Below are 54,772 nucleotides of genomic sequence, written 5' to 3'. Positions count from 1 at the left end.
GCCCTCTACGAGGCCATCGACACGTTCTTTTATCGCCCCGGTAGCGTGACAAAAACCACTGCCCATGTGCGTGACGGCATTGACCTCAAACGCATGATGATCACTGTGTGGTTGTGTACCTTCCCGATGATGTTTTTCGGGATGTGGAACACCGGTTATCAAGCCAACCTGATTTTCGCGAACAGCCCTGAACTGCTGGCAGCCCAGGAAGGTTGGCGCTTTGCGCTGATCGGTTCACTGGCTGGGTTTGATCCCAACAGCCTATGGGATAACTTTATCCAGGGCGCGGCGTATTTCCTGCCTGTGTATGCCACGGCGTTTATCGTCGGCGGCTTCTGGGAAGTACTATTCGCGTCGATCCGTAAGCATGAAGTCAACGAAGGTTTCTTCGTCACCTCCGTGCTATTCGCCCTGATTCTTCCGCCGAGCATTCCGCTGTGGCAGGTCGCTCTAGGTATCAGCTTCGGTGTGGTGATCGGCAAGGAAGTGTTTGGCGGTACCGGCAAGAACTTCCTGAACCCGGCGCTGACTGGCCGTGCCTTCCTGTTCTTCGCCTATCCGGCGCAGATGTCCGGTGATGCAGTCTGGACCGCGGTTGACGGTTTCGCTGGCGCAACCTCGCTGAGCCTGGCGGCTGCTGGCGGCATTGAGAATGTGGTGAGCAACGGCATCTCCTGGATGGATGCGTTCTTAGGGACTATTCACGGTTCCATGGGTGAGACCAGCACCCTGGCGATTCTGATTGGTGGCGGCATTTTGCTGATTACCAAGATTGCCTCCTGGCGCATTGTGACCGGCGTAATGCTGGGAATGATCGGCTTTAGTCTGTTGCTCAATATGCTCGGTTCGAACACCAACCCGATGTTTGCCATGCCGTGGTACTGGCACCTGGTAGTCGGTGGTTTTGCTTTCGGTATGTTCTTTATGGCAACCGACCCGGTGTCGGCTTCCATGACCAATACCGGTAAGTGGATCTTCGGTGCCCTGATCGGGGTGATGGTGGTGATGATCCGTGTGGTCAACCCAGCGTTCCCTGAAGGCATGATGCTGGCGATCCTGTTCGCCAATCTGTTTGCACCGCTGATCGACCACTTTGTCGTTCAAGCCAATATCAAGCGGAGGCTGGCACGCAATGTCTAGTCAAAAAGAATCCACCGTCCGCACGTTGGTGGTGGCCCTGTTGGTCTGTCTGGTGTGTTCGGTGTTTGTTGCCGGTGCCGCCATTGCGCTGAAACCGACTCAAGTGGAAAACCGTCAGCTGGACAAGCAGCGCAGCATTCTGGCGATTGCTGGTCTAGGCGATGCCAGCATGAGCAGTGCGCAGGTCAAGGCGTTGTTCGCCGAGCGCATCAGTGCGCGCATTGTCGACCTCGACACTGGCACCTTTAGCGATGCGCAGAACCCGGCTACGTTCGACCCTCTGAAAGCGTCCAAAGATCCTAAGCTGTCAGCCGCGCTATCTGGCTCGGACGATATCGCTTCGATCAAACGCCGTGAGCGTTTCACCACGGTTTACCTGGTGGAGCAGGATGGCAAGCTGGAAACGGTTATTCTGCCTGTGCGCGGCTATGGCCTGTGGTCAACGCTTCACGGTTTTATGGCACTGCAGGGCGATCTGAATACGGTGGCTGGCTTCGGTTTCTACCAGCATGCTGAGACCCCGGGTCTGGGCGGCGAAGTGGATAACCCGAAGTGGAAAAGCCTGTGGCTGGGCAAAACCTTGTTTGATGACAAGGGTGAGCTGGCGATTCAGATCATCAAGGGTAACGTCGACGCGCAGAGCGCGCAGGCGACTCACCAGGTTGATGGCCTGGCGGGTGCAACCCTGACCAGCAATGGTGTGAATAACTTGCTGCACTTCTGGCTGGGAGAGAACGGCTTCGCCCAGTTCCTCGCCAATCTGCAAAAAGGGGAGGCCTGATCATGTCGCAGCCGACTATTAAAGAAGTTCTGCTCAACCCGATTTTCAACAACAACCCGATTGGTTTGCAGATTCTGGGTATCTGTTCCGCTCTGGCGGTGACCTCGAACCTGAAAACCGCACTGGTAATGTCGATTGCTCTGACCCTGGTAACCGGGTTCTCCAACCTGTTTATCTCGATGATTCGCAGCCAGATTCCCAGTTCCATCCGTATGATCGTGCAGATGGTGATCATTGCTTCCCTGGTGATCGTGGTCGATCAGGTGCTCAAGGCCTTTGCCTTCAGCCTCTCCAAACAGCTGTCGGTATTCGTCGGTCTGATCATCACCAACTGCATCGTGATGGGCCGTGCTGAAGCCTTTGCCATGCAGAACCCGCCGGTGTTGTCGTTCTTCGACGGCATCGGTAACGGCCTCGGCTACAGCGCCATGCTGATCGTGCTGGGCATTGTTCGTGAGCTGTTCGGCGCGGGCAAACTGATGGGCTACGAGATCATTCCGGTGATCAACGACGGTGGCTGGTACCAGCCTAACGGTATGCTGCTGCTGCCGCCTTCGGCGTTCTTCCTGATCGGCTTGTTCATCTGGGCACTGCGTAGCTGGAAAAAAGATCAGCTGGAGAAGCCAAGCTTCAAGATGGCTCCGCAGGTCTCGAATAAGGAGGCTTACTAATGGAGCATTACCTCAGCTTGCTGGCCAAGGCGGTGTTCGTTGAGAACATGGCATTGGCCTTCTTCCTCGGCATGTGCACCTTTATCGCGATCTCGAAGAAAGTCGAGACCGCGATTGGCCTGGGCATCGCGGTCATCGTGGTGCAGGTCATCACCGTGCCAGCGAACAACCTGATCTACACCTATCTGCTGAAAGATGGCGCCCTGGCCTGGGCCGGTTTGCCGGAAGTGGACCTGAGCTTCCTCGGTCTGCTCAGCTATATCGGGGTGATCGCGGCCATCGTGCAGATCCTCGAGATGTTGCTGGATAAGTATGTACCCAGCCTCTACAACGCCCTGGGGGTTTTCCTGCCGCTGATCACGGTGAATTGCGCCATCATGGGCGGCACCCTGTTCATGGTTGAGCGTGACTACAACCTGGCTGAAAGTACCGTGTATGGCTTTGGTTCCGGCCTGTCGTGGGCGCTGGCGATTGCTGCGCTGGCAGGTATTCGCGAAAAGCTCAAATACAGCGATGTGCCAGACGGCCTGCAGGGCCTGGGTATCACCTTTATTACCATCGGTCTGATGTCTCTGGGCTTTATGTCCTTCTCCGGCGTGCAGTTGTAAGGAAGGGATGCATAGATGATCAATTTAGAGATCCTTATCGCCATCGGCATGTTCACCGGCATCGTGCTGGCGCTGGTGCTGGTTATTCTCGCGGCGCGCGCCAAGCTGGTTTCCAGCGGTGACGTGAGCATCGAGATCAACGGCGAAAAAACCATTGTGGTTCCTGCGGGTGGCAAGTTGCTGCAGACCCTGGCGGCCAACAATATTTTCCTGTCTTCGGCATGCGGCGGCGGCGGTACCTGCGCCCAGTGCAAGTGTGTGGTCGAGCACGGCGGCGGTGAAATGTTGCCAACCGAAGAGGCTGCTTTCACTCGTCGCGAAGCCAAGGCTGGCTGGCGTTTGTCCTGCCAGACTCCGGTCAAGCAGGACATGAAAATCGAAGTGCCGGAAGAAGTGTTTGGCGTGAAGAAGTGGGAGTGCACCGTTGAGTCCAACCCCAACGTGGCCACCTTCATCAAGGAGCTGACGCTGAAATTGCCGGAAGGTGAAAGCGTCGATTTCCGCGCCGGTGGCTATGTGCAGCTGGAATGTCCGCCGCACGAAGTGCATTACAAGGACTTCGATATTCAGGAAGAGTACCGCGGCGACTGGGACAAGTTTAACCAGTGGAAGTATGTGTCCAAGGTCGAAGAGACCGTGATCCGTGCCTACTCCATGGCCAACTACCCGGAAGAAGTGGGTCTGGTGAAGTTCAATATCCGTATTGCGTCGCCGCCACCGGGTAAAGACGATCTGCCACCGGGCAAGATGAGTTCCTACGTATTCAGCCTCAAGCCGGGCGACAAGATTGATGTGTACGGCCCGTTTGGTGAGTTCTTCGCCAAAGACACCGACGCCGAGATGGTCTTCATCGGTGGTGGTGCTGGTATGGCACCGATGCGTTCGCACATCTTCGATCAGCTCAAGCGCTTGAAATCGACCCGCAAGATCAGCTTCTGGTACGGCGCGCGCTCCATGCGTGAAGCCTTCTACGTTGAAGAATACGATCAGCTGCAGGCCGAGAATCCCAACTTCAAGTGGCATCTGGCGCTGTCTGATCCGCTGCCGGAAGATAACTGGACGGGGCTCAAGGGCTTTATCCACAACGTGCTGTACGAGAACTACCTCAAGGACCACCCGGCTCCGGAAGAGTGCGAGTTCTACATGTGCGGCCCGCCCATGATGAACGCCGCCGTGATCAAGATGTTGATCGATCTGGGTGTGGAGGAGGAGAACATCCTGCTCGACGACTTCGGCGGTTAATGATGAGCCATGTGCTACTGCGGCCCGTTATCGCTGTCAGCTTGCTGACAGCCCTAACGGGCTGTTGGTTTTCAGAGCGTGTAGAAGAGTTTGGCGGCCCGACCATGGGCAGCACCTACACCGTCAAATATGTGCGCAGCAAGGATTCACCGAGCGTTGAGTCACTCAAGCGCGAGACCGACGCCATCCTGGCTGAGGTTGACGTGCAGATGTCGACCTATCGCGATGATTCCGCCATCGAGCAATTCAACCAGACCCCAGCGGGTACTTGTCAGACCATGCCGGACGGGGTGCTGGAGCTGGTCGACGCCGGACGCCTGCTGCATGAGCAAAGTCAGGGTGCACTCGACCTGACCTTGGAGCCGCTGCTCAATCTGTGGGGTTTCGGTCCCAAGGCGCGCGCCGAGAAGGTGCCGACCACTGAGCAATTGGTCGCCGCGCGTGCGCGGGTGGGCATGCAGCACCTGCGTCGTGACGGGCAGCAGCTGTGCAAAGAGGTTGATGTCCAGGTCGACTTCAACAGCGTTGCCGCCGGTTATGCGGTGGACAAGCTTGTGCAGCGCTTCACTGAACTGGGCGTGACCAGTTATATGGTTGAGGTAACCGGTGAGCTTAAGGCCGCGGGTAAAAAGCCCGACGGTCAGCCTTGGCGCATTGGCCTGGAGGCCCCGCAGGACGGCCAGCGTGTCGCCCAGCGGGTGCTGGCGGTGGATGGCTACGGCATTTCTACCTCAGGTGATTACCGCAATTACTTCGAGGAAGAGGGGCAGCGCTATTCGCACACACTCGATCCGTTGACCGGTGCGCCTATCACCCACAAGCTGGCAGCGGTAACCGTGGTGGACAAATCGACCTTGCGCGCCGATGGCTTGTCTACAGTGTTAATGGTGATGGGCACTGAGCGTGGCCTGGCATTTGCTGAGCGCATGGGGATTGCAGCGTTTTTCGTGACCCGTGAAGGTGACGCTTTCGTCACACAGACAACTCAGGCTTTCGAGCAGCTATTCGCTGCAGGAGACGAGCAATGACGTTTTTAGTGGTGTTTCTGGTCATGGTGCTGGTAGTCGGCATGATGGCTGTGGGTGTGATCATGGGCCGCAAGCCCATTGCCGGTTCTTGTGGCGGTATCGCCAACTTGGGTATCGAGAAGGAATGCTCGATCTGTGGTGGTAGCCGCGAGAAGTGCGAGGAGATCAACAGCGACCCGCAAGGCAAAACCGAAGACCTGGCCTACGACGCGACCAAACGCTAATCGTCCTGCGGCCGGCTAAAAGGCTAGGCTTGCAGCTACGAATTGATTGTCAGGCTGCGTGCGCAGTGCTGGCCCTGCCGAGAGTGCGGTACAAGTGCTCCGGTGTGATCTGAAGGAGTAAACATGGCGGTCTACAACTACGACGTAGTGGTGCTGGGTTCCGGCCCTGCAGGTGAAGGCGCGGCAATGAACGCGGCCAAGGCCGGGCGCAAGGTGGCCGTGGTCGACAGCCGCCGCGAAGTTGGCGGTAACTGCACCCACTTGGGCACTATCCCGTCCAAGGCACTGCGTCATTCGGTGCGGCAGATTATGCAGTTCAACACCAACCCGATGTTCCGTCAGATCGGTGAGCCGCGTTGGTTCTCCTTTCCGGATGTGCTGAAAAGTGCCGAGCGGGTCATCGCCAAACAGGTCAGTTCGCGCACTGGTTACTACGCCCGTAACCGTATTGATGTGTTCTTCGGCACCGGCAGCTTTGCTGATGAGCACACCATTGAAGTGGTGTGCGCCAATGGCGTGGTGGAAAAACTGGTGGCCAAGCAGATCGTCATTGCTACCGGCTCTCGTCCATACCGCCCACTGGACGTGGACTTTAATCATTCGCGCATCTACGACAGCGACACCATTCTCAGCCTGGGTCATACCCCGCGGCGCATCATCATTTACGGAGCGGGTGTAATCGGCTCTGAGTACGCTTCGATCTTCAGTGGCTTGGGCGTATTGGTCGACTTGATCGACAACCGCGATCAACTGCTGAGTTTCCTTGATGCGGAAATCTCCGATGCGCTGAGTTACCACCTGCGTACTAATAATGTGCTCATTCGCCACAATGAAGAGTACGAAAGTGTCGAAGGGCTGGATAACGGGGTCATCCTGCACCTCAAGTCCGGTAAGAAGATCAAAGCCGACGCCTTCCTCTGGTGCAACGGCCGTACTGGCAATACCGATCAGCTAGGTCTGGAAAATATTGGCATCAAGGTCAATAGCCGTGGCCAGATCGAGGTTGATCAGAATTACCGCACCCAGGTGTCGAACGTCTACGCGGCGGGCGACGTGATTGGCTGGCCGAGTTTGGCCAGTGCGGCCGCCGACCAGGGCCGTTCGGCTGCGGGCAGCATCGTCGACAATGGCAGCTGGCGCTTCGTTGATGACGTGCCAACCGGCATCTACACCATTCCGGAAATCAGCTCGATTGGTAAGAACGAGCGCGAGCTGACTCAGGCCAAGATCCCTTATGAGGTCGGTAAGGCGTTCTTCAAAGGTATGGCCCGTGCGCAGATTTCCCATGAGCCGGTGGGCATGCTCAAGCTGCTGTTCCACCGTGAAACCCTGGAAGTGCTCGGCGTACATTGCTTCGGTTACCAAGCCTCGGAAATTGTGCATATCGGCCAGGCGATCATGAACCAGAAGGGTGAAGCCAACACCATCAAGTATTTCGTCAACACCACCTTCAATTACCCGACCATGGCGGAGGCCTACCGGGTGGCGGCGTTCGACGGCCTCAACCGGCTTTTTTGAGCGGCTCCGGCCGGTGGCCTGAGCCGGCCGGGGAGAACCCGTTCAGCGACTCCAGCGACTGGCGTTGGCCTAATCGCGAAAGTTTCTGATCAGGCTTAACGAAAAACCGGCCCTTGCGGCCGGTTTTTTCGTTTCTGTAGCTGGGCTATCCGGGAGGTTATTCCAGGGTCGCCACGGCCAGGCCGGGAAAGTCGGTGATGATGCTGTCCACGCCGAAGTCTGCCAGGCGGCGCATCAGGGTCGGTTCGTTGACCGTCCACACCGAGACGTGCAAGCCGGCTTTCTGCGCTTTGAGCAGGCGTTCCGGGGTGCACAGCGTCCAGTTCAGCGCGAGCAGGTGACAGCCGTAGTGCTTGGCCACTTTCAATGGATCGAGCCAGGCGTATTCTGCGACCAGGCCACGTTGCAGGTGCGGCGTCAGGCGTTGCAGGGCGCCGAGCACTTCGCGGGAGCTGGAGGTTACGGTGACTTTGTCCGTCAGCTGGTAGCGCTCGGCCAATTCGGCAATCGCCTTGACCATACGCGCGGAGCGAACCTTCGAGGCGCTTTTGACTTCCAGTTGCCAGTGCTCGAAATCACAGTGCTGGAACAGCTCTTCCAGTCGCGGGATCGGGCATGGCGTAACGGCGCCAGGGCCGCCTCTGCGTGCGTCGTAAGTCACCAGCTCGGCCGCATCATGCTCAACGACCTTGCCGCGATGGCCGGTGGTGCGCTTGAGGGTTGGGTCGTGAATCACCATCAGCTCGCCATCGCGCGACAGGTGCAGGTCCAGTTCGCAGCGGCGCACGCCGTGCTTGAGGCATTGCTGGAAGCTGGCCAGGGTATTTTCCGGCACCTCGCCTTTGGCGCCGCGATGTCCATAGATGACTGTCACTGTTGCTCCTTGTCGGGCAGGGTTGCGCCGGGCTGATGATGACGCACGCTGTTGATCACGTGTTTGTGCTCGAAGTAGACGCTGAACTCACGGTAGTCCCAGCGGGTGATCGGTGGGTTACCAACGCTAGGATGTTCTTCATCGGCCAGGCCGAAACGCTCGAGTACCGCGCGTTGTGATTCGCCAAACTGCGGCAGCTGCAGTGTGCCGCCACCTTGCTGGCCGATAGGAATTTGCAGGGTATCGGCGTAAGCGCCGAGAGGCAGGAGCAGGGCGAGAAGTAGAAACAGACGTTGCATGGTGGCTCGCTATCAGGGTTGCAGAGGTTGCTCGCGGGCCTGGCGACGCTCCAGGGCCTGGCGCTGCAGAATATGCCGGGCAAGTAGCTGGCGCTGGGCATCGGTCAGGGCCTCGAATTCTGCACCGATCTCAAATTGTTGTGAGGGCAATGCTTGGCAATGCACCACCTTGGCCCGCAACAGCAGCCCCAGGGCTTGCGGCATCAGCACCATTTTCAGCGCCAGGTGCGCGCCGGCAGCGACCGGTTGAGGGTTATTGAAGCTGACACCGCCCTCGGACAGACTGACCCTGCGCGGCGTACCAATGTCGCGCAGCAGGCTCTGCGCCACGGCCTGACCGAGCAAGTCGATGCGCTTGTTCATCACCTTGAGGTAGTTGGCCAGGGTGCGATCGCGTTCGGTGATGTGCCGCAGCAGGTGCTGCGACTCGAAGTCCATCAGGTGCAGGTCGCTGAGCAGGTTGAACAATGGCGAGTTGTCGTGAAGCTCGTCACTGGCCAGGGCTTCGGCGCCTGAGAGTAGGGTGAATTCCAGTGCGATCGTATCGTCGATACGATAGTATTCGCGGCGATCATCTTCATCTTGAGTCGGCATGGCGAACCCATGGCAGCAGTAGTGGTCAGAGTGTAAGGCTGCTCGCCAAGCCCCGCCACAAGGACGTTTCTTTTTCCCTCGAATCAGCCCCGACATGTTCAGACCTCTGTTCGTATTTATCGGCACGCGCTACACGCGGGCCAAGCGTCGCAACCACTTCGTATCCTTTATTTCCCTGACCTCGATGATCGGGCTGGCACTTGGTGTGCTGGTGATGATTCTGGTGCTGTCGGTGATGAACGGCTTCGACCATGAAATGCGCACCCGCGTGCTCGGCATGGTGCCGCACGCCACTGTCGAGAGCGCCACGCCGATCAAGGACTGGCGCAGCCTGGCCGACAAGGCGCAGAGCAACCCGCAGGTGCTTGCGGTTGCGCCCTTTAGCCAGATGCAGGGCCTGCTGACCAACGACGGGAAGGTGCAGAAAGTGCTGATCAATGCGGTCGACCCGCAGGAAGAAGCCAAGGTCTCGATCATCGGCAACTTCTTTCAGCAGGGTCGCCTGGAGGCGTTGCAGCCCGGTGAATTCGGCATGGTGCTGGGCGACAAGGCCGCGGCCAAGCTCGGCGTCGGTCTGGGTGACAAGGTCACCTTTGTAGCGCCAGAAGTGACCGTTACCCCTGCCGGTATGTTTCCACGGCTTAAGCGGTTTACCGTGGTCGGTATTTTCCATGTCGGCGCCGGCGAGATCGACGGTCACCTGGCCCTGACCCATGTGCAGGATCTGGCGCGCTTGCAGCGCTGGCAGGCCGATCAAGTGCAGGGTATTCGTCTGAAGTTCGCTGATCTATTTGAAGCTCCGCGCACCGCTTGGGCATTGGCGCAAACCTTGGGTGAGGGTGACTACTATGCCCGCGACTGGACCCGTACCCACGGCAACCTGTACCAGGCGATCCGCATGGAGAAGGCGATGATTGGCCTGCTGCTGTTGCTGATCGTTGCGGTCGCTGCGTTCAACATCATTTCCACCCTGGTCATGGTGGTTACCGACAAGAAGGGCGATATCGCTATTCTGCGTACCCTGGGCGCGACGCCACGGCAGATCATGGCGATCTTTATGGTCCAGGGCACGGTGATCGGCGTATTCGGCACGGCGATTGGCGCGGTGCTGGGCTGCCTTGCCGCTTTGAATATCAGCAGTGCGATTGCTGCGTTGGAAGGGTTATTGGGGATCAAGTTTCTCAATGCCGATGTGTATTTCATCGACTACCTGCCCTCGCAGCTGATGCTGGCGGATGTGCTGCTGGTCTGTGGCGCGGCGTTGATTCTCAGTTTCTTCGCCACCCTCTACCCGGCGTGGCGCGCAGCGCGTACCCAGCCTGCGGAGGCCCTGCGTTATGAATGATCAGGTTATGAGTGATTCGGTTATGCAAGATCGTGCAGTGTTGAGTTGTCGCAACCTCGGTAAAAGCTACGACGAGGGCCCGCAATCAGTGGTGGTGCTGCATGATTTGCAGCTGGAACTGCACCCCGGCGAGCGCGTGGCGATTGTTGGCAGCTCTGGTTCGGGTAAGAGCACCTTGCTGAATATGCTCGGTGGCCTGGATACGCCGAGCACCGGCAGCGTCTGGCTGGCGGGCGAGGAGTTGTCGGCGCTGAATGAAAAACAGCGCGGTCTGCTGCGTAACCGCGCCCTGGGTTTCGTTTACCAGTTCCATCACCTGCTGCCGGAATTTACCGCGCTGGAGAACGTGTGCATGCCGTTGTTGATTGGTCGCACGCCGATCAGCGAAGCGCGTCAGCGTGCCACGGCGCTGCTGGAGCGGGTTGGCCTCGGCCATCGCCTGGCGCACAAGCCGTCCGAGCTATCCGGTGGTGAGCGTCAGCGTGTGGCCATCGCCCGTGCGCTGGTCAATCAGCCGGGTCTGGTGCTGCTCGATGAACCCACTGGCAACCTCGATCATCACACTGCGCAAGGCATTCAGGACCTGATGAAGGAGCTGAGCAGCTCGTCGCAGACCGCCTTTCTGGTGGTGACCCACGACATGGCGCTGGCCCAGCAGATGGACCGCATTCTGCGCCTGGAAGACGGCAAGCTGGTGGCCGCCTGATGTTTCGTCCGCTGAGTATCTTTATCGGTATCCGCTATACCGGGGCCAAGCGGCGCAATCACTTTATTTCCTTTATCTCGATGACTTCGATGATTGGCCTGGCCTTGGGTGTGTTGGCCATGATCGTGGTGCTGTCGGTGATGAACGGTTTTCAGAAGGAAATGAGCACGCGCATCCTCGGTATGGTGCCGCACGCCAGCATCGTCGGGACGCAGCCGCTGGATAACTGGCAGCAGGTCGCTGCAGCCGCGAAGAACAATCCGCAAGTAGTCGCGGCAGTGCCGTTTGCCGAGCTCGAAGGCATGCTTTCGGTGCGCGGTGCGATGCAGCCGGTGCAGTTGCACGGCATCGATCCGGCGCTGGAACCGCAAGTGTCGATCATCGACAAGCATATGCAGCAAGGCCGCCTGAGCGACCTGCGTGAGGGTGAGTTCGGTGTGGTGCTCGGCGAGATCACCGCGCGGCGCTTTCAGCTGCGGGTGGGCGACAAGCTGGCGCTAATCGTGCCGGAGCTAAGCACTGTGCCGGGCGGTATAAGCCCGCGTATGCAGCGCCTTAACGTGGTCGGCATCTTTAAAGTGGGTGCTGAGCTGGACAGCTCGCTGGCGCTGATTCACGTTGCTGATGCGGCGTACATCCAACGTATGCAGCCGGGCCAGGTGCAGAGCGTGCGCCTGAAGCTGAAAGACCTCTACCAGGCGCCACAAGTCGCCGCGCAGATTGTCAGTGAGCTGGGCGCGGGTTACAGCTCAGCGGACTGGACTCTGACCCAGGGCAGCCTGTTCAGTGCAATGAAGATGGAGAAGACCATGATCGGCCTGTTGCTGCTGCTGATCGTTGCAGTGGCGGCCTTCAATATCATTGCCACGCTGATCATGGTGGTGGCAGACAAGGGCGCGGATATCGCCATTCTGCGCACCTTGGGTGCGACGCCGGCTCAGATAATGGGCATCTTTATGGTGCAAGGTACGGTGATCGGCGTGATCGGTACTGTGATTGGCGCGGTGCTGGGGATTCTCGCGGCGCTGAATGTTAGCCAGCTGGTGGGTTGGATCGAGCGCTTGAGCGGTCAGCAGGTGATGAGTTCGGATGTGTATTTCATCAGCAACCTGCCGTCTGAGTTGCTGCTGTCTGATGTGCTGTTGATCTGCGGTGCAGCGTTCAGCCTGAGCTTTCTGGCTACCGTTTACCCATCCTGGCGAGCATCGCGCATTCAACCTGCTGAGGCGTTGCGTTACGAATAAGCTACGCTGGCAGAAACAAAAAAGCCGTTACTCAGTAACGGCTTTTTTGCATCAGTGCTGTACGTCTTGCTGCCGACGTTTTTCCTGGCGTTTGCGCCAGTTGTGTCGCACCCACCAACGCCAGTAAGCGTTGGTGGCGAAGTAGCCGATCAGGGCGAACAGCAGACCGAGTACTAACGAGCCCAGATAGAGCGGCTGCCAGTGGGTTTGCAGAACATGACCGACCCAGCTAAGGGTGATGTGATCAGGCATTTGCAGGGTAGGCGTGTTCATCAGCCAGGCGCCGAACTTGTAGCTGCAGTAGAAAACCGGCGGCATGGTGATCGGGTTGGTCAGCCAGACCAGGCCAATCGAAATCGGCAGGTTACCCCGGGCTGGAATCGCCACGGCGGCGGCGGCGGCCATTTGCATGGGCATGGGGATCATTGCCCAGAATAGACCGATGGCCATGGCGCGTGAAACAGAATGGCGATTGAGGTGCCAGAGGTTGGGATCGTGGATCAGGCTGCCCAGAAAGCGCAGGGATTTATTGCCCTTGATACGGTCTGGGTGGGGCATGTAGCGCTTGAATAAACGACGCGGCATGAAGGCTCTCTGGCGGGTAAAAGCGCAGACATTATGCACTCTTTGATGGCAGTCTGTTTTCACACTTTGTGACAGCAAATAAGCAAAAGCTGATCGATAGGTTAAATGCTGTATTCGACTCACGGAGCGAGTCTATGCGCACAGGGATTTTCGCGCTGGTGGTCGGACTGCTGGTGCTGCGCTTCCTTCCGGCTTTGCCGCCCTTATGGCTGCTGGCTGTTCTGCCGGTCGCCGGTTTGATGCTGTTGCCATTTCGCAGCTATCCCATTGCCTTGTTTCTATTTGGCTTCACTTGGGCGTGCGTATCGGCGCAGTGGGCGTTGGATGATCGCCTGGCGCAGCAGTTGGATTCGCGTACCTTGTGGCTTCAAGGGCAGGTGGTCGGTCTGCCCGAAGTGGGCGAGGGCGTGGTGCGCTTCCAGCTGGAGCAGGTAGTTTCCCGACGTGACAGATTGCCCGCACGTTTGCGTCTGGCCTGGTATGGCGGGCCGGCAGTGCGCGCCGGTGAAACCTGGCGTTTAGCCGTACGCCTCAAACGCCCTCATGGTCTGGTCAACCCTCAGGCATTCGATTACGAAGCCTGGCTGCTGGCACAACGCATCGGCGCCACCGGTACGGTTAAAAGTGGTGAGCTGATTGCCCCTGCCAGTGGAACAGGGGCCTGGCGCGACCGCTTGCGTCAGCAGCTCTTGGCAACGCCCGCACATGGCCGCGAAGGCGCGTTGGCGGCTCTGGTGTTGGGGGACGACTCGGGGCTGTCGACTGCAGATTGGCAGGTACTGCAGAACACCGGCACGGTGCACCTGATGGTGATCTCCGGCCAGCATATTGGTCTGTTGGCGGCGCTGTTATATGGCCTGGTTGCCAATTTGGCGCGCCTAGGACTTTGGCCGTGCAGTTGGCCCTGGCTGCCTAGTGCCTGTCTGTTGGCTTTTCTTGGTGCGTTGGCGTACGGCGTATTGGCAGGGTTTGAAGTACCAGTACAGCGCGCTTGCGTGATGATCGGCCTGGTGTTGCTCTGGCGCTGGCGCTTTCGCCATCTGGGTGTGTGGTTGCCCGTGTTGGTGGCATTACTTGCAGTGTTGCTGGGCGAGCCGTTGGCCAGTTTGCAACCAGGGTTCTGGTTGTCCTTTGGCGCAGTGATGCTGCTGATCCTGATTTTCAGCGGTCGGCTCGGTGCCTGGTCCTGGTGGAGCACCCTCCTGCGCGCGCAAGAGGCGATGGCCATCGGCTTGTTGCCGTTGCTGCTTGCCCTCGGTTTACCGGTGAGTGCCAGTGGCCCCTTGGCCAATCTGGTGGCTGTTCCCGTGGTGGGATTACTGGTGGTGCCGCTGGCATTGCTCGGCACCTTATTGCTGCCCGTGCCTGTGGTGGGGGCTGCGCTGCTCTGGGTAGCAGGCTGGGTGCTGGACCTGCTGTTCGAGTTATTGACGCAATTGGCCCTGTGGCTGCCGGCCTGGTTGCCCAGCGCCTTGCCGTTCTGGGCCTGGCTGCTGGTGGCGTTTGGTGCGCTGGTGTTGCTACTGCCGGCCGCTTTGCCGATGCGCAGTCTGGGCGCGTTATTGCTGCTGCCCTTGTTGTTCAGCCCGCAGCAGCGCCCGGAATACGGGCGAGCCGAGGTGTGGATGCTGGATGTCGGTCAGGGTCTGGCTGTGCTGGTGCGCACCCAGTCGCATGACCTGCTGTATGACGCCGGCCCGCGCTTTGGCGAGTTCGATACTGGCGAACGCATAGTGCTGCCATCGTTGCGCGCATTGGATGTGCGTGGGCTCGATCTGCTGCTGATCAGCCATGCCGATAACGATCACGCCGGTGGCGCCGCAGCGATCCAGCGCGGTCTGCCAGTCAGGCAGGTGCTCAGTGGCGAAGCGGATAAGCTCGAGCCTTCACTACAGGCCCAAGCTTGCGCCAGTGATCAGCACTGGCAGTGGGATGGCGTGCAATTCAGTACCTGGCGCTGGGATGGTGCGAGCGATGGCAATCAAGCGTCCTGCGTGCTGCGCATTGAGGCCAACGGCGAGCGGCTGTGGCTGACCGGTGACATCGATAGCCATGCCGAGCGGGCATTGCTCAACAGCGGTCTGGTCATGCCGGCAGAGTGGTTGCTGGCGCCGCACCATGGCAGTCGCAGTTCATCTTCGGCGGCTTTTCTGGAAAAGGTCAGACCCACAGCTGCGCTGGTTTCCCGTGGTGCGCATAATGCCTTTGGCCATCCGCATGCCGAAGTTATTGAGCGTTACCGGACGTTGGAGGCGCGGTTGTACGACACCGTCGAGCAGGGCGCGGTAAGGATTCGTTTAGGCGCATTCGAGCCTGCGCAGGGTTTGCGCTATCGAGCACGTTTTTGGCGGGAAAAATGAGAACGGCGGCGGTCGGCGAGGCCGCGACCCTATGCTAGAGTGGCGCCACTTTTGTGAAGGGGATCTGCCACCGTGTGGGAACTGGTTAAAGCTGGCGGCTGGATGATGCTGCCGATCATTCTGTGTTCTATCGCTGCGGCCGGCATCATTGCCGAGCGCCTGTGGACGCTGCGGCCGAGCCGCATCACCCCACCCAACCTGCTCGGTCAGGTGTGGAAGTGGATCAAGGATAAAAAACTCAATAACCAGAAACTCAAGGAGCTGCGCGCCAACTCGCCGTTGGGGCAGATCCTCGCAGCCGGTCTGGCCAACTCCAAACATGGTCGCGAGATCATGAAAGAGTGCATCCAAGAAGCTGCCGGGCGGGTCATTCATGATCTGGAGCGCTACCTGAATGCCCTGGGTACCATTGCCGGTATCGCGCCGCTGCTGGGTTTGCTTGGTACGGTGCTGGGCATGATCGAAATCTTCAGCTCCTTTATGGGCTCGGGCATGGCAAATGCGTCCTTGCTCGCTGGCGGTATTTCCAAGGCGCTGATTACTACGGCGGCGGGTCTGATGGTGGCCATTCCGGCACTGTTCTTCCACCGTTACCTGCAGCGCCGCGTCGATGAGCTGGTGGTCGGCATGGAGCAGGAGGCTATTCGCCTGGTGGAAGTGGTGCAGGGCGACCGTGACGTCGACATGGGCGAGGACAAGGCGTGAAATTCCGGCGCAAACCGCGGGAGAACGTCGAGATCAACCTGGCCTCGTTGATCGACGTGGTGTTTATCCTGCTGCTGTTCTTCGTGGTCACCACCACCTTTACCCGTGAGACTCAGCTCAAGGTCGACCTGCCGGAGGCCGCCACCGGCACGCCGCCGGAACAGACCGAACTGAAGCAGCTGGAAATCCTGATTGCCGCCGATGGCAGCTACTCGCTGAATGCCAAGCAGTTGCTGAAAAGCGATCTGGAAAGCCTGATGGCAGCGCTGCAGAAGGAATCGGAAGGTGATAACAGCCTGCCACTGATCATCAGCGCCGATGCCAAGGCCCAGCATCAGGCGGTGATTACCGCCATGGATGCGGCCGGCAAGCTGGGTTTTGCTCATCTGCGCATGACCACCATCGAGGCGCAAGCCGCGCCTTGAGGGTTGCCCACTGATGAGCCTGTCCGCACGCCTCACTGCTGCCTGGTACGCCGGTCATCCGGCGCTGGGCCTGCTGCGTCCGCTGGAGTGGCTGTATCGCGCTGTGGTACAGCGTAAGCGTGCGCGTTTTCTGGCCGGTGAGGGCGAGATCTACCGTGCTCCCGTGCCGGTGGTGGTGGTCGGCAATATAACCGTCGGCGGCACCGGCAAGACCCCGATGATTCTCTGGCTGATCGAGCATTGCCGCCGTCAGGGGCTGCGCGTCGGTGTGGTCAGTCGCGGCTATGGCGCGCAGCCGCCGCAGCTGCCCTGGCGCGTGCAGGCCGATCAGGCCGCCAGCGTGGCCGGTGATGAGCCGCTGCTAATTGTGCAACGCAGCGGCGTGCCGCTGATGATTGATCCTGATCGCAGTCGCGCGGTGGCTGCCTTGCTGGTGGCCGAGCCGCTGGACCTGATCCTCAGTGATGACGGCTTGCAGCACTACCGCCTGGCTCGAGATCTCGAATTGGTGCTGATCGATGCCGCGCGCGGCTTGGGCAATCGCCATTGCCTGCCTGCCGGCCCGCTGCGGGAACCGGTTGAGCGCCTACAGAGTGTGGATGCGCTGCTGTATAACGGCGCGTCTAGCGATCCGCAGGATGGCTACGGTTTTACCCTGCAGCCACGCACCTTGGTCAACCTGCGCAGTGGCGAGCAGCATCCGCTCAGTCATTTCCCGGCCGGACAGGCCCTGCACGCGGTCGCCGGTATTGGTAACCCGCAGCGTTTCTTCAATACCCTCGAAGGGCTACACTGGCTGCCTGTTGCGCATGCCTTTGCCGACCATGCGCCGTACAGTGCCGAGCTGCTGAATTTCAGCCCGGCGCTGCCGGTGCTGATGACGGAAAAGGATGCGGTCAAGTGCCGTGCCTTTGCGGCTGACGATTGGTGGTACCTGGCGGTGGATGCCGAGCCTTCGGCCGCGTTTGTCGCCTGGTTTGATCGGCAATTGCAGCGTCTTGTGCCGCGCGCCTGACTGTTCTGATCATTCGGCGGCCTCATCCGCCTAAGCAGCTGCTTCCTCTCAAGGATCTCCCATGGACCCGAAACTACTCGACATTCTCGCCTGCCCACTGTGCAAGGGCCCGCTGAAGCTCGCCGCTGACAAGAGCGAGCTGATCTGCAAGGCAGACGCACTGGCTTTCCCGGTGCGCGATGGCATCCCGGTGATGCTGGAAACTGAAGCCCGCACCCTCAACGTCGACGAGCGCCTGGACAAGTAAATGAGCACTGCCTTTACCGTTGTGATTCCGGCGCGTTTTGCTTCCAGCCGCCTGCCGGGCAAGCCGCTGCAGGATATTGCCGGCAAACCGATGATTCAGCATGTCTGGGAACAGGCGTGCAAAAGCAGCGCGCAGCAGGTGGTCGTCGCCACTGACGATGCGCGCATCGTTGAGGCGTGTCAGGGCTTTGGTGCGCAGGTGGTGTTGACCCGCGTCGATCACAATTCAGGCACCGACCGTCTGGCCGAGGTGGCGACGGCTCTAGGCCTGGCTGCTGACGCCATCGTGGTCAACGTACAGGGTGATGAGCCGCTGATTCCGCCATCGATCATTGATCAGGTGGCGGCCAATTTGGCAGCGAATCCGCAGGCGGCAATCGCCACCCTGGCTGAGCCGATTGAGGATGTGCAGGCGCTGTTCAACCCCAATGTGGTCAAGGTAGTCAGCGACAAGACTGGCCTTGCCCTTACCTTTAGCCGTGCGCCGCTGGCCTGGGCGCGGGATGCCTTCGCCAAGAACCGTGACGAGCTGCCAGCAGGCGTGCCATACCGTCGCCACATCGGCATCTACGCCTACCGTGCGCAGTTTCTGCATGACTTCGTCGCCTGGGGCCCGTGCTGGCTGGAAGACACCGAGTGCCTGGAGCAGCTGCGCGCGCTCTGGCATGGCGTGCGTATCCATGTCGCCGATGCCCTTGAAGCGCCGTCTGCGGGTGTCGACACACCGGAAGACCTGGAGCGGGTTCGTCGCCTGCTGGGGGCCTGATGCGCGTTCTGTTTGTCTGCCTGGGCAATATATGCCGCTCACCCACGGCCGAAGGCGTGTTGCGCCACAAGCTGCGTGAAGCCGGGCTGGAAGGGCGCGTCGAAGTAGATTCGGCCGGCACTGGTGACTGGCACGTGGGCAAGGCTGCTGATCTGCGCACGCGTCAGGCTGCGCAGCAGCGTGGCTATGACCTGTCTGCGCTGCGCGGTCGGCAGGTCAAAGCGGCGGATTTTCATGCCTTTGACCTGATTCTGGCGATGGATAACAGCAACCTGCACGACCTGCAGCAGCTGCGTGCGGGCAATGATGCGGCCGAGTTGGACCTATTTCTGCGTCGTTATCAGTTGGAGCTGGATGAAGTGCCGGACCCCTATTACGGTGGTGAAGCCGGTTTTGCCCAGGTGCTGGATTTGATCGAGCAGGCCTGTGATGCCCTGGTTATCGAACTCAAGGGGCGCTTATGAGCTTGCAGGTGCGCACCCAGGTATCGCTGAAGCCCTATAACAGCTTTGCCGTCCAGGCCCAGGCCAGCCATTTTGCCGAGGCTGAGAATGATCAGCAGGTGCGCGAAGCGCTGAGCTATGCGCAAACGCAGCAGTTGCCGCTGTTGTTGCTCGGTGGCGGCAGCAATCTGCTGCTCACCGCTGACGTTGAGGCGCTGGTTTTGCGCATGGCCAGTCGCGGTATTCGCGTACTCAGCGATGACGGCGAGCGTGTGCTGATTGAGGCGGAAGCGGGGGAGTCCTGGCATCCATTTGTGCAGTGGACGCTGGCGCAAGGTTTTGCCGGTTTGGAAAACCTCAGCCTGATTCCTGGCACCGTGGGTGCGGCGCCGGTACAGAATATCGGTGCGTACGGCGTTGAACTGAAGGATCTGTTTGCCGGTTTGACTGCTTTGGATAGGCACAGTGGCGAGCTGCGTGAGTTTTCTTTGCAGGACTGCGCCTTTGCCTACCGCGATAGCTTGTTCAAGCGCGAAAGCGGGCGCTGGGTCATCCTGCGGGTGCGCTTTGCCTTGAGCCGCGCGGCTGCGCTGCATCTGGATTACGGTCCGGTTCGTCAGCGTCTGGCGGAGCAGGGCATTGGTGTCCCGACGGCGCTGGATGTCAGTCAGGCCATCTGCGTCATTCGCAGCGAAAAACTGCCTGACCCGGCTGAGCTAGGCAATGCTGGCAGCTTCTTCAAGAACCCGCTGGTATCGGGTGAGCTGGCGCAACGCTTGCGCGCTGAGCATGCCGATCTGGTGGCTTATGCTCAGGCAGACGGACAGGTCAAGCTGGCCGCCGGCTGGTTGATCGAGCGGGCGGGCTGGAAGGGCTTTCGTGACGGTGATGCAGGTGTGCATCGTTTGCAGGCGCTGGTGCTGGTGAATTACGGTGCAGCCACCGGGGCGCAGTTGTTGGCACTGGCGCAGCGTATCCAGGCGGATATCGCCCAGCGTTTTGCGGTGGAGTTGGAGATCGAGCCAAACGTGCTGTAAGGCGTTTGGCGGCAGGCTGCGACCAGCGTATTGATCGCGCTGTAATAAAAGCCAGAACGCAAAAGGGGATGCCGAAGCATCCCCTTTTTTATTGCCTAGCGGATCAGACCTGCGGTTTGACCGCTTCTTTATCCTGCTCGTCAGCTTCTACTTCAGTAAACAGTGAGCTTTGCGGCTCCTGGCTTACTTCTGCTTCTACTTGCGCGGCGGTTTCGGCCTTGGGCTCGACTGCTTCGATGCTCGCAGGTGCTTCGGCTGCAGTTTCAACTACGGCTTCGGCAACCACTTCTGCAGCCGGCTCTTCAGCTACCGGTGCAGCAGCTTCAACCTGTACGGCAGCAGCTGGTGCTTCGGCGGCTTCGCGGGCGAGACGCTCGGCTTCACGCTGACGACGACGCACTTCGCGCGGATCGTTAGGCGCGCGACCGCTGCTGCTGACGGCAACAACAGGGGCAGCTTCGGCTGCTACAACTTCAGCTATTACGGCTTCGGCAACCGGCTCGGGTGCGGTAACCACGGCAGGCGCTTCAACAACCTCTGCAACCGGAGCTGGCGCCTCTACAACAGCAGGTGCTGGTGCAGCTTCGCTGACTTCGGTGGCATATACAGGTGCTTCGCTGGATTCGACAACCGGGTTGCTTACTGCTTCTACAACTACTGCCTCAACAGCGGCTTGTGGCGCTTCAGCGGCAGCGACTTCGCGTGGCTGCTCCTGCTCGACAACTACCGGTGCTGCTTCAACGGTTGCTTGGGCAGTTTCGTCTGCGCCGGTGATAACGGCGGCGGTTACTGCTGCAACTGTTGCGTTGTCGGCATCAGCTGATACTTCTGCGCCTTCCTCACTGCCTTCGATCGGGTTGCCGTTGGCATCGTTCTGGCGCTCGCGACGATTGCTGCGACGACGCTGGCCACGGGAGCGGCGACGTGGGCGATCGCCACCTTCGCTGCCTTCCTGCTCATCGTCCTGTAGCGCTTCTTCAGCGTTCAGTACTTCTTCATCGGCGGCTACAGCGGCCTGCTCAGCACGCGGCTGACGCTCTTCACGCGGTGCGCGCGGCTGGCGTGGTTCGCGTTGTGGGCGTTCGGCACGGACTTCTTCGCTGACCGTTGCGCTATCACCCGGTGCGGCATCCAGTGGCTCACGCAGTTCGCGCGGCTGGCGCTCTTCACGTGGCTTGCGGTCGCGCGGCTGACGCTCTTCGCGCGGTGGGCGCGATTGGCGCACTTCCTGCGGCTGACGAACTTCTACAACGTCGCGTGGGCTGCGTTCTTCACGTGGCGCACGTTCCTCGCGCGGTGCGCGTTCTTCACGGGCAACGCGTGGCTGACGTTCTTCGCGCGGTGCGCGCTCTTCACGAGGGCCGCGGTCTTCACGTGGTTTACGCTCTTCGCTGCTGCGACCACCGCGGTTGCGGTTCTGTTGGCGACCGTTACGACGCTCATCGCTGCGCTGAGGGCGTTCGCTGGTTTTCTTCTCGACGACGGCAGGCTTTTCCTCTTCCTTACCAGCGAACAGGCTGACCAGCGACTTGACCAGGCCTTTGAACAGGCTTGGCTCAGCGGCAGCAACAGGCTGTGCGGCTACTGCTTCAACCGGAGTTGGTGCAGTGCGCTGCGGCGCGGTTTTGATCGCTGCTTCCTGGCGAACCAGGGTGCGCGTTGCGGCGGCCTGCTTCTCTTCTTCCACTTCAATAGTCGCCATTTCATAGCTGGACTGAGTGGATTGCGCTTCAGGGCTGTCGTCACGGATGCGCGTAACTTCGAAGTGCGGTGTTTCCAAGTGATCATTCGGAATGATCACGATGCGTGCACGCGTGCGCAGTTCGGTCTTGGTGATCGAGTTGCGTTTTTCGTTGAGCAGGAAGGCGGCAACTGGAATTGGCACTTGTGCGCGGACTTCAGCAGTGCGGTCTTTCAGGGCTTCTTCTTCGATCAGGCGCAGAATGGCCAGCGAAAGCGATTCGACGTCGCGGATGATGCCTTGACCATTGCAGCGTGGGCAGACGATACCGCTGCTTTCGCCCAGGGATGGACGCAGGCGCTGGCGCGACATTTCCAGCAGGCCAAAACGCGAGATACGGCCCACTTGTACGCGGGCGCGGTCGGCTTCCAGGCTTTCACGGACTTTTTCTTCCACGGCGCGTTGGTTCTTCGCCGGGGTCATGTCGATAAAGTCGATGACGATCAGGCCGCCGATGTCACGCAGACGCAGTTGGCGGGCGATTTCTTCAGCCGCTTCCAGGTTGGTCTGCAGGGCGGTTTCTTCGATGTCGCTGCCTTTGGTGGCGCGTGCCGAGTTGATGTCGATGGACACCAGGGCTTCGGTTGGGTCGATAACAATCGAACCGCCGGACGGCAATTTCACTTCACGCTGGAAAGCTGTTTCGATCTGGCTTTCGATCTGGAAGCGGTTGAACAGCGGCACGCTGTCTTCATACAGCTTGATCTTACTGGCGTACTGCGGCATCACCTGGTTGATGAAACTCAGGGCTTCCTGCTGCGCTTCGATGCTGTCGACCAGTACTTCGCCGATGTCCTGGCGCAGGTAGTCGCGGATTGCGCGGATGATCACGTTGCTTTCCTGATAGATCAGGAAGGGGGCAGCGCGGTCCAACGAGGCTTCTTTAATCGCGGTCCAGAGCTGCAGCAGATAGTCGAGGTCCCACTGCATTTCTTCACTGGAGCGGCCGAGGCCTGCGGTGCGCACGATCAAGCCCATGTCGCTTGGGGCGACCAGGCCGTTCAGTGCTTCACGCAGCTCATTACGCTCTTCGCCTTCGATACGACGCGAGATGCCACCAGCACGTGGGTTGTTCGGCATCAGCACCAGGTAACGACCGGCGAGGCTGATAAAGGTGGTTAGGGCTGCGCCCTTGTTGCCACGCTCTTCTTTCTCGACCTGAACAATTACTTCCTGGCCTTCCCGGAGCACGTCTTTAATGTTGACGCGACCTTCTGGGGCCTTGCTGAAGTATTCGCGGGAGATTTCTTTGAGTGGCAGAAAACCGTGACGCTCAGAGCCGAAGTCGACGAAGGCAGCTTCAAGGCTGGGCTCTACACGGGTAATTTTACCCTTATAGATGTTGGATTTTTTCTGCTCACGGGCGCCGGACTCGATGTCCAGGTCGTAGAGTTTCTGCCCATCTACTAGGGCAACACGCAACTCTTCGGGCTGAGTTGCGTTAATCAGCATTCTTTTCATGTAGTACCGTCGGTTTCCGGTGCTGGCGGAAGCGGCGTTCGGCACACACGACTTCAGGGGTCGGTGTCAGGTGCGTCAGGAACGGTCGTAAAGCGTTCCAGTGTCTAGCGGCGGTCAGCCAATTGTGCTGGGCCGCGACGGACGTCTCCTGCTCGCTGTGATAACAGAAAGCACTAAGTCAGGAGGAGGAATCAGCTGTTGGTAGCGGACGAGATGAAGCGTCTTGGTAAAGCGAGCTGCTACGCGGACCAACAGTTGTACATCTCCACCCTACACGTATCGCTGAAACTCGGGTGCCGCTCGCGAACATCCGCAGCGGGTTAACTATTACCGCAACCGTCCAAAGGGACTGGCTGCGCATCATGGCTTATAGGCTTTATTTCCGAGTTATTCACAGCCTTGGAGGCTTTTCTTTCGTTGAATAACCCGTCGGACGGCCTCACGTCCCAAATGGGTTGCGTTGGTTGGGGGATGGCAGTTTTGGCGATCATCCGCAAACCAAGCCGCTTTTGGCGGCGTTCCCGACTATAGCAGCAATGATTAAGTGCTTCAATTCCATAAAAAATTGTTATGATTGCGCGATGACAAATCCTTCCCCTCCAACCTCCGGCGTCCAGCTGCTCGAGGTTGCGCCGGAACTTGCCGGCCAACGCATTGATAACTTTCTTCGCACCCAGCTTAAGGGCGTGCCCAAGACTTTGATTTACCGGATTTTGCGTAAAGGCGAAGTGCGTGTGAACAAGGGGCGGATCAAGCCTGAATACAAGCTGCAGGCTGGCGACATTATTCGTGTACCACCGCTGCGCTTGGCTGAGCGCGATGAGCCCGAGCCGCTGGCTCAGGGGCTTTTGCAGCGCCTTGAGGCTGCAATTGTCTATGAAGACAAGGCGCTTATCGTGCTGAACAAGCCGGCGGGTATCGCTGTGCATGGCGGCAGTGGCCTGAATTACGGAGTTATTGAGGCCTTCCGTCAGCTGCGCCCAGATGCCAAGGACCTGGAGCTGGTGCATCGCTTGGATCGTGATACGTCGGGCCTACTGATGCTCGCCAAGAAGCGCAGCATGTTGCGTCACTTGCACGAAGCCTTGCGTGGCGATGGTGTGGATAAGCGCTATATGGCGCTGGTTCGCGGGCATTGGGCGACTGCCAAGAAGCAAGTTAATGCGCCGCTACTGAAGAGCAATCTGCGTTCGGGCGAGCGCATGGTCGAGGTCAATCCTGAAGGTAAGGAGGCGTTGACCGTTTTTCGTGTGCTGCGCCGCTTCGGAGAGTTTGCCACCTTGGTTGAGGCCAAGCCGGTCACTGGGCGTACCCATCAGATTCGTGTGCATACACAGTATGCCGGGCACTGCATTGCCGGTGACAGCAAGTACGGCGATGACGATTTCACCAAGGAAATTCGCGATCTAGGCGGTAAACGCCTGTTTCTGCATGCCTATGAGTTGGTTGTGCCGCTGCCTGAGGGTGGTCAGCTCAAGCTTGAGGCGCCGGTCGATGAAATGTGGGCGCGGACTATGGTGCGTCTCGGTGAGTGACAGTCAGGAACGTGGCTACCAGCTGCTGATCTTCGATTGGGACGGCACACTGGTTGATTCCATCGGTCGGATTGTCGCCGCGATGCATCTGGCTGCCGATGCCTGTGAGTTGCCGCGCTGCACGGATGATCAGGTGCGCGGCATTATCGGCTTGGGTTTGCCTGAAGCGATTCGTTGTCTTTATCCGGATATGCATGACGCGCTTCGTGCGCAGCGTCTGCGGCAAAGCTACAGCGAAAGCTACCTGGCTCTTGAGTCCGAGCCTTCGGCGCTGTTCCATGGCGTTGCTGAAGGTTTGGAGGCGTTTCGTTCTGAGGGCTATCGTCTGGCGGTAGCGACTGGCAAAGGGCGGCATGGTTTGCAGCGCGTGCTGGCGGATCGTGGCTGGTTGGATTATTTCGACTACAGCCGCTGCGCCGACGAAACGGCGAGCAAGCCGGACCCGCTGATGTTGCACGAGATTCTTGCGCAAAGCGGCGTTGCTGCTGATCGGGCGCTGATGGTGGGTGACTCGTCCTTCGATCTGTTGATGGCGCAGCGCGCTGGCATGGATTGTGTGGCGGTGGGTTATGGCGCGCAGCCTTTGCAGGCCTTGCGTGAGTGTCAGCCAACGCTGGCAATAGAATGTTTTACCGAGTTGCGCGCCTGGCTAGGTCAGCGTGCGTCTAATCAGTCAGTTGAGGTGGTTTTGCATGGCAGATGAATGGAAGGCGTCGGCAGCGGCTGATGGCGACGGTAAAAGCTGGCAGCTGCTGGAGAAGACCCTGCTGGCCGGTGTGCAGGAGCAGCGTCGCGCGCGGCGCTGGGGGATTTTCTTCAAGCTGCTGACCTTCATTTATATCTTCGGCGCACTGGCGCTGTTCTCGCCCATGCTGGCGATGAAAAAAGGCGCGACCACCGGTAGCCATACTGCGGTGATCGAAGTGCGCGGGATGATTGCCGATCAGGAGTCGGCTAGTGCCGACAATATCGTCAGCAGTCTGCGTGCGGCGTTTGAGGATGCCAACACCAAGGGCGTGATCCTGCGCATCAATAGCCCGGGTGGCAGTCCGGTGCAGTCGGGCTATATCTATGACGAGATTCGCCGCCTGCGCGCCGAATACCCGGCGATCAAACTGTATGCAGTGATCACCGATTTGGGTGCCTCCGGGGCTTATTACATCGCCAGTGCGGCTGATGAGATTTATGCCGACAAGGCCAGTCTGGTCGGCTCCATCGGTGTGACTGCGGCAACCTTTGGTTTTGTGGGGGTGATGGAGAAGCTGGGTGTTGATCGCCGCGTGTATACCTCCGGTGAGCACAAGGCGTTTCTCGACCCATTCCAGCCGCAAAAGGCCGAAGAAACCAAGTTTTGGCAGGGCGTTCTGGAAACCACCCATCGTCAGTTTATTGCCAGCGTAAAGCAGGGGCGTGGTGAGCGCTTGAAGGATGCCGAGCACCCAGAGCTGTTCTCGGGCTTGGTCTGGTCTGGCGAGCAGGCTTTAAAGCTTGGGTTGGTCGATGCCTTGGGCAATACCAGCTACGTGGCGCGGGAGGTGATTGGCGAGAAGGAAATCGTCGACTTCACGGTGCAAGAATCGCCTTTCGATAAGTTTGCCAAAACTTTAGGTGCCAGCATGGCTGAACGCATTGCCCTTTGGATGGGGTTCCAGGGGCCGGCGTTGCGTTAAGGTCTGGAGCTGTTGCAAGCAAGCCCGGTCATTGATCGGGCTTGTTGTTTTTAGGGGATATCGATACCGCTGGCTTGCAGCATGTCCACCAGGCGGATCAGGGGGAGGCCGATCAGGCTGTTGCCGTCGCTGCCTTCGGTGCTGCGAAACAGGCTGATGCCCAGGCCTTCGGCCTTGAAGCTGCCCGCGCAGTCGAAGGGTTGTTCGGTGGTCAGGTAGCGCATGATTTGCGCTTCGCTGAGTCGGCGGAAATGCACCGTGAAGGGTATGCAGTCGGTTTGCTGCTGGCCGGTGGCGCTGTTAAGCAGGGTGAGGCCAGTCAGAAAGGTCACGCTGTTACCGCTGGCGGCCATTAGCTGTTCGCGAGCGCGCTCCAGGGTGTGCGGTTTGCCGATGATTTGTGAGCCGAGTACCGCGACTTGATCTGAGCCGATGATCAGGTGCTGCGGGTGGCTAGCGCTCAGTGCTTGGGCCTTTTCCAGCGATAGCCGGTGCGCCAGGGCTTCTGCGTCTTCATCAGGTCGCCGTGATTCGTCGATTTGCGGAGCGCTCCAGGTGAAGGGCAAGCGCAGGCGGGTGAGCAGTTCACGTCGGTAGGGTGAGCTGGAGGCGAGCACCAGAGGCAGCACGGCGATTTCCTTCTATATATAGTTGTTTGCAGAGGGTGGGCGATTCTAGCTGTCGGCCCATATGCTGGACAGGCCGAATTTCCTTTGACAGCGGCGGGTTGCATCCCTAAAATGCGCCGCCTATGTCAAATGGCCCGATTCCACCTCACGTTGATCCGCGCAAACTAGCAGATCGCAGCGCCACCCTCGAAGGTGAGCTGCTACTGTCAGATTTGCAGCGACTCTGCGGCCCGCTTGCCGATAACCAAGGCATGGTGCGTACGAAGTTCTTCTTCGAGCGCGACGAGCGCAATGCTGTAGTTTTTCACAGCGAGCTTGAGGTTGAAGTCAAGATGGTTTGCCAGCGTTGTCTGGAGCTGGTCACTTTGCCGATCCACAGTGCATGTGATTACGCTGTGGTGAAAGAGGGTGCGAATACCCAGTCAGTGCCGCAAGGCTATGACGTGATTGAGTTGGGTGAAGACCCATTGGATCTGCTGGCGCTGGTTGAGGAGGAGCTTCTGCTTGCCTTGCCCATTGTCCCGGCTCATGACCCTAAAGATTGCCAGCAGCCGACCGGCCTCGAAGAGCCCGAGTCGAGCGAGGACGAGGTAACGCGGTCCAACCCGTTCAGTGTATTGGCGCAGTTAAAGCGTGACCCAAACGTTTAGGAGTTAATTAGTTATGGCTGTTCAGCAGAACAAAAAATCCCGTTCCGCCCGTGACATGCGTCGTTCGCACGATGCTCTCGAGGCCAGCACTCTGTCGGTCGAGAAAAGCACCGGTGAAATCCACCTGCGTCACCACGTATCGCCAGAAGGCGTTTACCGTGGTCGTAAAGTGATCGACAAGGGCGCTGACGAGTAAATCTTGTCCGCTCCGATCATCGCGATTGATGCAATGGGTGGGGACTTCGGTCCCCACTGCATTGTTCCAGCCTGCATCTCTTGCCTGGCTGAATACTCTTCGTTGCACCTGGTCCTCGTTGGCCAATCTTCGCTTCTTGAATCCCTGATTGCCCGCTATCCCAGCGTCGATCGTGCACGTCTGCGCGTTGAGCATGCTGCTGAGATTATCGCCATGGACGAGCGTCCGGCCCAGGCGCTGCGCGGCAAGCCGGATTCGTCGATGCGTATCAGTCTTGAGTTACTGCGCAGTGGTGCGGCGCAGGCCTGCGTCAGTGCCGGTAATACCGGGGCGCTGATGGCGTTGTCGCGCTATGTGCTTAAAACCTTGCCCGGCATTGATCGTCCGGCCATGGTCACCGCCATTCCTACGCAGGCGGGCTTCTGTCATCTGCTCGACCTGGGCGCCAATGTCGATTGCAGCGCCGAGCACCTCTACCAATTTGCCGTGATGGGCTCGGTTACCGCTGAAGCGTTGGGTACGGTGCGTCCGCGCGTGGCGTTGCTGAACGTCGGCACTGAAGACATCAAGGGCAATCAGCAGGTCAAGCTGGCAGCCAGTCTGCTGCAGCAAGCGGAAGGCCTGAACTACATCGGTTTTGTCGAGGGCGATGGGTTGTATCGCGGTGAGGCCGATGTCGTGGTGTGCGACGGTTTTGTCGGCAATATCCTGCTCAAGTCCAGCGAAGGTCTGGCGGCAATGATTGCTGGGCGGATTGAGGCGCTGTTTAAATCTAGCCTGAAGGCGCGCATGGCGGGTTTTTTAGCGTTGCCGCTGTTGCGGCGCTTGCAGGGTGAGCTGGCCCCGGCGCAGCACAATGGTGCAAGTTTTGTCGGTCTGCAGGGTATTGTGGTGAAAAGCCATGGTGCGGCCGGGCCTGACGACTTTAAAAGCGCTATTCGCCGAGCTTTGCGGGAGATTGAAGAGGATTTGCCGCAGCGTTTGCACGGTCGCCTGGGCGAGCACCTGCTTTAGAATGTGACCGCAGCGGGCAGCCTGTCATCCAACTGTCAGTTTCTTGCGCTTGGCTAGGCTGGGCGCGTATTACCGACGATCACGATCATTAGGAACAGGTTTCCATGTCTGCATCTCTCGCATTCGTCTTTCCAGGTCAGGGTTCCCAGTCGCTGAGCATGCTCGCCGAGCATGGTGCGCAACGACCGCTGATCCTCGAAACCTTCGCCGAGGCTTCCGAAGCCCTTGGTTATGACCTCTGGGCGTTGACTCAGCAAGGTCCTGAAGAACAACTCAATCAAACCGACAAGACTCAGCCGGCGATCCTCACCGCTTCTGTTGCGCTGTGGCGTGCCTGGTTTGCTGAGAGCGCCGCGCGTCCGGCGTTTGTCGCCGGGCACAGCCTGGGTGAGTACTCGGCGCTGGTTGCCGCCGGTAGTCTGTCGCTGGCCGCTGCGGTCAAGCTGGTTGAACATCGCGGCCAGCTGATGCAGCAGGCTGTTCCAGCCGGGCAGGGCGGCATGGCAGCGATTCTCGGTCTGGAAGATGCTGATGTATTGGCGGCTTGCGCCGAGGCTGCGCAGGGTGAAGTGGTCAGCGCGGTGAATTTCAATGCCCCGGGTCAGGTGGTGATCGCCGGCGGCGCTGCTGCCGTCGAGCGCGCTATTGAGGCGTGCAAGGCGCGTGGAGCCAAGCGCGCGATGCCGTTGCCGGTTAGCGTGCCGTCGCACTGCGCGTTGATGCGCCCTGCGGCTGAGTGCTTTGCCGAAGCAGTAGCGGCAATTGACTGGCAGGCTCCGCAAATCGCTTTGGTACAGAACGTCAGCGCTGCGGCAGTGACTGATCTGGAAGGGCTCAAGCGCGACCTGCTGGCTCAGCTTTACAGTCCAGTGCGTTGGGTCGAGTCGATCGTCTGCCTGTCTACTCAAGGTGTGACGGATCTGGTTGAGTGCGGTCCGGGCAAGGTGTTGTCTGGTTTGAACAAGCGCTGCGTCAAAGGCATCAATACCCATAACCTGGACACCCCGGACGTCTTCGCTGCTGCGAACGCGGCCCTGGTCTGATTAAGGAGAAACGTTATGAGCCTGCAAGGTAAGGTTGCATTGGTCACAGGCGCAAGTCGCGGTATTGGCCAGGCGATTGCCCTGGAATTGGGCCGTCAGGGTGCTGTGGTTATCGGTACTGCTACCACCGCTTCGGGGGCTGAGCGTATTGCTGAAACCCTGAAAGCCAATGGCATTGAAGGGGCTGGTCTGGTCCTCGATGTTAGCGACAGCGAATCGGTCGCCAGCACCCTCGAACATATCCAGCAACATCTTGGTCAGCCGTTGATTCTGGTCAATAACGCCGGTATCACCCGCGATAACCTGATGTTGCGCATGAAAGATGATGAGTGGTTTGATGTCATCAACACCAACCTGAGCAGCCTGTACCGGCTGACCAAGGCTGTGCTGCGCGGTATGACCAAGGCACGCTACGGGCGCATCATCAACATCGGTTCGGTGGTGGGCGCCATGGGCAACGGTGGCCAGGTCAACTATGCAGCTGCCAAGGCTGGTCTTGAAGGTTTTGGCCGTGCGCTGGCGCGTGAAGTGGGTTCGCGGGCGATTACTGTGAACGCCGTAGCACCGGGTTTTATCGACACTGATATGACCCGTGAATTGCCAGAAGCGCAGCGCGATGCGCTGCTGACACAAATTCCGTTGGGCCGTTTAGGGCAGGCCGAAGAGATCGCAAAAGTGGTCGCTTTCCTCGCTTCTGATGGCGCGGCTTACGTCACAGGCGCTACTATCCCTGTGAACGGCGGGATGTACATGAGCTGAATGTGACGGATGGCTTCAGAAAACTGTCATAGATGCTGTCTAAAATCCGTTATAAAGCTGCAACAGGTTTGTAGGCAGGTCGTTGAAGTGTTTGTGGGGCACCCCGGCATTCAGCTTGAAATGCTAAAAACCCTTTCTATACACTTGGTCGCAGAATAGCGGCCAAGATTTGTCCCATTAGGAGTGAGAACAACGTATGAGCACCATCGAAGAACGCGTCAAGAAAATCGTTGCCGAGCAACTGGGCGTCAAAGAAGAGGAAGTAACCAACAGCGCTTCCTTCGTTGAAGACCTGGGTGCCGACTCGCTTGACACCGTTGAGCTGGTGATGGCTCTCGAGGAAGAGTTCGAGACCGAGATCCCGGACGAACAAGCCGAGAAGATCACCACCGTTCAGGAAGCGATCGACTACGTTACCGCTCACGCGTAAAACGTAATCGTCGGATCCCGACTCGGAAAAGCCGCACTCCCTTCATCAGGCGTGCGGCTTTTCTTTAAGCGCTTTCCAGGCGTTGATAACTAGAAAAGGAGATTGCTGTGTCGCGTAGACGCGTCGTGGTTACCGGTATGGGCATGCTGTCGCCATTGGGTAACGATGTGCCGAGTAGCTGGCAGGGCATTTTGGCTGGCCGCAGTGGCATTGGCCTGCTTGAGCATATGGATCTTTCCGCTTTTTCCACGCGTTTTGGTGGTGCGGTAAAGGGCTTCAACGTCGAGGAATACTTGTCCGCCAAAGAGGCGCGCAAGCTCGATTTGTTTATCCAGTACGGTCTCGCTGCCAGTTTTCAGGCAGTGCGCAACTCCGGCCTGGAAGTCACCGATGCCAACCGTGAGCGCATCGGCGTGGCCATGGGCTCCGGTATCGGTGGCCTGACCAATATCGAGAACAACTGCAGATCGTTACACGAGCAAGGGCCGCGGCGCATTTCGCCGTTCTTCGTGCCAGGCTCGATCATCAATATGATTTCCGGCTTCCTGTCGATCCATCTGGGGCTGCAGGGGCCTAACTACGCCATCGCCACGGCCTGCACCACAGGCACGCACTGCATCGGCATGGCGGCACGCAACATCATGTTTGGCGAGGCCGATGTAATGGTTGCAGGCGGCGCCGAAATGGCGGCCTGCGGTCTGGGTATGGGCGGCTTCGGTGCTGCTCGTGCGCTGTCGACCCGCAATGACGAGCCGGCCAGGGCCAGCCGTCCATGGGACAAAGAGCGTGATGGCTTCGTGCTGTCCGATGGAGCCGGTGCACTGGTGCTGGAAGAGTTGGAGCACGCCAAGGCGCGTGGCGCGACCATCCATGCCGAGTTGATTGGCTTTGGCATGAGCGGCGACGCTTACCACATGACCTCACCACCGGAAGATGGCGCAGGCGCAGCGCGCTGCATGACCAACGCCTTGCGCGATGCCGGGCTGAATCCTGAGCAGGTGCAGTATATCAATGCTCATGGCACCTCTACCTCGGCTGGCGACAAGGCTGAAGTAGCGGCGGTGAAGTCGGTGTTCGGCGAGCACGCTTACAAGCTGGCTGTTAGCTCGACCAAATCCATGACCGGCCACCTGCTCGGCGCTGCCGGTGCGGTGGAGGCAATCTTCAGCATCCTTGCACTGCGTGATCAGGTGGCGCCGCCCACCATCAACCTGGATAACCCGGACGAAGGCTGTGATCTGGACTTCGTTGCGCACCAGGCCAAGGCCATGGCGCTGGATGTCGTGCTGTCCAATTCCTTTGGCTTTGGCGGTACCAACGGCTCGCTGGTGTTCCGCCGGTTCGCCGGTTGATGCTGAGCTGGGTCGATGGCCAGCCGGCCGAGCTGCTGTCCGTCAAGGATCGCGGCTTGGCCTACGGCGATGGGCTGTTTGAGACTATTGCCGTAAATGGCGGGCAACCAGTTCTGTTGCGGCGTCATCTGGCGCGCTTGGCCGAAGGTTGTGTGCGGCTGAGAATCCCTCTCGAACTACCTGCTGTCCGTACCCAACTACTGGCCTTCAGTCAGCAGCTGGGTGACGGCGTGGCCAAGTTGATCCTGACTCGCGGTGATGGGCAGCGGGGCTATGCGCCGCCACAGCCCGCCCAGCCTCGCGTGCTGCTGCAGGCGGCCGCGAAGCCGGTTTATCCCGTAGTCTATGCCGAGCAGGGTGTACGTCTGTTTGCCTGCGCTACGCGTTTGGCCGAGCAGCCGCTGCTGGCGGGTCTGAAGCATCTCAACCGACTGGAGCAGGTGCTGGCACGCAGTGAGTGGCAGGACGCCGAGCATGCCGAGGGCCTGATGCTGGATAGCAGCGGCCGGGTGATCGAGGGCGTTTACAGCAATCTATTGTTGGTCAGTGCCGGTGTGCTGATTACTGCTGACCTCTCGCGTTGTGGGGTTGCGGGTGTGATGCGCGCCGAGTTGTTGGAGCAGGCGGCTGCGCTGGGGATCGAGTGCCAGGTACGGGATATCAGCTACGCCGAATTACTGGCGGCGGACGAAGTCATGCTGTGCAACAGCGTCTATGGTGTGTGGCCAGTTCGCGCTTTACTCGCACACGACTGGCCGGTCGGCCCGCTCACCCGTAAACTGCAGGCCATTGCCCGCGATCTACTGGACTGCTGATTCGTGATACGCAAATTTTTGCTGCTGCTGGAAGGCAGTGTGCTGCTGGCTGGCTTATTGGTTGCGTTTGCCGCTTGGCAACAGCATGTGGCACTGCAGCAACCGTTAAATCTCACTGACGAGCTTGTGGTGGAAGTGCCGGCTGGTGCGACGCCTGGTGGCGTGCTCAATCGTCTTGAGGCTGACGGCATCTTGGATCAGGCCTTCTGGCTGCGTCTGTACTGGCGTTTCAATCTGCGAAATGAAGCGCTGCACAGTGGCGAATACCGCCTGGTTCCCGGCACTACGGCGCTGGATATGCTCGGTCAGTGGCGGCGCGGTGAAGTGCTGCAATACAGCCTGACGCTGGTTGAAGGCTGGAATTTCCGCCAGGTACGCGCGGCATTGGCACGTGAAACCCGTCTTGAACTGACCCTGAGTGAGCTGAGCGATGCCGAGCTGATGAAGAAGCTCGGCCTGCCAGGCCTGAATCCGGAAGGGCGTTTCTTCCCCGATACCTACAGTTTTGTCCGTGGCATGAGCGATCTTGAGCTGCTTAAGCAGGCGCATGCACGATTGGAACAGGTGTTGGCTGAGGAATGGGCGCAGCGCGCCAAGGACCTGCCCTACAAAGAACCTTATGACGCGCTGATCATGGCCTCGATGATTGAGAAGGAAACTGGCGTGCCGCAAGAGCGTGGCGAGATTTCCGGGGTATTTGTGCGGCGTCTGCGCATCGGCATGCGCCTGCAGACTGACCCAACGGTGATCTACGGCATGGGTGAACGCTACAACGGCCGCATCACTCGCAACGATCTGCGCGAGCCGACGCCCTACAACACCTACACCATCGATGGCATGCCGCCGACGCCCATCGCCCTGGTCGGCCGTGAGGCGATCCATGCGGCGCTCAATCCGGTGGCCGGCAGCAGCCTGTATTTCGTCGCCCGTGGCGATGGCAGTCACGTATTTTCCAACACCCTGGAACAGCACAATCGCGCCGTGCGTGAGTATCAGCTCAAGCGTCGCGCGGATTACCGTTCCAGTCCGGCCCCGGCCGTGCCCAATAATCAGTAAGGACAGCCTGTGAGCGGTTTGTTTATCACCTTGGAAGGCCCAGAAGGCGCCGGCAAAAGTACCAACCGTGACTACCTGGCTGAGCGCTTGCGTGAGCACGGTCTTGATGTGCTGTTGACTCGCGAGCCGGGCGGTACGCCGTTGGCTGAACGTGTGCGCGAGCTGCTTCTGGCGCCCAGTGATGAGCCGATGGCGGCCGACACCGAGCTGCTGTTGGTGTTTGCAGCGCGTGCGCAGCACCTGGCGCAGGTGATTCGTCCGGCCTTGGCGCGTGGCGCTGTGGTGCTCTGTGACCGGTTTACCGATGCAACCTACGCCTATCAGGGTGGTGGCCGTGGTCTTTCCGAAGTGCGTATCGCCTTGCTGGAGGAGTTCGTTCAGGGTTCGCTACGCCCGGACCTGACACTGGTATTCGATCTGCCGATTGAGGTGGGCCTGGCTCGTGCTGCGGCGCGCGGTCGACTGGATCGCTTCGAGCAGGAAGGCCGGCAGTTCTTCGATGCCGTGCGCCAGACCTACTTGCGCCGCGCCGCCGAGCAGCCGCAGCGCTACCGCATCCTTGATGCCTCGCAATCTCTGAGTCAGGTTCAGCGCGCGCTGGACGATTTGCTGCCGCAACTGCTGGAGCTGCAGCGTGGCTGACGCTTACCCCTGGCAGGATTCTCTTTGGCAGCAACTAGCTGGGCGCGCGCAACATGCTCATGCTTATCTGCTGCACGGGCCGGCAGGCATCGGTAAACGCGCCCTGGCCGAACGCCTGATGGCGCAGCTGTTGTGTCAGCAGCCTGCTGGCCTGGATGCCTGCGGTAATTGTAAGTCCTGCCATTTGCTGGCGGCTGGCACCCACCCGGATAACTACATTCTGGAACCGGAAGAAGCCGATAAGGCGATCAAGGTTGATCAGGTGCGTGAGCTGGTCAGTTTCGTGGTACAGACCGCGCAGCTGGCCGGGCGCAAAGTGGTGCTGGTCGAGCCGACCGAATCGATGAACGTCAACGCCGCCAACGCCTTGCTGAAAAGCTTGGAAGAGCCATCCGGCAATACCGTATTGCTGTTGATCAGCCATCAACCCAGCCGCCTGTTGCCGACGGTGAAAAGCCGCTGCGTGCAACAGGCCTGTCCGTTGCCAAGTGAGGCGATGAGCCTGGCGTGGCTGCAGCAGGCGTTGCCCGGTTGTAGCGCTGAAGAGCATCGCGAGTTGCTCTTCCTTGCCGCCGGCTCGCCGTTAGCCGCGGTGAAGATGCATGAGCAGGGCGTTATCGCGCAGCGTGCGCAGGTGGTTGAGGGGGTGAAGAAGCTGCTCAAACAGCAGATTGCCCCCAGCCAGTTGGCCGAAAGCTGGAATGCGGTATCTCTGCAGTTGCTGTTCGACTGGTTCTGCCAGTGGTCGCAGCTGATGCTGCGCTACCAACTGACCCGTGATGAAGACGGCCTCGGGCAAACCGATATGCGCAAGGTGGTGCAGTACTTGGCGGAGAAAACGCCGCAAGCGAAAGTGCTGAACATTCAGGATTGGTTATTGGCGCAGCGTCAGAAAGTCCTCGGCAAGGCTAACCTTAACCGTGTCTTGCTTCTCGAAGCCTTGCTGGTGCAGTGGGCAAGCCTGCCCGGACCGGGCTAGAATCGGCCATTAAGTGAATAAAATCAGGAATGCCGCATGAGTCTGCCTCCTAACTTGGGCCCGCGTAACGGAATTTTGTCGCTGACAATCAAGGACAAATCCGTGCTCTATGCCGCTTACATGCCCTTTATCAAGAACGGCGGCCTGTTTATTCCAACCAACAAGAGCTACAAGCTCGGTGATGAAGTGTTCATGTTGCTCAACCTGATGGACGAGCCGGAAAAGATTCCTGTCGCCGGCAAGGTGGTCTGGATCACCCCCAAGGGTGCCCAAGGCAACCGCGCCGCTGGTGTCGGTGTGCAGTTCAATGATGGCGACAACACCGCGCGCAACAAGATCGAAACCTACCTGGCCGGTGCGCTGACGTCGGATCGTCCGACTCACACCATGTAAGTGGTTTTTTCTCCGTATCACGGTGCCCGCTTTGCGGCACCGATTCTCAAGTGATTGTTCCCCATGTTGGTTGATTCCCACTGTCACCTTGATCGCCTTGATCTGGCCGCCCATGGCGGTTCACTCGATGCGGCGCTGGATGCTGCGCGGGCGCGCGGCGTTAGTCATTTTCTGTGTATCGGCGTCAGTGCCGATAATGCCGCTGCGGTCAAAGGCCTGGCTGAGCGCTATGCCGATGTCGATTGCTCGGTCGGTGTTCACCCGCTGGACCTTGAACCCGGTGCGGCGCCAGCGTTGGATTGGCTGCTCGGCGAATTGAACCACCCGCAGGTGGTTGCCATCGGCGAAACCGGTCTGGACTATCACTACGAGCCTGAGTCTGCGGCGCTGCAACAAACGTCATTTCGTTTGCACCTGGATGCTGCGCGGATCACCGGTAAACCGGTGATCGTGCATACCCGCGAAGCGCGCGCCGATACCCTGGCGCTGCTGCGCGAAGCGGCGTTGCCGCAAGCCGGCGTGCTGCACTGCTTTACCGAAGACTGGGAAATGGCCAAGGCCGCTCTGGATATCGGCTTCTATATTTCACTGTCCGGCATCGTTACCTTCCGCAATGCCGAGGCGCTGCGTGAAGTGGCACGCCAGGTGCCGGTCGATCGGCTACTGGTGGAAACCGATTCGCCGTACCTGGCGCCGATCCCGCATCGCGGTAAGCCGAACCTGCCCGAGTATGTGCGTGATGTGGCCGAGTACCTGGCGGTGCTGCGTGGCGTGAGCTTCGAGCAATTGGCGGAACAGACCACGGCCAATTTCAAGCGCCTATTTCCGCTGGCCCGTGTGGTTTGATAGCAGTAGCCATATAAAACTGCGGGCAAAAAAAACCCGGCCTCTGGGGGATGAGACCGGGTTAAGACCATTAGGAGTAAATCAAGGTACGCGGTCCACGGTACCCTGCCTGGCGGGGCGCTTGGGGGATACGCCGCACACCAGTAATCCTCAGTATTGGTGAAGATTGCCGAACGTCCAGGCCGTTTGCCGTCATTCTTAAACGGATTTGGAATACAGATCGCGCTGCTGAGTCCTCAAGCAGTCGCCAACTGCTGCAGCAGCGCCAATGCCTCCTCAATAACCCGAGGTTCTGTGTAGAAATGAGGCGACAGGCGGATACCCGCGCCGCGTTGCGCACAGATCACCTGCTGCTGTTTCAGTTGACTGAACAACGCCGAATTGTCCCAGCCATCCAGGCTGAAAGTCAGGATGCCGGCGCGCTGCTGGCGTTCCACGGCGCTGTGCAGGTGCGCACCAGAGATTTTGCTCAGCCCATCCAGTAGCCATTGCATGCGCTCCTGCAGGGCGTTTTCGACCGCCGTCATGCCCACTTCTTCCAGCAGCGAAAGGCTGGCTTCCAGCGCCATCGCACCGAGCATGTTCGGGCTGCCGCATTCAAAACGCCGGGCGCTCCGGGCGGGTTCCCAGCTGGTGCGCTGGTAGTCGCCGGCATGTTCGAGCATATGCCAGCCGTATTCATGCAGCTTGAGCTGCGCACGCAGGTCGCTGCGGCAATAGAAGACCCCAAGACCTTCCGGGCCGAGCAACCATTTATGGCCGTCGGCCATGGCAAAGGCGCACTGGCTGGCCTGCACATCGAAGGGCAGGGCGCCGAGCTGCTGGATCGCATCGATGCACAGCAGCACGCTGCGCGCCGCGCAGCCCTGGCCTAGGCGCGGCAGGTCCAAACGCAGGCCGCTGGCGTACTGCACGGCGCTGATCGCCATCAGTCGGGTGCGCGGCCCACAGGCGGCGAGCAGGGCTGCTTCGGCATCACCCTGATGCAGATTGACCTGCACGACCTCGACGCCCTGAGTTGCGAGCGCTTCCCAGACAATCCGGTTGGAGGGGAATTCTTCGTCGCTAATCACCACTTGATCGCCAGGCTGCCAATCCAGGCCGAAGGCGACAAAGGACAAGGCTTCTGAGGTGTTTTTCACCAGCGCTATATCGCTATGCGAGGGCGCGTTGAGCAAGCGCTGTAGGCGTTCACGCAGGCGCCGCTCGACCTGCAGCCATGCCGGGTAGTCGCGGGCGCCGGTGCGAACGTTCTCGCTGGCGAAGCGGTTGACCGCATCGACTGCCCGTTGTGGCCAAGGAGAAACGGCTGCGTGGTTCAGATAGCGCAGGCCGGGAAGTTGCGGAAACTCGTCATGAACTGCGTACATGGTCGGATGATCCGTGCAATTTGCCGTTAGTTAGGCATAATACGCGCCTTCGTTTTTTTGACCCCGTAGTCCTTTTATGCATAAAGAACCCCGCAAGGTCCGTGAGTTTCGCCGCCGCGAACAGGAAATTCTCGACACAGCACTGAAGCTCTTCCTCGATCAGGGTGAAGACAGCGTGACTGTGGAGATGATTGCCGACACGGTTGGTATTGGCAAAGGCACCATCTACAAACACTTCAAGTCCAAGGCGGAGATCTACCTGCGCCTGATGCTCGACTATGAGCGCGATCTCAACGAGCTGCTGCACTCGGCCGATGTCGACCGTGACAAGGAAGCCCTGTCACGCGCCTACTTCGAGTTCCGCATGCGCGATCCGCAGCGCTACCGCCTGTTTGACCGCCTGGAAGAAAAGGTGGTTAAAGGCAACCAAGTGCCGGAGATGGTCGAGCAGCTGCACAAGATTCGCGCCTCCAACTTTGAGCGTTTGACCCAGCTGATCAAGGGCCGCATCGCCGAAGGCAAGCTGGAAGACGTGCCACCGTACTTCCATTACTGCGCGGCCTGGGCGTTGGTGCACGGCGCTGTGGCGCTGTATCACTCGCCGTTCTGGAGCAACGTGCTGGAAGATCAGGAAGGTTTCTTCCAGTTCCTCATGGATATCGGCGTGCGCATGGGCAACAAGCGCAAGCGTGAGGGCGACACCCCGGCTAGCTGAGGTATTCAGCGGGTGGATAACGAATCTGCTGCGTTGGCGGCGCCCCTATACTCGGCGCCTACCTTTGCTGGAGTCATGCATGATCGTTGACCGCCAGGGCAGGCGCTTTCGCAATCTGCGGATCAGCCTGACCGCCGCCTGCAACTATGCCTGCACCTACTGCGTGCCCGATGGTAAGCGGCTGGTAGCCGCTCAGGACGAGCTCTCGGCCGAGGCCATGCTGCGTGGCGTGGCCTATCTGATCGAAGCCGCCGGTATCGAGCGCTTGCGCATCACCGGCGGTGAGCCGCTGGTCAGCCCCAAGCTCGATGCTTTTTTGCGCGGCGTCAGTCAGCTCGGTTTGGCCGATATCAGCTTAACCAGCAATGGCCAGCTGCTGGCGCGCAAGCTGCCGCTGCTGCTGGAATGCGGCATCCGCCGCTTGAATATTTCTCTGGACACCCTCGACGCTGTGGCATTTCGCACCATTGCCCGTGGCGGCGATCTGGCGACAGTGCTCGATGGCCTGCAGCAAGCGCGCGCGGCAGGGATGCAGATCAAGGTCAATATGGTGCCGTTGCGTGGGCAGAACCTTGATCAGGTGCTGCCACTGCTCGACTACTGTCTGGCCAATGGCTTCGAGCTGCGCTTTATCGAGCTGATGCGCATGGGCCACCTGGCCCGCGACGGCAACAGCTTCCAGCGCCAGTTTGTCGGCATGCCGGAGCTGTTGGCGCTGATCGGCAGCCGCTACGACTATATTCAGGCGCACGCGCCGCTGGATGCCACCGCGCTGCGTTTCGCCATTCCTGAAGTGGGCCACTTCGGTGTGATCGCCAATGAAAGTGTGCCGTTCTGCCGTACCTGCTCGCGGCTGCGCCTGTCCTCGACCGGCTGGCTGCATGGTTGCCTGTCATCGAGTAATCGCCACTATGTGGGCGATTTGCTCGAAAAACCGCGCCACCAGGCGTTGCCTGCGTTGCAAGGCCTGTTAGTCAAGGCGCTGGGCGACAAACAGGATCTGGCATTCTCTGGCGGTGCGACTGTGATGAAGATTATTGGCGGCTAAGACCGCCGCCTGCCTTGAGTGAAGACCATGCAAGATTTCCCCATCAGCTATATCGAACCGGTGTTCCGCCCGCCCAGCGAAGCCCATTCGCTGATCCTGCCTGTGACCAATGGTTGCTCTTGGAATAAGTGCACGTTCTGTGAAATGTACACTCAGGAACAGAAGAAATTCCGCGCCCGCGATGAGGCGCAGGTGCTCGACGAGATTCGCCTGACCGGCGAGAAGATGATCGTGCAGCGGGTTTTCCTAGCCGATGGTGACGCCCTGGTGCTGCCGACACGACGCTTGTTGACTATTCTGCAAGCGATTCGCGAGCACATGCCAGAAGTCGAGCGAGTGTCGAGTTACTGCCTGCCGCGCAACCTGCGCAAGAAGTCCGTGGATGAGCTCAAGGAGCTGGCCGATGCCGGCCTGCGCATGGCCTATGTTGGCTGCGAGTCGGGTGATGACGAGGTACTGGCACGGGTCAACAAGGGCGAAACCTACGAGTCGAGCCTCAGTGCACTGGACAAGCTTGGCCAGGCTGGCATCACCCGTTCGGTGATGATCCTCAATGGCTTAGGCGGCACAAGCTTGAGTGAGCAGCATGCGGATAATTCGGCGCGTTTGATGAATGAATCGCAGCCGGAATTTCTCTCGACCCTGGTGGTGAGTTTTCCGACTGGTGAGGCGCGGTTTCGCGAAGGGTTTGCCGACTTCCGGCCGCTCGGTCAGCAGCAGCTGTTTGTTGAAGTGGAGCGACTGCTACAGAGGTTGGAGCTGCGCGATACGGTATTCCGCAGTGACCATGCCTCCAACTATCTGGTGCTCAAGGGCACTCTTGGCGCTGACAAACAGCGTCTGCTGGCACAGGTACGGCACGCCATCGAGCAGCCGCAACAGGCGCGGTTACGTCAGGAGTGGCAGCGCGGGCTTTGATGCGCAGCGGGTGGCGTGAAATCTGCATCTAGGCTCTATCCGCCGGTTTTCTGTCACCGGCTGTGGGAGATGCGTGATGCGTAGTGTGTTGCTGATAGTCGGTGTGGTGCTGCTGAGTGGTTGCATGAAGGCCAGTGACCTGGCGGATGAGGCGATCTATCAATTGCGTGATGTGGGCGTGCTGGATCACAGCCAGACGCGTCGGGCCAGTCCGTGGCGTCTGCAGGCTGATTCCGTCATATACATCGCCCAAGGGCATTTTGTGCCGCCCGGTGGTGCCTATCCACGGCCTAATGTGGTGGCCGAGGAAGCCTACAAGGGCTTTGTCGAGTACTTCCCCATGGTGCGCCGCGCCAAGGCGCCATTAGGTCTGGACGAGTCGCTGGCCGAGGCGCGCGAGGCGGGTGCACATTACCTGCTGTACAGCCGTTTCGCCTATGCCGATGACCGTATCGGCACGGTGGAGGGGTGGGAAGATCAGGAGGCGCTGGACCGTCTGGGTACTGATCGCGGGGTGATTCAGTTGATGCTGATCGAGACCAATACTCGCTATTTGGTCGATACCACGCGCATTCGTAGCCGCGGAGGCTTCCTCACGCTTTATGATGCCAAGCCTGAGGACTTGATCGGTCCGGCGTTGCAAGATTATGCGCGGCGTTTATTGGGTTTGGGGCGTTGAGTGATGACTGATACAGGCAAGGCCGGCGACCTGCTGGCGCAGATACCCAAAGGCGAGGGCAAGGGCTTGCCACCGGTGCACCTGTGGCACCCGGAGTTCTGTGGCGATATCGACATGCGCATCGCCCGCGATGGCACCTGGTATTACATGGGGACGCCAATTGGCCGCAAGCCGATGGTCAAACTGTTTTCCACCATCATTCGCCGCGATGGCGATAAGTACGTGCTGGTGACGCCGGTGGAGATGGTCGGCATTCAGGTGGATGACGCGCCCTTTGTCGCGGTCAGTCTGCAGGTGGATGGCGAGGGTGAGGCGCAGGTGCTGCGTTTTGTCACCAATGTCGAGGATGAGGTGGTGGCAGGTGCCGAACACCCGCTGCGGGTCGATCTGGATGCTGTGACCGAAGAACCGGCGCCCTATGTATTGGTACGCAGCAATCTTGAGGCGCTGATCCACCGTAATGTGTTTTATCAGCTGGTCGAGCTGGCAGTACCACGCGAGATCAATGGCAAGACCTGGCTGGGCGTGTGGAGCGCTGGTGAGTTCTTCCCTATCGGTCCGCAGCCGGACTGATCGGCTCTCCCGCTGGCGGTTGTATTCAGCGCAATAAAAAAGGCTCCCGAGGGAGCCTTTTTTGCGTTTTACATATTGGGGTAGTTAGGCCCGCCAGTGCCTTCAGGGGCCACCCAGTTAATGTTCTGGGCCGGGTCCTTGATGTCACAGGTTTTGCAGTGCACGCAGTTCTGCGCGTTGATCTGGAACTTCTGCTCGCCATCTTCCTTGGTGACGATTTCGTAAACGCCGGCCGGGCAGTAGCGCTGCGCCGGTTCGTCGTACATGGGCAGGTTCTTGCTCAGCGGAATGCTCGGATCGGTGAGCTTCAGGTGGCAGGGTTGTTCCTCTTCATGGTTGGTGTTGGAGAGGAATACCGAGCTGAGCTTGTCGAAGCTGAGCTTGCCATCGGGTTTCGGGTAGCTGATCTTCTGCGTCTCTGCAGCCGGCTTTAAGCAGGCGTAATCCGGCTTGGTGTCGTGCAGGGTGAAGGGGATCTTGCCGCCGAAGATGTTCTGGTCGAGCCAGTTGAAGCCGCCGCCAACCAGCGGGCCGAACTTGTGCAGCGCTGGGCCGAAGTTACGGCTGCGGAACAGCTCGTCGTACAGCCAGCTGGCTTTGAATGCGTCGACATAGCCGGTCAGCTGGTCGCCGCCTTCCTTGCCTGCAAACAGCGCGTCAGCCACAGCGTCAGCAGCGAGCATGCCGGATTTCATGGCAGTGTGGCTGCCCTTGATCTTGGCGAAGTTCAGGGTGCCGAGGTCGCAACCGATCAGCGCGCCGCCGTTGAAGACCATCTTCGGCAGCGAGTTGAGGCCGCCTTTGCAGATGGCGCGAGCACCGTAAGCGACGCGCTTGCCGCCTTCCAGGTACTGCGCGATCACTGGGTGATGCTTGTAGCGCTGGAACTCATCGAACGGCGACAGGTGCGGGTTGCTGTACGACAGGTCGACGATCAGGCCGACTACCACTTGGTTGTTTTCCAAGTGATAGAGGAAGGAGCCGCCGGTGTTTTCGCTAGCAACGATATCCAATGGCCAGCCAGCGGTGTGTACCACCAGGCCTTGCTCGTGCTTGGCTGGGTCGATGTCCCAGATTTCCTTGATGCCGATACCGTAATGCTGAGCGTCGGCTTCGGAATCGAGGGCGAATTTCTTGATCAGCTGCTTGCCGATATGGCCACGGCAGCCTTCGGCGAACAGGGTGTACTTGGCACGCAGTTCCATGCCTGGGGTGTAGTAACCCTCTTTCGGGTGACCTTCACGGTCAACGCCCAAGTCGCCAGTCAGAATGCCGTACACCGCGCCGTTTTCGTTAATCAGCGCTTCCTGAGCAGCGAAGCCTGGGTAGATTTCTACGCCCAGGTTTTCGGCTTGTTGGGCCAGCCAGCGGCACAGGTTGCCCAGCGAAATGATGTAGTTGCCATGGTTGTGCATGGTCTTGGGTACAAAGAAGTCCGGAACCTTGGTGGCTTTTTCGGCATTCTTCAGTACGTAGATGTCGTCGCGCTTGACCGGCGTGTTGAGCGGGGCACCCAGTTCTTTCCAGTCGGGGAACAGCTCGTTCAGTGCACGAGGTTCGAAGACCGCGCCGGAAAGGATGTGCGCGCCGACTTCGGAGCCTTTTTCGACCACGCAGACGCTGATTTCTTTGCCGGCTTCGGCGGCTTTCTGCTTCAGTCGGCAGGCGGCGGACAAACCAGCTGGGCCGGCGCCGACGATGACGACGTCGAATTCCATAAATTCGCGTTCCACAGGCTATCTCCTACTCAGGGCTCTCTAATTTTATTTGGCGATCGAGCTCGTTCCGTGAGCGATGCTGGCGCATTATATCCAGACCCTTCGAATGGGCCAATACAAACGTTTGTTTGAATTTTCTGTAGGGCTGTTAGAATCTTACTACATCGCTGACGATTGGCCGCTTCGTTGTATTGACCAGTCTAGGTCGTGCGGTCAAGATACGGGCGGTTTTGTGTCTGCCGTTATTGGTTGACTCCCGGTTCCGGCCGGTCTGCAGTTCCCGCCATGTTCGCTTCTGGCGACATTCTTATTCACCGGAGAGTAACGAGGAATCCATGAAGGTTCTTGTAGCTGTCAAACGAGTGGTCGACTACAACGTCAAAGTTCGCGTCAAAGCGGACAACAGCGGCGTTGATCTTGCCAACGTCAAGATGTCGATGAACCCTTTCTGCGAAATCGCCGTGGAAGAAGCTGTACGCCTGAAAGAAAAAGGTGTGGCGAGCGAGATCGTTGTCGTCACCATCGGCCCGGCCACTGCTCAAGAGCAGCTGCGTACCGCACTGGCGCTGGGTGCTGACCGTGCCATCCTGGTTGAGTCTGCCGACGAGCTGAACTCTTTGGCTGTGGCCAAACTGCTCAAAGCTGTTGTTGATAAAGAGCAGCCTCAGCTGGTCATCATGGGCAAGCAGGCCATCGACAGCGACAATAACCAAACTGGCCAGATGCTGGGCGCGCTGACTGGTTTCGGCCAGGGCACCTTCGCTTCCAAAGTGGAAGTTGCCGGTGACAAGGTCAACGTAACCCGCGAAATCGACGGCGGTCTGCAGACCGTTGCGTTGAGCCTGCCGGCCATCGTGACCACTGATCTGCGTCTGAACGAGCCGCGTTATGCGTCGCTGCCGAACATCATGAAAGCCAAGAAGAAGCCGCTGGAAACCGTTACCCCGGGCGATCTGGGTGTTTCCACCGCTTCCACCGTGAAAACCTTGAAAGTCGAAGCGCCTGCTACTCGCAGCGCCGGCATCAAGGTCAAGTCCGTGGCTGAACTGGTCGAGAAACTGAAGAACGAGGCGAAGGTAATCTAAATGACTATCCTGGTTATCGCTGAACACACCAATGCCGCCCTGGCTCCCGCCACGCTGAACACTGTTGCAGCTGCCGCGAAGATCGGTGGTGACATCCACGTTCTGGTAGCCGGCTCCGCGTGCGGCGCTGCTGCCGATGCTGCTGGCAAGATTGCTGGCGTGGCCAAAGTACTGGTTGCTGACAACGCTGCTTTCGCGCATCAGCTGCCGGAAAACGTTGCGCCGCTGGTTGCCGAACTGGGCAAGGGCTACAGCCACATCCTGGCTGCTGCTACCAGCAATGGTAAGAACATCCTGCCGCGCGTTGCCGCTGCGCTGGACGTTGATCAGATCTCGGAAATCATCGCTGTTGAAAGCGCTGACACTTTCAAGCGTCCGATCTACGCCGGTAACGCCATCGCCACCGTGCAGTCTTCCGCTGCCGTTAAAGTGATCACTGTGCGTGCCACTGGTTTCGACCCGGTTGCTGCTGAAGGCGGTTCTGCTGCAGTTGAAGCCATTGGCGGCGCAGCTGACGCTGGCAAATCGGCTTTCGTCGGTGAAGAACTGGCTAAGTCTGATCGTCCTGAACTGACCGCTGCCAAGATCGTCGTTTCCGGCGGCCGCGGTATGCAGAACGGTGACAACTTCAAGCACCTGTACGCTCTGGCTGACAAGCTGGGCGCCGCTGTTGGTGCCTCGCGCGCCGCAGTCGACGCTGGTTTCGTGCCGAACGACATGCAGGTCGGTCAGACCGGTAAGATCGTTGCCCCGCAGCTGTACATCGCCGTCGGTATTTCCGGCGCGATCCAGCACCTGGCCGGTATGAAAGACTCCAAAGTGATCGTTGCGATCAACAAGGACGAAGAAGCGCCGATCTTCCAAGTAGCCGATTACGGCCTGGTCGCTGACCTGTTCGAAGCTGTACCTGAGCTGGAGAAACTGGTTTAAGCCGGTTTCCCTAGTGCAGAAAAACCCGCTCATTGAGCGGGTTTTTTTATGCCCGCTCTTTCGCGTTAGTTCTGTTGGGCCTGGAGAAAGGCTCGGTAGTGTTCGGCGGTTTCCAGGGGGCGTTCGATCATCGGCGCATGGCCCGTATCCGCCATGACGGTTACGCTGGGTTTGCGCAGCAGCGGTTGCATGACCTCGATGCTGGAGACGTGCAAGGCCCTATCTTCTGCGCCCCAGATGATCAGCGTTGGCGCTTGGATCTTCGGCAGTTCAGGCTCCAGTGGGATATAGCGCTCGATCAAATGGACAAATACCTGGTCGTAGTGGGCGCTGTTGGCGATGGCTTGCTCGGCGAAATAGCGCTTGAGCGATTCTGTCAGGTAGGGCGGCTGCACGAAGATGAAGTCCAATAGGCGCTGAAAGTCCTCAGGGCTTTTCACCACCAGCGGATTAGGTTCGCCGCGCTGTAATCGTTGCATCAATTCGCTGGGGTGTGGCGAGGTGATGCCGGCGTTGTCGAGTAACGCCAGAGATAACGTTCTATGCGGGTAGCGTGCGGCATACAGAGCGCTGATATGCCCACCCATGGAGTTGCCGATCAGGTGCAGCTGCTCAATTCCCAGTGCATCAATCACGCTGGCCAATCGCTCGGTCTGGGTGCCCACGTCGTAGCTGCCAGCAGGTTTATCGCTGGCGCCGAAACCTGGTAAGTCGAGGGCTATAACGCGGTAATCCTGGCTGAGGTAGCGGGCGAAGCGCAGCCAGTTGTCCTTGTTGGCAGCAAAGCCGTGCACCATCAGGATGGTTTGTGCGCTGCTTGGGCCGCCCTCGTAGTAATGAATGTTAAGATCGCTCACGCTGATTTGTTTAAGGCTCAGCCCGGCACGCTGCCGTTCCACCAGTTGTAGGGTCGTTAACAAGGCAGCAGGCGACAGGTAGAGCAGGGCGGCACTGCCTGTGAACAGCAGCACCAATGCGGCGATCAGTTTTTTCATGGCTAGTCTTTATCGCGAATTTGTATGAATGCGTATTAAGCTAGCATGATTCAGAAATCCCCCCGATGTGTGGCCGCAGACGCCCATCCAAGGTTAAGTCGAGAAGTCGCCAATGCTTGAGCGTGGTTTTTATAGGTCGGTTCTCCAAGTATTCGCTTTATTGCTGTTGCCAGCGTTTGCCGTGGCCGCAGGCAAGTGCGAGCGCCTGGTGGCGACGGGTAATCCGGAGTACCCGCCATACCTGTGGCGTGATCCGCAGAACCCCCAGCAACTGATTGGCGCCAATGCCGATCTGTTGCAACACCTGGCCAAAGAGCTGGGCGTGGTCGTGGATATCATCTACACCGGGCCCTGGTCGCGGGCTCAGGATGAGGTGCGCACCGGGCGTGTTGATCTGATTGCCGGTGCATTTCTGACGCTGCCGCGCCTAGAAAGCATGGACTATGTACACCCCGCGTTCTATTTCACCCCCAGCGTGGTGTGGGTACATCGCGGTGCTGAGTTCCCTTATGCCGGCTGGGATGACCTGCGCAATCGAACAGGCGATACCTTGGTCAATAACAGTTTCGGTCAGACCTTTGATGCGTACGCCAAGAGCAACCTGACGTTGGAAGGCGTTGCCAGCTTGACCCAGGCGTTCCAGAAGCTTTTGCTGGGGCGTACCGACTACGTGCTGTATGAGCGTTATCCGGGGCAGGCGCTGGCTGATAGTCTCGGCATGCAAGACGATTTGCTGGTGCTTGACCCGCCGATCTCCAGTGAAGGCTTATACCTGACGCTGTCGCATAACTCGGCCTGCAATGACGCGTGGCTGCGCGGCATGCTGGCGAAGAAAATGAACGAGGCAGTTGCCAGTGGTTTGCCGGACGATTTGCTGCAGCGCAATCTACAGCGCTGGAAAGATCAACAGCTCACACCCAGTGCTGACACTGAACAGTAGGGAATACCTGTGATTTATCGACGTATCTGCGCGGCCTTGCTGCCGCTCATGCTCAGCGCTTGTGCATCCGACCCTGCGCCTAACGAGCAGCTTCGCTTGACCGAGCAAGCCCTCAGCCAGGCCAAGGCATTGGGTATGGCCGCCGAACAATCGTCCTCATTGCGTCTGGCCGAGGAAAAGCTTGTGTTGGCGCAAGCCGCCATGGCCGACGAGGATTACAAGCAAGCGCGGGTGCATGCCGAGCAGGCTGAGTTGGATGCGCGTCTGGCCGAAGCGGAACATCTGACCGGAAAAAGTCAGCAGCAATTGGCTGAGTTGAGCAACGCCATCAATCGTTTGCGCAAGCAGCTGGGAGGCTTGCAATGAAGCCTATTCCGCTCAGCCTATTAGGACTTGCCGCGGCCGTGTTGTTGGCAGGTTGTGCGTCATCGCATAACTCCAGTGATCAGGCTCTGCAGGCCGCGCATACGGCTTTTCAGCAGGTCAAAGAAGATGCCGATGTGTTGCGCAGTGCACCCAAGGACCTGATTCGCGCGGGCGAGTCGTTGGCCAAAGCCGATCGCCTGTCGAGCTACTGGGGCAGTGCCGATGATGTCAGCCATTATGCTTATCTCAGTCAGCAGTACAGTGCGATTGCCAAGCAGAAGAGCGCGCTTAACCTGAACCAGGAACGTGCAGTCAAATTGGAGCTGGAACGCCAGCGCCTACAGTTGGCCTTGCGTGAAGCCAAGCTGCTCAGCGTGCAGGATCAGAGCAACTGGCTTGAGGAACAGATGGTGAGCCTGGCGACGATTCAGAGCGAACGTGGCCTGGTGATGACTCTGGGCGATGTGCTGTTCGATGCTGGCCACAGTGACCTCAAGGCGTCGGCCAATCGCACCGTGTTGAAGCTGGTGCAGTTCCTTCAGCTTAACCCTCGACGTGTCGTGCGCATTGAGGGCTATACCGACAGCCGCGGCGATGCACAGGAAAATCTTGAACTGTCTCGCGCACGCGCTCAGGCCGTGGCCGATGTGTTGGTCGATCTGGGCATTGATGCCAAGCGTATCGAAGTACAGGGCCATGGCGAGAGCTTCCCGGTCACCGAAAACGCCTCGGCCAAAGGTCGGGCGCAGAACCGCCGGGTGGAGATCGTGTTCTCTGATGAGCAAGGTAACTTAGGCTCGTCACGCTAAGCCTTCTGCCGTTAAAAGCCTCGGTTAGCCGGGGCTTTTTATTGCCTGCTATTTGGGTGAGACAACGACTACGGGGTGTTTTCAGGTGCAATTGCACAATCCGCACAATGAATGATTGAACCGTTACAGTCCTGGCAGATTGACACTGTATCGCCCACAATTCAGTGGGCTGTACCGGTGCAATTATAAATGCCCGGTTTACTGTTACGGTTCAGTCAAGCAGGAACGCGGTCATGACCAATCTGTTACTTTATCAGCGCATTGCCCAGCAGCTGGCGGAAGACATCCGCCGTGGCGTCTACCAGCCCGGTGAGCGTGTGCCTTCGGTGCGTAAGATGAGTGCGCAGCTCAGTGTCAGCCACGCCACGGTGTTGCAGGCCTATGCCAATCTGGAAGATCAGGGCCTGATTCGCGCCCGCCCGCAGTCAGGCTTCTACGTGCACCAGACCCCAGCCCTGACCGCGCCCACTCCCGATATTGCCCGCGTAGAGCGCCCTGGATTGGTCACGCGCAGCAGCATCATTAATCAGGTGCTCACCGAATCTCGCCGCGAGGGTGTGTTCCCCCTCGGCGCAGCGGTGCCCCATGTCGATTACCTGCCGGTGCGCGCGTTGCACCAGCAACTGGCCAAGGTCACCCGTTTTCACAGTGCGCGGGCCTTCAGCTATATGTTCAGCCCAGGCTTTGAGCCGCTGCGGCGCCAGGTGGCGATCCGCATGCGTGATGCCGGCGTGGTGGTTGACCCGACTGAAGTGGTGATTACTCACGGCTGCGTGGATGCCCTGCAGATGAGCCTGCGCGTGCTGACCAAGCCGGGTGATCTGATTGCCGCCGAGTCGCCGACCTATTACGGTCTGCTGCAACTGGCTGACCTGCTCGGCCTGAAAGTCATCGAGATTCCCAGCGACCCGACCACCGGTATCAGCCTGGAAGCCCTGCAACTGGCGGCCAATCAATGGCCGATCAAGGCGCTGGTGCTGACCGCGCGGCTGAGCAACCCGCTGGGCGGCACCATTCCCGAAGAGCGTCAGCGCCAGCTGCTGCGCCTGGCCGGTGATTACGATATCCAGATCATCGAAGACGACATCTACGGCGAACTGATGTTTGAGCAAGGGCCGACTAAGGCGCTCAAATCCCATGACCGCGAAGGGCGCGTGGTGTATTGCTCGAGCTTCTCCAAGACACTCTCACCCGGTGTACGCATCGGCTGGATTGTCGCCGGCAAGTATCAGGATGAAATCCAGCGCCTGCAGACCTTCAGCACCCACTCAGCGTGCAGCGTGACGCAGATGGCGGTAGCGGCTTATCTGGAGAACGGCGGTTACGACCGCCATCTGCGCTTTATCCGCCAGGAATACCGCAAAAACCTCAGCGCCTTTCAGCTGGCGGTGCAGCAGTACTTCCCTGAAGGTACGCAGATGAGCCGGCCCAAGGGCGGCTTTATTCTCTGGGTCAGCCTGCCAGCGCGGGTCAATACCAAGGACCTGCACGTACGAGCCCTGCAGCAGGGCATCAGCATTGCGCCGGGGTTGATCTTCAGTAATACCGAGCAGTTCAACCACTGCATCCGCCTGAACTGCGGCATCCCGTGGAACCGTGAAGCGGAGCGCGCGCTGATGACCCTGGGCATGCTGGCCGGACAGCTGTGTCAGGAAGGCGCTGCGAGTTTTTAACAGTGGCTTAACCCGAGTCGGATAAGGACTGCGTCTACCTGAGCGAATGGTTTATTCGATCGCTCAGGAGATGCCCCTATGTCTGCTTATCCCGTATTGCTTACCCGTCCTCTGCTTGCCGGTTTTGCCGCAGGCGTCCTGATCAGCCTTGGCGCGTGCAGCGCCGCCAATCCCGAGGCTCCGGCTACCGAGGCTGGCAGCCCGCAGTTGAGCGATCAGGCCCATAAGCGTGGACGGGCCGAATTGCATGAACAGCTGGCCGCTGCCCCCGCTGAACTGCAACGCAAAAGCCAGGTTGTGGGCGGTGCGGTGATGCCCAGCGTGGCCTATGCGCCGATGCCGATGTCTGTGCAGGCCGATGCCTTGCCGCAGGGCTACCGTGACCAGAACCGCGAGCAGTATCAGAAACTGGCAGGCAACCCCGTGCATGCCGTGACCGAGACCCCGGTGTCGACTTTTAGCATCGATGTGGATACTGGCAGCTACGCCAATGTAAGACGTTTCCTCAATGGCGGGCAGTTGCCGCCGCAGGATGCGGTGCGCCTGGAGGAGCTGGTCAACTACTTCCCCTATGCCTATCCGCTGCCCAAGGGCGATGTGCCGTTTGGCGTGCACACTGAGCTGGCCGCCACGCCGTGGAACCCGGAGAGCCGCCTGCTGCGTATCGCCATCAAGGCCTCGGATCTGCGGGTAGACGAGCTGCCGCCGGCCAATCTGGTGTTTCTGGTGGATGTCTCCGGCTCGATGGATCGCCGCGATGGCCTGCCGATGGTGCAGGGCACGCTGAAGTTGCTGGTCGAGAAACTGCGCCCCCAGGACAAGGTATCGCTGGTGGTGTATGCCGGCTCATCCAGTGTGGTGCTGCAGCCGACCTCAGGTAGTGATAAAGCCAAGATCCGCGCGGCCATCGACAAGCTTACGGCGGGAGGTTCAACGGCGGGTGAGTCGGGCATTCAGCTGGCCTACCAGCAGGCGCAGCAGGGCTTTATCGACGGTGGGATCAACCGCATCCTGTTGGCCACCGATGGCGACTTCAACGTCGGCATCAGCGATTTCGAAACGCTCAAGCAACTGGCCGCCGACAAGCGCAAGACCGGTGTGTCCCTGACCACCCTGGGCTTTGGCACCGACAACTACAACGAGCAGTTGATGGAGCAGCTGGCCGATGCCGGCGACGGCAACTACGCCTATATCGACAACCTGCGCGAGGCACGCAAGGTACTGGTCGATCAGCTCAGCTCAACCCTGGCGACGGTGGCCAGCGATGTGAAAATTCAGGTCGAGTTCAACCCGGCCGAGGTCAGCGAATATCGGCTGCTGGGTTATGAAAACCGTGCGCTGAAACGTGAGGATTTTAGCAACGACAAGGTCGATGCCGGTGAAATCGGCGCAGGCCACACGGTCACCGCGCTGTATGAAGTGGTGCCGGTGGGCGGCAAGGGCTGGCTGGAGCCGCTGCGCTATCAGGCCGCGCCGAAAACCAAAGGCAAGGCGGGCGAACTGGCCTGGCTGCGCATTCGCTACAAGGCGCCAGGGCAGAACGTCAGCAAGCTGCTGGAGCAACCGATTCAGGCCGCTGATGTACGTGCCGTCAGCCAGGCCAGCGAAGATCTGCGTTTTGCCGCAGCGGTGGCCGCCTTCGCCCAGCAGCTTAAAGGCGATACCTACACCGGGCGTTTCAGCCTGGCCGACAGCGCCGAGCTGGCGCGCAATGCCAAGGGCGATGACCGCTTCGGTTTGCGCGGCGAGTTCGTACAGCTGGTGGAACTGGCGCAGAGTCTGCAAACTGCGACGAACCGTTCAACTACCGCACGAGTACAGCAGTGAATCAACCCCTCACGGATGACGACGCCGCCTTGTTGCGGCGTTACCGCCGCGGTGACGCGGCGGCTTTTGCCGAGTTGTATGAGCGTCACCGGCTTGGCCTGTTTCGCTTTCTATTGGGCTTGTGCGGCGACCATGCCCTGGCCGAAGAGGTGTTTCAGGACACCTGGATGAGCCTGATCCGCAGCCAGAGCGAACAGCGCGATAGCGTGCTGTTCAAGACTTGGCTGTACCAGATCGGCCGCAACCGGTTGATCGACACCTGGCGCAAGCATGGTCGGCACCAGGCGGGGCATGCTGAGTACGATGAACAGCAGCATGCCCCGCACGACCCGCAGCCGGGGCCTGAGCAACAGCTCAGCCTGAGCCGCGATCAGCAGCGTTTAGAGGCCGCGCTGGCGGATTTACCGGCAGAGCAGCGCGAAGTGTTTTTGCTGCGTGCCCACGGTGATCTGGAACTGGCTGAGATTGCCGAGCTGACCCAGATACCCACAGAAACGGTGAAAAGCCGTTTGCGCTATGCCCTGCAGAAGTTACGTCGGCTGCTGGCTGACCCGGCCGCCGAGGAGTTGTCCGTATGAACCACGATCAACACATACCCGATGAGCAGGAACGGCAAATGCTGGAGCATTTCCGCCAGCACAGCGGCGGCGAGCCGAGTGCGCAGCTGGATGCACAGATTCTCGCGGCGGCCACTGCCGCCGTGCGCAACGCCACCGTAGATGAGGCTAAACCTGGTCTGAGCGCGCGCCTGCACAACTGGCTGTTCGGCGTAGGTGGTCGGCAACGCTGGTCGGTGGCGTTGGCCGGGGTTGCTTGCCTGGGGATTGGCGTGAGCCTGACTTGGCGCACCTTCGAGCTGGCACCGGATGCCTTCGATGCCGTGCCCAGCGGCGCACCGATGGCGCCGCCTGCGGCGAGGATGGCACCGCAATCTGCGCCGATGCCCGCGCCGCTGGCGGAATCCGCTGTGGTGGCTGATGAGGCAGAACGCTCGCGTGCGGCGCAGCCTGCACCGGTGATCCAAGGCTACAGTGCTGATGCCGCCAAGGCCGAGAAAAAGTTTTCGGCCGGTGCCTCTAATCAGCTGTTGCGCGAAGAGTCGGCGGCCGATGCAATGCATGAGCAACTGCCACAAGCAGCCCGTGCGCCTGCTGTATCAGCCCCCGAAAAAGCCGCAGACGCAGCTGGCAGTCAGGCCGAACAGCAACTGCGCAGCGAGTTGCAACGCTTACTCAAATTGCGCCGTGATGGTTGGACGGACGAGGCCGATGCCTTGCTGTTACATCTGATGCGTGAGCACCCGGAGCTGGATATCGACACGCAATTGCAGCAACTGCAATCGGCTGAATAAGGCTGAATAGGTAAGTCGCTGGGGCCATCGACACCGGTGGCCGTCGGCTAACTCTTAGCTCGCTGTTACCTGCCGTACTGATTGCGCGCTTGCCAGCGTGGGGGGGAGGGGCCAGCATAGCGACTTGTGTCACTGCCTTTGTACCTGCCCATGTTGCCTATTCGATGCCTCGCGCTGCTGCTGACAATGCTGTCACTGGTGGCCTGCGAGCAAAGTACCAACCTTCCTGCAAAGCCCAAGGTTGAAACCGCCAAGGCGCAACCCGCGCAAACCGTGGTTCCCAGCAAAGCGGCCAAGGCCGAGCCGGCGCCCGTTGTGAGCAAGCCTGCACAGCCCAAGGCTGTTGAAGCCAAACCTGCGGCAGCGGCACCTACCAAGCCGAAACCTGCTGTGGTTGCAAGCAAGCCCGAGCCCGCTGAACCGAAAGCGCCGCTGGATCTGAAACTGCGCACTGATGTGTTTGATCCCCTGCAGCCAGTTGCACCGCTCAGCGACCTGTCGATCCCGTTATTGCCGCCGATGTTTGGCGACAAGGATAAGAAAGAGGAGCCCTTTCAACTCAATGGCAAGCTGATCACCAACGAGCGCGATGACGACTACTGGCAATCGGTGGAAGGCGCGCAGTTGCAGTTCGAGTTCAAGCAGTAGCAGGCAGCGTTGATAGCCCGCCTGCTGTCGGCAATCAGAAGCGATAGGCTTGCTCGCCAA

Annotated in this window: 60 protein-coding genes (2 of these 60 running past the window's edge); 50 read left to right on the top strand and 10 right to left on the bottom strand. The window is 59.4% G+C overall.

From position 1 onward, the window contains the following. The 8 genes from HCI85_RS01140 to sthA form a co-directional block, all read left to right on the top strand. Positions 1–1,140: the 3' portion of an NADH:ubiquinone reductase (Na(+)-transporting) subunit B gene (locus HCI85_RS01140; protein ID WP_167141198.1), read on the top strand. The gene continues 72 nt to the left of window position 1, outside the view; 1,140 of the gene's 1,212 nt are visible here — the last part of the coding sequence; its start codon lies off the left edge, out of view; the stop codon is at positions 1,138–1,140. Beyond that, positions 1,133–1,921 carry a Na(+)-translocating NADH-quinone reductase subunit C gene (locus HCI85_RS01135; protein WP_160084926.1) on the top strand — a complete coding sequence of 263 codons (789 nt, stop codon included), beginning with the start codon at positions 1,133–1,135 and terminating at the stop codon, positions 1,919–1,921. Before HCI85_RS01140 ends, HCI85_RS01135 begins: the two co-directional genes overlap by 8 nt. Beyond that, positions 1,918–2,592 (top strand): NADH:ubiquinone reductase (Na(+)-transporting) subunit D, encoded by a 675-nt coding sequence (locus HCI85_RS01130; RefSeq protein ID WP_170049031.1) that lies wholly within the window; start codon positions 1,918–1,920, stop codon positions 2,590–2,592. The genes HCI85_RS01135 and HCI85_RS01130 overlap by 4 nt, the downstream gene beginning before the upstream one ends. Further along, entirely contained in the window at positions 2,592–3,200 is a 609-nt protein-coding gene (gene nqrE, locus HCI85_RS01125; RefSeq protein ID WP_090248035.1) for an NADH:ubiquinone reductase (Na(+)-transporting) subunit E, read from the top strand. The genes HCI85_RS01130 and nqrE overlap by 1 nt, the downstream gene beginning before the upstream one ends. Positions 3,201–3,215: 15 nt before the next feature. Beyond that, entirely contained in the window at positions 3,216–4,442 is a 1,227-nt protein-coding gene (nqrF, locus tag HCI85_RS01120; protein ID WP_160084924.1) for an NADH:ubiquinone reductase (Na(+)-transporting) subunit F, read from the top strand. A 104-nt stretch (positions 4,443–4,546) separates the two neighbouring features. Next, positions 4,547–5,470 (top strand): FAD:protein FMN transferase, encoded by a 924-nt coding sequence (locus tag HCI85_RS01115; protein ID WP_241693708.1) that lies wholly within the window; start codon positions 4,547–4,549, stop codon positions 5,468–5,470. Next, the gene (gene nqrM, locus HCI85_RS01110) at positions 5,467–5,694 is read left to right on the top strand and encodes a (Na+)-NQR maturation NqrM (RefSeq protein WP_167141192.1); all 228 of its coding nucleotides are present in this window, start codon (positions 5,467–5,469) and stop codon (positions 5,692–5,694) included. Before HCI85_RS01115 ends, nqrM begins: the two co-directional genes overlap by 4 nt. A gap of 123 nt (positions 5,695–5,817) precedes the next feature. Beyond that, positions 5,818–7,212 carry a Si-specific NAD(P)(+) transhydrogenase gene (sthA, locus tag HCI85_RS01105; RefSeq protein WP_090248029.1) on the top strand — a complete coding sequence of 465 codons (1,395 nt, stop codon included), beginning with the start codon at positions 5,818–5,820 and terminating at the stop codon, positions 7,210–7,212. Positions 7,213–7,369: 157 nt separating this feature from the next. Here the strand turns inward: sthA and HCI85_RS01100 are convergent, their stop codons facing one another. Genes HCI85_RS01100 through HCI85_RS01090 form a run of 3 tightly spaced genes read right to left on the bottom strand, consistent with a single transcriptional unit; the run spans position 7,370 to position 8,979 of the window. Continuing rightward, the gene (locus tag HCI85_RS01100; RefSeq protein WP_167141190.1) at positions 7,370–8,086 is read right to left on the bottom strand and encodes a glycerophosphodiester phosphodiesterase; all 717 of its coding nucleotides are present in this window, start codon (positions 8,084–8,086) and stop codon (positions 7,370–7,372) included. Continuing rightward, positions 8,083–8,385 carry a phosphodiesterase gene (locus HCI85_RS01095; protein ID WP_167141188.1) on the bottom strand — a complete coding sequence of 101 codons (303 nt, stop codon included), beginning with the start codon at positions 8,383–8,385 and terminating at the stop codon, positions 8,083–8,085. The genes HCI85_RS01100 and HCI85_RS01095 overlap by 4 nt, the downstream gene beginning before the upstream one ends. Before the next feature lie 12 nt (positions 8,386–8,397). Beyond that, a complete protein-coding gene (locus HCI85_RS01090; RefSeq protein ID WP_167141186.1) occupies positions 8,398–8,979 on the bottom strand; it encodes a PilZ domain-containing protein in 582 nt (193 codons plus the stop codon). A gap of 94 nt (positions 8,980–9,073) precedes the next feature. On the opposite strand from HCI85_RS01090, the gene HCI85_RS01085 reads away from it, so the two are divergent. Genes HCI85_RS01085 through HCI85_RS01075 form a run of 3 tightly spaced genes read left to right on the top strand, consistent with a single transcriptional unit; the run spans position 9,074 to position 12,274 of the window. Continuing rightward, complete coding sequence (locus HCI85_RS01085; protein WP_167141184.1) at positions 9,074–10,324, top strand: lipoprotein-releasing ABC transporter permease subunit; 1,251 nt, start codon at positions 9,074–9,076, stop codon at positions 10,322–10,324. Positions 10,325–10,346: 22 nt separating this feature from the next. Continuing rightward, positions 10,347–11,030 (top strand): lipoprotein-releasing ABC transporter ATP-binding protein LolD, encoded by a 684-nt coding sequence (gene lolD, locus HCI85_RS01080; RefSeq protein WP_167144197.1) that lies wholly within the window; start codon positions 10,347–10,349, stop codon positions 11,028–11,030. Continuing rightward, the gene (locus HCI85_RS01075; protein ID WP_167141182.1) at positions 11,030–12,274 is read left to right on the top strand and encodes a lipoprotein-releasing ABC transporter permease subunit; all 1,245 of its coding nucleotides are present in this window, start codon (positions 11,030–11,032) and stop codon (positions 12,272–12,274) included. The genes lolD and HCI85_RS01075 overlap by 1 nt, the downstream gene beginning before the upstream one ends. A gap of 51 nt (positions 12,275–12,325) precedes the next feature. Here the strand turns inward: HCI85_RS01075 and HCI85_RS01070 are convergent, their stop codons facing one another. Next, on the bottom strand, positions 12,326–12,859 hold the full coding sequence (locus HCI85_RS01070; protein WP_090248020.1) for a DUF2062 domain-containing protein: 534 nt from the start codon (positions 12,857–12,859) through the stop codon (positions 12,326–12,328). Between the two features lie 134 nt (positions 12,860–12,993). Here HCI85_RS01070 and HCI85_RS01065 point away from each other — a divergent pair, with 134 nt between their 5' ends. The 8 genes from HCI85_RS01065 (at position 12,994) to murB (ending at position 19,856) form a co-directional block, all read left to right on the top strand. Then, a complete protein-coding gene (locus HCI85_RS01065) occupies positions 12,994–15,219 on the top strand; it encodes a DNA internalization-related competence protein ComEC/Rec2 (protein ID WP_167141180.1) in 2,226 nt (741 codons plus the stop codon). Between the two features lie 72 nt (positions 15,220–15,291). Then, positions 15,292–15,924, top strand: a complete 633-nt coding sequence (locus HCI85_RS01060; RefSeq protein WP_090248017.1) for a MotA/TolQ/ExbB proton channel family protein — start codon at positions 15,292–15,294, stop codon at positions 15,922–15,924. Further along, a complete protein-coding gene (locus tag HCI85_RS01055) occupies positions 15,921–16,349 on the top strand; it encodes an ExbD/TolR family protein (RefSeq protein ID WP_090248015.1) in 429 nt (142 codons plus the stop codon). The genes HCI85_RS01060 and HCI85_RS01055 overlap by 4 nt, the downstream gene beginning before the upstream one ends. A gap of 13 nt (positions 16,350–16,362) precedes the next feature. Then, a complete protein-coding gene (lpxK, locus tag HCI85_RS01050) occupies positions 16,363–17,364 on the top strand; it encodes a tetraacyldisaccharide 4'-kinase (RefSeq protein WP_167141177.1) in 1,002 nt (333 codons plus the stop codon). Between the two features lie 61 nt (positions 17,365–17,425). Next, positions 17,426–17,611, top strand: coding sequence for a Trm112 family protein (locus tag HCI85_RS01045; RefSeq protein ID WP_090387286.1), 186 nt, complete (start codon positions 17,426–17,428; stop codon positions 17,609–17,611). Next, positions 17,612–18,376: a 3-deoxy-manno-octulosonate cytidylyltransferase gene (gene kdsB, locus HCI85_RS01040; RefSeq protein WP_160084915.1), complete on the top strand. Its 765-nt coding sequence runs from the start codon at positions 17,612–17,614 to the stop codon at positions 18,374–18,376. Next, the gene (locus HCI85_RS01035; protein ID WP_160084914.1) at positions 18,376–18,840 is read left to right on the top strand and encodes a low molecular weight protein-tyrosine-phosphatase; all 465 of its coding nucleotides are present in this window, start codon (positions 18,376–18,378) and stop codon (positions 18,838–18,840) included. The genes kdsB and HCI85_RS01035 overlap by 1 nt, the downstream gene beginning before the upstream one ends. Next, positions 18,837–19,856, top strand: a complete 1,020-nt coding sequence (gene murB, locus HCI85_RS01030) for a UDP-N-acetylmuramate dehydrogenase (protein WP_160084913.1) — start codon at positions 18,837–18,839, stop codon at positions 19,854–19,856. The genes HCI85_RS01035 and murB overlap by 4 nt, the downstream gene beginning before the upstream one ends. 103 nt (positions 19,857–19,959) lie before the next feature. Here murB and rne read toward each other — a convergent pair whose 3' ends face one another. Beyond that, entirely contained in the window at positions 19,960–23,058 is a 3,099-nt protein-coding gene (gene rne, locus HCI85_RS01025; RefSeq protein WP_167141175.1) for a ribonuclease E, read from the bottom strand. A 581-nt stretch (positions 23,059–23,639) separates the two neighbouring features. Between rne and rluC the strand changes: the two genes are divergently transcribed. From rluC to sppA, 3 genes are read left to right on the top strand one after another with little or no spacing between them, the layout of a single operon-like run. Then, on the top strand, positions 23,640–24,593 hold the full coding sequence (gene rluC, locus HCI85_RS01020) for a 23S rRNA pseudouridine(955/2504/2580) synthase RluC (protein ID WP_167141173.1): 954 nt from the start codon (positions 23,640–23,642) through the stop codon (positions 24,591–24,593). Next, a complete protein-coding gene (locus tag HCI85_RS01015; protein ID WP_241693707.1) occupies positions 24,586–25,296 on the top strand; it encodes an HAD-IA family hydrolase in 711 nt (236 codons plus the stop codon). The genes rluC and HCI85_RS01015 overlap by 8 nt, the downstream gene beginning before the upstream one ends. After that, positions 25,286–26,263, top strand: a complete 978-nt coding sequence (gene sppA / locus HCI85_RS01010; RefSeq protein WP_167141169.1) for a signal peptide peptidase SppA — start codon at positions 25,286–25,288, stop codon at positions 26,261–26,263. Before HCI85_RS01015 ends, sppA begins: the two co-directional genes overlap by 11 nt. Before the next feature lie 50 nt (positions 26,264–26,313). Here the strand turns inward: sppA and HCI85_RS01005 are convergent, their stop codons facing one another. Beyond that, the gene (locus tag HCI85_RS01005) at positions 26,314–26,892 is read right to left on the bottom strand and encodes a Maf family protein (protein WP_275113182.1); all 579 of its coding nucleotides are present in this window, start codon (positions 26,890–26,892) and stop codon (positions 26,314–26,316) included. 122 nt (positions 26,893–27,014) lie between these two features. Here HCI85_RS01005 and HCI85_RS01000 point away from each other — a divergent pair, with 122 nt between their 5' ends. The 13 genes from HCI85_RS01000 (at position 27,015) to HCI85_RS00940 (ending at position 37,067) form a co-directional block, all read left to right on the top strand. Continuing rightward, positions 27,015–27,542 (top strand): YceD family protein, encoded by a 528-nt coding sequence (locus tag HCI85_RS01000; protein ID WP_167141167.1) that lies wholly within the window; start codon positions 27,015–27,017, stop codon positions 27,540–27,542. Positions 27,543–27,555: 13 nt separating this feature from the next. After that, positions 27,556–27,738 (top strand): 50S ribosomal protein L32, encoded by a 183-nt coding sequence (gene rpmF, locus HCI85_RS00995; protein WP_090247995.1) that lies wholly within the window; start codon positions 27,556–27,558, stop codon positions 27,736–27,738. A 3-nt stretch (positions 27,739–27,741) separates the two neighbouring features. Then, entirely contained in the window at positions 27,742–28,752 is a 1,011-nt protein-coding gene (gene plsX, locus HCI85_RS00990; protein ID WP_167141165.1) for a phosphate acyltransferase PlsX, read from the top strand. Between the two features lie 104 nt (positions 28,753–28,856). Continuing rightward, positions 28,857–29,795: an ACP S-malonyltransferase gene (gene fabD / locus HCI85_RS00985; protein ID WP_167141163.1), complete on the top strand. Its 939-nt coding sequence runs from the start codon at positions 28,857–28,859 to the stop codon at positions 29,793–29,795. Positions 29,796–29,810: 15 nt separating this feature from the next. Next, positions 29,811–30,554 (top strand): 3-oxoacyl-ACP reductase FabG, encoded by a 744-nt coding sequence (gene fabG, locus HCI85_RS00980; RefSeq protein WP_167141161.1) that lies wholly within the window; start codon positions 29,811–29,813, stop codon positions 30,552–30,554. Positions 30,555–30,750: 196 nt separating this feature from the next. Continuing rightward, a complete protein-coding gene (gene acpP / locus HCI85_RS00975; RefSeq protein WP_058066290.1) occupies positions 30,751–30,984 on the top strand; it encodes an acyl carrier protein in 234 nt (77 codons plus the stop codon). Between the two features lie 107 nt (positions 30,985–31,091). Beyond that, a complete protein-coding gene (gene fabF, locus HCI85_RS00970) occupies positions 31,092–32,336 on the top strand; it encodes a beta-ketoacyl-ACP synthase II (RefSeq protein ID WP_167141159.1) in 1,245 nt (414 codons plus the stop codon). Beyond that, on the top strand, positions 32,336–33,151 hold the full coding sequence (pabC, locus tag HCI85_RS00965) for an aminodeoxychorismate lyase (RefSeq protein ID WP_167141157.1): 816 nt from the start codon (positions 32,336–32,338) through the stop codon (positions 33,149–33,151). Before fabF ends, pabC begins: the two co-directional genes overlap by 1 nt. A 3-nt stretch (positions 33,152–33,154) precedes the next feature. Next, entirely contained in the window at positions 33,155–34,207 is a 1,053-nt protein-coding gene (gene mltG / locus HCI85_RS00960) for an endolytic transglycosylase MltG (RefSeq protein WP_167141154.1), read from the top strand. A 9-nt stretch (positions 34,208–34,216) separates the two neighbouring features. Then, on the top strand, positions 34,217–34,849 hold the full coding sequence (gene tmk, locus HCI85_RS00955) for a dTMP kinase (protein WP_167141152.1): 633 nt from the start codon (positions 34,217–34,219) through the stop codon (positions 34,847–34,849). Continuing rightward, the gene (locus tag HCI85_RS00950) at positions 34,842–35,828 is read left to right on the top strand and encodes a DNA polymerase III subunit delta' (protein ID WP_167141150.1); all 987 of its coding nucleotides are present in this window, start codon (positions 34,842–34,844) and stop codon (positions 35,826–35,828) included. Before tmk ends, HCI85_RS00950 begins: the two co-directional genes overlap by 8 nt. Positions 35,829–35,864: 36 nt before the next feature. Beyond that, positions 35,865–36,221 carry a PilZ domain-containing protein gene (locus HCI85_RS00945; protein WP_090238100.1) on the top strand — a complete coding sequence of 119 codons (357 nt, stop codon included), beginning with the start codon at positions 35,865–35,867 and terminating at the stop codon, positions 36,219–36,221. Between the two features lie 63 nt (positions 36,222–36,284). After that, a complete protein-coding gene (locus HCI85_RS00940) occupies positions 36,285–37,067 on the top strand; it encodes a TatD family hydrolase (RefSeq protein WP_167141148.1) in 783 nt (260 codons plus the stop codon). A 236-nt stretch (positions 37,068–37,303) separates the two neighbouring features. Here HCI85_RS00940 and HCI85_RS00935 read toward each other — a convergent pair whose 3' ends face one another. Further along, entirely contained in the window at positions 37,304–38,437 is a 1,134-nt protein-coding gene (locus tag HCI85_RS00935) for an aminotransferase class V-fold PLP-dependent enzyme (RefSeq protein WP_167141146.1), read from the bottom strand. Between the two features lie 76 nt (positions 38,438–38,513). Between HCI85_RS00935 and HCI85_RS00930 the strand changes: the two genes are divergently transcribed. The 5 genes from HCI85_RS00930 to HCI85_RS00910 all read left to right on the top strand — a co-directional run bounded on the left by HCI85_RS00930 (position 38,514) and on the right by HCI85_RS00910 (position 42,370). After that, a complete protein-coding gene (locus HCI85_RS00930; protein WP_090247979.1) occupies positions 38,514–39,152 on the top strand; it encodes a TetR/AcrR family transcriptional regulator in 639 nt (212 codons plus the stop codon). 79 nt (positions 39,153–39,231) lie between these two features. Then, positions 39,232–40,200 carry a GTP 3',8-cyclase MoaA gene (locus HCI85_RS00925; protein WP_167141144.1) on the top strand — a complete coding sequence of 323 codons (969 nt, stop codon included), beginning with the start codon at positions 39,232–39,234 and terminating at the stop codon, positions 40,198–40,200. A 27-nt stretch (positions 40,201–40,227) separates the two neighbouring features. Continuing rightward, entirely contained in the window at positions 40,228–41,118 is an 891-nt protein-coding gene (locus HCI85_RS00920; protein WP_167141142.1) for a radical SAM protein, read from the top strand. A gap of 76 nt (positions 41,119–41,194) precedes the next feature. Then, complete coding sequence (locus tag HCI85_RS00915; protein ID WP_167141140.1) at positions 41,195–41,797, top strand: DUF4823 domain-containing protein; 603 nt, start codon at positions 41,195–41,197, stop codon at positions 41,795–41,797. A gap of 3 nt (positions 41,798–41,800) precedes the next feature. Continuing rightward, entirely contained in the window at positions 41,801–42,370 is a 570-nt protein-coding gene (locus HCI85_RS00910) for a DUF1285 domain-containing protein (RefSeq protein ID WP_167141138.1), read from the top strand. 68 nt (positions 42,371–42,438) lie between these two features. Here HCI85_RS00910 and HCI85_RS00905 read toward each other — a convergent pair whose 3' ends face one another. Further along, positions 42,439–44,103, bottom strand: a complete 1,665-nt coding sequence (locus HCI85_RS00905; RefSeq protein ID WP_167141136.1) for an electron transfer flavoprotein-ubiquinone oxidoreductase — start codon at positions 44,101–44,103, stop codon at positions 42,439–42,441. Between the two features lie 320 nt (positions 44,104–44,423). Here HCI85_RS00905 and HCI85_RS00900 point away from each other — a divergent pair, with 320 nt between their 5' ends. After that, positions 44,424–45,173, top strand: a complete 750-nt coding sequence (locus HCI85_RS00900) for an electron transfer flavoprotein subunit beta/FixA family protein (RefSeq protein WP_090247968.1) — start codon at positions 44,424–44,426, stop codon at positions 45,171–45,173. Next, a complete protein-coding gene (locus tag HCI85_RS00895; RefSeq protein WP_167141134.1) occupies positions 45,174–46,103 on the top strand; it encodes an electron transfer flavoprotein subunit alpha/FixB family protein in 930 nt (309 codons plus the stop codon). Between the two features lie 65 nt (positions 46,104–46,168). Here HCI85_RS00895 and HCI85_RS00890 read toward each other — a convergent pair whose 3' ends face one another. After that, entirely contained in the window at positions 46,169–47,098 is a 930-nt protein-coding gene (locus HCI85_RS00890) for an alpha/beta fold hydrolase (protein WP_167141132.1), read from the bottom strand. A 112-nt stretch (positions 47,099–47,210) separates the two neighbouring features. On the opposite strand from HCI85_RS00890, the gene HCI85_RS00885 reads away from it, so the two are divergent. The 8 genes from HCI85_RS00885 to HCI85_RS00850 all read left to right on the top strand — a co-directional run bounded on the left by HCI85_RS00885 (position 47,211) and on the right by HCI85_RS00850 (position 54,712). Further along, positions 47,211–48,038: a substrate-binding periplasmic protein gene (locus HCI85_RS00885; protein WP_167141130.1), complete on the top strand. Its 828-nt coding sequence runs from the start codon at positions 47,211–47,213 to the stop codon at positions 48,036–48,038. A 9-nt stretch (positions 48,039–48,047) separates the two neighbouring features. Further along, positions 48,048–48,404, top strand: a complete 357-nt coding sequence (locus HCI85_RS00880; RefSeq protein WP_241693706.1) for a DUF4398 domain-containing protein — start codon at positions 48,048–48,050, stop codon at positions 48,402–48,404. Next, complete coding sequence (locus HCI85_RS00875) at positions 48,401–49,213, top strand: OmpA family protein (protein WP_090247962.1); 813 nt, start codon at positions 48,401–48,403, stop codon at positions 49,211–49,213. Before HCI85_RS00880 ends, HCI85_RS00875 begins: the two co-directional genes overlap by 4 nt. Before the next feature lie 233 nt (positions 49,214–49,446). Next, positions 49,447–50,886, top strand: a complete 1,440-nt coding sequence (locus tag HCI85_RS00870; protein WP_160084889.1) for an aminotransferase-like domain-containing protein — start codon at positions 49,447–49,449, stop codon at positions 50,884–50,886. A gap of 78 nt (positions 50,887–50,964) precedes the next feature. Beyond that, positions 50,965–52,713, top strand: coding sequence for a vWA domain-containing protein (locus tag HCI85_RS00865; RefSeq protein WP_167141128.1), 1,749 nt, complete (start codon positions 50,965–50,967; stop codon positions 52,711–52,713). Continuing rightward, positions 52,710–53,291, top strand: coding sequence for an RNA polymerase sigma factor (locus tag HCI85_RS00860; RefSeq protein ID WP_167141126.1), 582 nt, complete (start codon positions 52,710–52,712; stop codon positions 53,289–53,291). The genes HCI85_RS00865 and HCI85_RS00860 overlap by 4 nt, the downstream gene beginning before the upstream one ends. After that, complete coding sequence (locus tag HCI85_RS00855; RefSeq protein ID WP_167141124.1) at positions 53,288–54,064, top strand: hypothetical protein; 777 nt, start codon at positions 53,288–53,290, stop codon at positions 54,062–54,064. Before HCI85_RS00860 ends, HCI85_RS00855 begins: the two co-directional genes overlap by 4 nt. A 150-nt stretch (positions 54,065–54,214) precedes the next feature. Next, positions 54,215–54,712 (top strand): hypothetical protein, encoded by a 498-nt coding sequence (locus HCI85_RS00850; protein ID WP_241693763.1) that lies wholly within the window; start codon positions 54,215–54,217, stop codon positions 54,710–54,712. A gap of 34 nt (positions 54,713–54,746) precedes the next feature. Here HCI85_RS00850 and HCI85_RS00845 read toward each other — a convergent pair whose 3' ends face one another. Continuing rightward, positions 54,747–54,772 carry the end of a long-chain-acyl-CoA synthetase gene (locus tag HCI85_RS00845; protein ID WP_167141122.1) on the bottom strand. Its footprint extends 1,801 nt past the window's final position, so 26 of the gene's 1,827 nt are visible here — the last part of the coding sequence; its start codon lies off the right edge, out of view; it ends in the stop codon at positions 54,747–54,749.

Origin of the sequence: Pseudomonas sp. OTU750018 (assembly GCF_011636575.1) — a bacterium.
Classification (GTDB): domain Bacteria; phylum Pseudomonadota; class Gammaproteobacteria; order Pseudomonadales; family Pseudomonadaceae; genus Aquipseudomonas; species Aquipseudomonas peli.
The sequence above is the reverse complement of the archived record's forward strand: the minus strand, read 5'-3'. Positions and strand labels throughout refer to the sequence as shown.

What these genes read in the sequence shown, in the direction of transcription:
- HCI85_RS01135 (WP_160084926.1), top strand. Translation starts at nt 1,133, where the DNA reads ATGTCTAGTCAAAAAGAATCCACCGTCCGCACGTTGGTGGTGGCCCTG.
- nqrE (WP_090248035.1), top strand. Translation starts at nt 2,592, where the DNA reads ATGGAGCATTACCTCAGCTTGCTGGCCAAGGCGGTGTTCGTTGAGAAC.
- nqrF (WP_160084924.1), top strand. Translation starts at nt 3,216, where the DNA reads ATGATCAATTTAGAGATCCTTATCGCCATCGGCATGTTCACCGGCATC.
- HCI85_RS01115 (WP_241693708.1), top strand. Translation starts at nt 4,547, where the DNA reads ATGGGCAGCACCTACACCGTCAAATATGTGCGCAGCAAGGATTCACCG.
- nqrM (WP_167141192.1), top strand. Translation starts at nt 5,467, where the DNA reads ATGACGTTTTTAGTGGTGTTTCTGGTCATGGTGCTGGTAGTCGGCATG.
- sthA (WP_090248029.1), top strand. Translation starts at nt 5,818, where the DNA reads ATGGCGGTCTACAACTACGACGTAGTGGTGCTGGGTTCCGGCCCTGCA.
- HCI85_RS01095 (WP_167141188.1), bottom strand. Translation starts at nt 8,385, where the DNA reads ATGCAACGTCTGTTTCTACTTCTCGCCCTGCTCCTGCCTCTCGGCGCT.
- HCI85_RS01090 (WP_167141186.1), bottom strand. Translation starts at nt 8,979, where the DNA reads ATGCCGACTCAAGATGAAGATGATCGCCGCGAATACTATCGTATCGAC.
- HCI85_RS01085 (WP_167141184.1), top strand. Translation starts at nt 9,074, where the DNA reads ATGTTCAGACCTCTGTTCGTATTTATCGGCACGCGCTACACGCGGGCC.
- lolD (WP_167144197.1), top strand. Translation starts at nt 10,347, where the DNA reads ATGCAAGATCGTGCAGTGTTGAGTTGTCGCAACCTCGGTAAAAGCTAC.
- HCI85_RS01075 (WP_167141182.1), top strand. Translation starts at nt 11,030, where the DNA reads ATGTTTCGTCCGCTGAGTATCTTTATCGGTATCCGCTATACCGGGGCC.
- HCI85_RS01070 (WP_090248020.1), bottom strand. Translation starts at nt 12,859, where the DNA reads ATGCCGCGTCGTTTATTCAAGCGCTACATGCCCCACCCAGACCGTATC.
- HCI85_RS01065 (WP_167141180.1), top strand. Translation starts at nt 12,994, where the DNA reads ATGCGCACAGGGATTTTCGCGCTGGTGGTCGGACTGCTGGTGCTGCGC.
- lpxK (WP_167141177.1), top strand. Translation starts at nt 16,363, where the DNA reads ATGAGCCTGTCCGCACGCCTCACTGCTGCCTGGTACGCCGGTCATCCG.
- HCI85_RS01045 (WP_090387286.1), top strand. Translation starts at nt 17,426, where the DNA reads ATGGACCCGAAACTACTCGACATTCTCGCCTGCCCACTGTGCAAGGGC.
- kdsB (WP_160084915.1), top strand. Translation starts at nt 17,612, where the DNA reads ATGAGCACTGCCTTTACCGTTGTGATTCCGGCGCGTTTTGCTTCCAGC.
- HCI85_RS01035 (WP_160084914.1), top strand. Translation starts at nt 18,376, where the DNA reads ATGCGCGTTCTGTTTGTCTGCCTGGGCAATATATGCCGCTCACCCACG.
- murB (WP_160084913.1), top strand. Translation starts at nt 18,837, where the DNA reads ATGAGCTTGCAGGTGCGCACCCAGGTATCGCTGAAGCCCTATAACAGC.
- rne (WP_167141175.1), bottom strand. Translation starts at nt 23,058, where the DNA reads ATGAAAAGAATGCTGATTAACGCAACTCAGCCCGAAGAGTTGCGTGTT.
- rluC (WP_167141173.1), top strand. Translation starts at nt 23,640, where the DNA reads ATGACAAATCCTTCCCCTCCAACCTCCGGCGTCCAGCTGCTCGAGGTT.
- sppA (WP_167141169.1), top strand. Translation starts at nt 25,286, where the DNA reads ATGGCAGATGAATGGAAGGCGTCGGCAGCGGCTGATGGCGACGGTAAA.
- HCI85_RS01000 (WP_167141167.1), top strand. Translation starts at nt 27,015, where the DNA reads ATGTCAAATGGCCCGATTCCACCTCACGTTGATCCGCGCAAACTAGCA.
- rpmF (WP_090247995.1), top strand. Translation starts at nt 27,556, where the DNA reads ATGGCTGTTCAGCAGAACAAAAAATCCCGTTCCGCCCGTGACATGCGT.
- fabD (WP_167141163.1), top strand. Translation starts at nt 28,857, where the DNA reads ATGTCTGCATCTCTCGCATTCGTCTTTCCAGGTCAGGGTTCCCAGTCG.
- fabG (WP_167141161.1), top strand. Translation starts at nt 29,811, where the DNA reads ATGAGCCTGCAAGGTAAGGTTGCATTGGTCACAGGCGCAAGTCGCGGT.
- acpP (WP_058066290.1), top strand. Translation starts at nt 30,751, where the DNA reads ATGAGCACCATCGAAGAACGCGTCAAGAAAATCGTTGCCGAGCAACTG.
- pabC (WP_167141157.1), top strand. Translation starts at nt 32,336, where the DNA reads ATGCTGAGCTGGGTCGATGGCCAGCCGGCCGAGCTGCTGTCCGTCAAG.
- HCI85_RS00945 (WP_090238100.1), top strand. Translation starts at nt 35,865, where the DNA reads ATGAGTCTGCCTCCTAACTTGGGCCCGCGTAACGGAATTTTGTCGCTG.
- HCI85_RS00940 (WP_167141148.1), top strand. Translation starts at nt 36,285, where the DNA reads ATGTTGGTTGATTCCCACTGTCACCTTGATCGCCTTGATCTGGCCGCC.
- HCI85_RS00935 (WP_167141146.1), bottom strand. Translation starts at nt 38,437, where the DNA reads ATGTACGCAGTTCATGACGAGTTTCCGCAACTTCCCGGCCTGCGCTAT.
- HCI85_RS00930 (WP_090247979.1), top strand. Translation starts at nt 38,514, where the DNA reads ATGCATAAAGAACCCCGCAAGGTCCGTGAGTTTCGCCGCCGCGAACAG.
- HCI85_RS00925 (WP_167141144.1), top strand. Translation starts at nt 39,232, where the DNA reads ATGATCGTTGACCGCCAGGGCAGGCGCTTTCGCAATCTGCGGATCAGC.
- HCI85_RS00920 (WP_167141142.1), top strand. Translation starts at nt 40,228, where the DNA reads ATGCAAGATTTCCCCATCAGCTATATCGAACCGGTGTTCCGCCCGCCC.
- HCI85_RS00915 (WP_167141140.1), top strand. Translation starts at nt 41,195, where the DNA reads ATGCGTAGTGTGTTGCTGATAGTCGGTGTGGTGCTGCTGAGTGGTTGC.
- HCI85_RS00910 (WP_167141138.1), top strand. Translation starts at nt 41,801, where the DNA reads ATGACTGATACAGGCAAGGCCGGCGACCTGCTGGCGCAGATACCCAAA.
- HCI85_RS00900 (WP_090247968.1), top strand. Translation starts at nt 44,424, where the DNA reads ATGAAGGTTCTTGTAGCTGTCAAACGAGTGGTCGACTACAACGTCAAA.
- HCI85_RS00895 (WP_167141134.1), top strand. Translation starts at nt 45,174, where the DNA reads ATGACTATCCTGGTTATCGCTGAACACACCAATGCCGCCCTGGCTCCC.
- HCI85_RS00890 (WP_167141132.1), bottom strand. Translation starts at nt 47,098, where the DNA reads ATGAAAAAACTGATCGCCGCATTGGTGCTGCTGTTCACAGGCAGTGCC.
- HCI85_RS00885 (WP_167141130.1), top strand. Translation starts at nt 47,211, where the DNA reads ATGCTTGAGCGTGGTTTTTATAGGTCGGTTCTCCAAGTATTCGCTTTA.
- HCI85_RS00875 (WP_090247962.1), top strand. Translation starts at nt 48,401, where the DNA reads ATGAAGCCTATTCCGCTCAGCCTATTAGGACTTGCCGCGGCCGTGTTG.
- HCI85_RS00870 (WP_160084889.1), top strand. Translation starts at nt 49,447, where the DNA reads ATGACCAATCTGTTACTTTATCAGCGCATTGCCCAGCAGCTGGCGGAA.
- HCI85_RS00865 (WP_167141128.1), top strand. Translation starts at nt 50,965, where the DNA reads ATGTCTGCTTATCCCGTATTGCTTACCCGTCCTCTGCTTGCCGGTTTT.
- HCI85_RS00855 (WP_167141124.1), top strand. Translation starts at nt 53,288, where the DNA reads ATGAACCACGATCAACACATACCCGATGAGCAGGAACGGCAAATGCTG.
- HCI85_RS00850 (WP_241693763.1), top strand. Translation starts at nt 54,215, where the DNA reads ATGTTGCCTATTCGATGCCTCGCGCTGCTGCTGACAATGCTGTCACTG.